We start from the raw sequence: 54,506 nt of genomic DNA on the forward strand, positions 1-54,506 counted from the left end.
TTTCACCGGCCCCCTCCAACACCCTGCATGGACGACATTCAGGTCCAGGGTACGTCGGTCCCCGCACTCGGCCTCGGGACGTGGCAGCTCACCGGCCAGTCCTGCCGTGAAACCGTCGAAACGGCTCTGGATATGGGCTATCGCCACATCGACACCGCGCAGGCGTACGGCAACGAGCGGCAGGTCGGACTGGGGATGGACGCCGCCGCGGTCGACCGCGAGGACGTGTTTCTGACGACGAAGCTCGACGGCTCCAATCGCGACGAGCGGAGCGTCCGACGGTCGACGCGGGAGAGCCTGAACAAACTGGGAACGGACTACCTCGACCTCCTGCTCATCCACTGGCCGAACACGCCGTGGATGGCATCCCTGTCGGAGACGCTCGGGGCGATGAACGACCTCGTCGAGGAGGGGCTGGTCCGCCATATCGGCGTCAGCAACTTCTCGCCGTCGCTGCTGGACAAGGCGCGGGACATCTCATCGGCTCCGATTTTCACCGACCAGGTGCAGTACCACCCCTACTGGGACCAGCGGAAACTGCTGGACTACTGTCGCATCCACGACGTGCTCCTGACCGCCTACAGCCCCCTCGCTCGCGGCGGCGTCCTCGACGATCCCGCACTCGTCCAGATCGGCAACAAGTACGGAAAATCTCCGGCGCAGGTCGCGCTTCGGTGGCTGGTCCAGCAGGAGGGCGTGGCCGCGATTCCGAAAGCGTCCAGCCGTGAACACCTCGAAGCGAACATGGCGGTCTTCGATTTCGAACTCACCGACGCGGAGATGGAGCGGATCCGGGACCCGTCGAAGGTGAAGACTGGCGTGCAATTCGTCCGGTCGCAGTTGCCGTTCTGAGCGGGAGCAGCGCCGTCCGATATCGACTTAAAGTTCCGTATATGGATTGATATCGGATTCTATGGAACGGACGCGAGATTTTACAGCATCTATAACATGGATTGTGGGCTTGTCCACCGCAAATATTACGAATCGCACAACTATCATAAGCCATCTGGACGCAGTTTTCGTGTGGTGTGTTACCAATAAATTCCGGCGCGGGAACACACCGCTGAATCCACAGCGAGGCCACTGTGTCAGTACACGAATCCGAACCGATACGACGGAGCATCGAAGTGGAGTACTGGGTCATCGACGACGCGGGCCGGCTGGTCGAACCGGGCGCGCTCGTCGACGCAAGCCCGGGGGCGGAGCGGGAGTTCGTCGAGCCCATGCTGGAGGTCAAGACGACGCCGTGCGAGACAGCGACAGAACTGCGCGAAGAACTCCTTGACCGACTCGGAGCCGTGCTGCGGCGGGCCGACGACCTCGGGAAACGGCTCGTGCCGCTTTCGACCCCAGTCAACGCTGACGAGATTCAGGAGATTCCGTGCGACCGGACCCGGATCCAAAACTGTGTCGTCGGAGACGATTTCGAGTACGTTCGCCACTGCGCCGGCACGCACATCCACGTCGAACAGCAGCCGGGGCGGGAGATCGACCAGTTGAACGCGCTGATCGCCATCGATCCCGCGCTGGCGCTCGTCTCGTCATCACCGTACTTCCGCGGTCGGCGGCTGGCCGACGGGGCACGCTCGAAACTGTACCGCTGGATGGCGTACAACTCGGTGCCACACCAGGGCTGGCTGTGGTCGTATCTCGACGACACTGCAGAGTGGGACCGCCGGCTCGAACGGCGCTACGACGAGTTCGTGACCGCGGCTGTCGACGCTGGTGTCGACCGCCGGACCGTCGCAGCGAACTTCGAGCCCGAAAGTGCGATCTGGACGCCGGTCCAGCTCCGGGCCGAGTTCGGCACCGTCGAGTGGCGGTCGCCCGACGCTGCACTCCCGAGTCAGGTCCTGCAACTCGCCGACGCCGTGGCGTCTCTCATGGACCACCTCAGGGGAACCGAGGTGCGTATCGAGGGTGAGACGGGCCGCGTTACCGACGACGAAATCGTGCTCCCCGAGTTCGATGCTGTCCTTGCGTACGCGAACGACGCTATCCGGGACGGGGTCTCCGCAGACAGCGTTCGGTCGTATCTCGACCGGATGGGATTCGACGTGGACGCGTACGAGCCGGTCGCGCCGACGTTCGATAGGCCGGAACCGGTCACGGCTCGCGACGCTCGCGAGATTCGACTGGAACACGCCGACCGGCTTCAGGACGACGTGCGACAGGCCGCGCCGGTCGCACTCGACTGAGCCCGGACCGGTTCACCAGCATAGCGCCGGAACCAACGGTTTTGATGCCGCCGTCCGAACAACGGGCTATGGTAACGGCGCTCGCCGATGATATCTGGTGGTACGATCTCACGGGCGTCAACGCGACGCTCGTCGACGACGACGGAGCGCTAACGCTCGTGGACGCGGGGCTACCCTGGCACGGCAACGCGCTCATCGCCGGCCTGAGCGACGCCGGCTACGAACTCCGGGATCTGGACCGAATTCTGCTGACGCATTTCGACTTCGACCACGTCGGCGGGCTGTCGGCCTTCGACGGCATCGACGTGACTATCTACGTCGGGGAGCGGGACGCCCCGCTGGTCACCGGCGAGCAGGCTCCGCCGCTGGGCACCCACAAGGGGGCGTTCCAGCGACTCGTCTCGCCGTTCCTCGACGCGCCGGACAACGACGTCGTCCCCCTCGCCGACGGCGACACCGTCGGCAGTTTCACTGTCTACGATACCCCTGGCCACACGCCGGGGCACGTCTGCTACGTCAGCGAAGACCATTCGCTTGGACTGCTGGGTGACCTCGTCCGGGAGGACAGCGGCCGCTTCGAGCCCTCGCCGTGGCTGGTGAGCTACGATACCGACGCCGTTGCTCGGAGTATCAGAGACTTCGCCGAGCGCGCACCTGACTTCGAGACCGCCGTGCCGGGCCACGGCGTCCCCTTCGAGGAAGGGGGTTCCGCGAAACTCAGTAAGCTGGCAGCGACGCTGTGAAACGGCTGGCCTAGTCGCTACTGAGCCGGCCGGCCACGAAGTCTTGGCCGCCCAGCCCGACCGCCAGCGCGAACCCGATCCCGACGGGGAACACGACCGCGAGCAACAACACGGCGAGCAGCAGCGAGTCGACGCCCGCGAGGTTGAGCGCGATAACGGCGGTAAACAGGTAGACGAGCGCCTGCAGCGTTCCCGAGAGGAGCGGCTTCGAGACCCACTCTTCGGCTGCATCGACCGACGTGACCACGTCGGCGACGTGGTCGGCGACCAGTGCCCCCAGGACGAGGACGACGAGGGCACCGACCAGGGTCGGCGCGTAGGTCAGCCCATCACGGAGCAGGGCCGCGACGGGAGCGATAGTGAGCGTCGCCGCAGCAACGTAGACGGCCGCCGCGTAGACGTAGTACTCGACGACTAGACCAGCCACTCTGCCAACGGTGCCGCTGTCAGCGTCGAGCAGTTGTCCGAGGTGCGTTTCCGGGAAGTTCTCCGTGAGACCGGGCCGGGAGACGAGGCCGGGGACGAGCGTGCCCAGCAGTCGGCCGAGACCGAACCCGACGACCAGGAACACTGCGGCGGCGACGATGTTCGGAACGTACCCGAACAGCGTCGCGGCGAGCGTCCGGAGCTCGCTGATGTTCAGCGTTCTGACCGCCGCAAGAACAGCGACCAGATAGACGAGATATCGGGCGAGCAGACCTGCTGCGGACGCGACCGGGTCCGACTCCGCTGTGACGGCCGACACCGGCGTTTCCTCGGCGCGGTCGTCGAGCCCGCGTTCGAGCGTCCAGTCGTACACCGCGCCGTCGAGGTACTCGCCGACCCCGTAGCCGATGGCAAGGATGACTGCCGCAATCAGTATCGTCCCGACGGCCGATACGCCGTCGGCGACGAGGGTTGTCAGGAATTCGACGATTCGGTCAGCGACGTTCGCTTGCAGCAACAGCGGTCGTTCCGTGACGGCCTGAATCGCTAGCATAGGTGTATCCAGAAGTTACTCTCTTAATCTATCTATTAAATCCGTCGAAGAATGTGTTAAATTATGCTCCTTCAACAGCAAGAGGGTGCGGCCGGACCGGCTGTTGGTACTGCTGGGCGGACACCATAGACACGAAAAGACCGGGCGAGCCTACAGTTCCTCGGCGACCGCCTCAACGCCGAGCAGGTCCGGGTCGACGACGAGGTCGGTCTGTCGGCTGGCGAAGTCCGGCAGGGAGCCCGCCGCGTAGACGACGACCCGGAGGTCGGGGGCGAGGTCCTTGGCGACGGCGATGGAGGTCGCCTGCGACATCTCGGTCAGCAGGTACACGTCGGCCTCGTGGATGCCGGCCTCCTCCAGCCCGGGACGGTTGCCAACGTCGGCGACCGACACCGTGTGGCCTTCGGCTTCGAGCGCGTCCGTGAGCCCGTTCGGGTCCGTGCCGACGAGAACGACGTTCATTCGTACTCGATAGTCGCTGGCGGTTTGTGGGTCACGTCGTAGACGACGCGGGCGACGTTCTCGTGCGCCCCGGTGATACGCGACTGGATGCGCTGGAGCGTGTCCCAGTCGAGTTCCTGTGCGCGGGCGGTCATCCCGTCCCGGCTCTCGACGGAACGGACGGCGACGACCCAGCCGTGGACGCGGTTGTCGCCCTTGACGCCCGTCGCTTTGCCGATGACAGCGGCGAGCGCCTGCCACGGTTCGTACTCCTCCAGTTCCTCTTCGACGACGTGGTTGGCCTCGCGGGCTACCTCCAGTTTCTCCTCGGTGACTTCGCCGATGATGCGGACGGCGAGGCCGGGGCCGGGGAACGGCATCCGCTCGGAGATGATCTCTTCGAGGTCGAGCGCGCGGGCCACCTCACGAACCTCGTCCTTGTAGAGGTCCCGCATCGGCTCGACGATGCCCTCGAAGTCGACGACCTCGGGGAGGCCGCCAACGTTGTGGTGGGACTTGATGGTCCCCTCGCTCTCGATACGGTCGGGGTAGATGGTCCCCTGAACGAGGTAATCAGCGTCGACGTCTTTGGCGACCGTCTCGAACTCCCGGATGAACTGCTCGCCGATGATGTGGCGCTTCTCCTCGGGGTCGGTCTCGTCGCCGAGCGCGTCGAGGAAGCGGTCCTGCGCGTCCACGATCCGCAGCGAGTCCATGTAGCTGAACGTCTCGCGGATCTGGTCGGTCTCGCCTTTCCGCATCAGCCCAGTGTCGACGTAGACGGGGGTAAGCTGGTCACCGATGGCCTCGTAGGCCAGGGCGGCGGCCGTCGAGGAGTCGACGCCGCCCGACAGTGCGATGACGGCGTTCTTGTCGCCGATCTCGTCGGCGATTTCGGCTTTCGCGTCGGCGATGAACTCGTCGACGTTCACCATCAGTGGCTCACCTCCTCGGTCGTCACGCTGTGTGGGTCGTCGCCGAGCACGGCCTCAAGCAGGCCGACGAAGGGCGGGCTGGCACGCGTCGGTCGGGAGCGGAACTCCGGATGGAACTGCGTCCCGATAAAGTACGGGTGGTCCTCGGGCGCGAGTTCGAGTATCTCCATACGGTTTTCGGCGTAGCCAGAGAACTTCAGCCCAGCGGCTTCGAGGTCGTCGATGTACTCGGGATTGACCTCGTAGCGGTGGCGGTGCCGCTCCGTGCAGGACTCGCCGCCGTACAGCGTCGCAGCGAGGGTGTTCGCGTCGATGTCGGTCTCGTGGGCCCCCAGCCGCATCGTCCCGCCCATGTCCTCGATCTCGTACTGCTCGGGCAGGATGTCGATGACGGGGTGTGGGGTGTCCTCGTCCAGTTCCGCGGAATGGGCGTCGTCCAAGTCCAGCACGTTGCGGGCGTACTCGACGACGGCCATCTGGAATCCGAGACACAGCCCGAGGAAGGGAACGTCGTTCTCGCGGGCGTACTGGATGGCTTCGATTTTGCCCTCCGTGCCCCGGGCACCGAAGCCACCCGGCACGACGATGGCGTCGGCCTCACGCATCCGGTCGGCGTGGTGGTCGCCCATCTTCTCGGAGTTGACCCACTGGACGTTCACGTCGACGTTCTTCTCCAGGCCGGCGTGTTTCAGCGCCTCGTGGACGGACATGTAGGCGTCTTCGAGGTCGTACTTGCCGACGAGGGCGACCTCGACCTCGCCCTCGGTCTGCTGGGTGACGAGGTCGCGCCAGCGGTTCTCCCGCTCGTCTTCGGGCAGGGCTTCGGTCGCGATGTCGAGTTCCTCCATCACGTACTGGTCGAGGCCTTCCTCCTCGACCATCAGCGGGACGTGGTAGATGTCGTCGACGTCGGGATTCGAGAAGACGGCTTCCGTCGGCACGTCACAGAACAGCGCGATCTTCTCCTTCGTGTCGATGTCGAGTTTGTCGGAACAGCGGCCGACCAGAATGTCCGGCTGGAGCCCGATAGAGCGCAGTTCCTTCACGGAGTGCTGGGTCGGCTTGGTCTTCTGCTCGCCGTTTTTCGAGTAGGGAACGAGCGTGACGTGGGTAAAGAGAATATCGTCCTCGTCTTCCTCGTGGGCGAACTGCCGGAGCGCTTCGAGATACGGCATCCCCTCGATGTCGCCGACGGTGCCGCCGACCTCGATGATACAGACGTCGTTGCCCTCGGCGGCCTCGCGGATGCGGCGTTTGATGTCGTCGGTAATATGCGGGATGATCTGGACCGTGCGACCGAGGTAGTCGCCGGACCGCTCCTTCTCGATGACGTGCTGGTAGGTCTTCCCCGTGGTGACGTTGTGGTCGAAGGTCATGTCGATGTCGAGGAAGCGCTCGTAGTTCCCCAGGTCGAGGTCGACCTCCCCGCCGTCTTTGAGCACGTACACCTCGCCGTGCTGGAAGGGGTTCATCGTACCGGCGTCGACGTTCAGATACGGGTCGATTTTGACCGCTGTAACGTCGAACCCGGCGTTTTTGAGTAATCTACCTGTGCTGGCGGCGGTGATGCCTTTCCCCAGGCCAGACATCACGCCACCGGTGACGAAGATGAACTTCCGACCCAGTTCCGGGTCGTAGTCCGTTTCGGGTTCGGTCGGCATACCGACGGTGAACCCCGCGTGGTCTAAACGGTTTCGGAGCGCGCACTGTTCGCCACCGCGTCGCAGTGTCAACGGGGCTACAGTGACGGCTGTGTGAGAACGCGCCATGCCGCCACGAGAACAGCCAGCGTCAGCGCCGAGAACAGCGCATCACCGGGACTAGAGCCGATGGCGATGAACAACAGGTAGCCGGCGACGAACCCACCCAGAAGCGAGACGACGCCGTGCCGTGTCGAGTGCGACACCGCCGCCCTGGTTCGTGTTGACATACTTCATTATTTATCAGTATATAGTATAAATCTACCTTCGGCTGGCCGTCAGGACTTGAGCACGCCGGACCTGATAGCGACGTAGGTCCCGAGACCCCCCAGCGAGGCGAGGACGAGCGCCCGGGCTGGTCCGCCCGCGACGAGCGCAGTCTGCATAAGGACTAGTAGCGCTACCAGTGTGGTGATAAACGAAACGGCAGCGAACGCGAGTGGGCGGTTCATGCTCGAAGATTGGGCCGACAGCGCCTCTGTCTTTCGATACTGTCCGGTAGTGTCGGGCCCCGGCAGTCGGATTCGACACCGGCTACAGGTGGTCACGGAGAAACGGCCCAACAGTCTCACCGACACGGCCGCTCTGGCCGACGAAGTGGTGGTCGGCCGGCAGGCGCTCGACGGCCTGTCCCAGTTCGGCAGCCCGGTCGACGACCGCCTCCCAGTCCACGGTGTCGTCGCGCTCGCCGACCACGACCTGGACCGGGCAGTCGATGGCGTCGAGCGCGGCGGTGGCATCGAGATGGTCGGCCAGTCCGGCCGGCGGCGCAAGCACTGATAGAACCGCTGGACAGACGTGGCTCTCGGCCTCGGCGGCCGCCCGCAGCGCCACGGCCGCGCCGAAACTGTAGCCGAACAAGCCGACGGAGTCGGCCCGCTCGCTCGCCCACGCCAGGGCGTTCTCGGCGTCGACCCGCTCGCCGCGGCCCTCGTCCCACGCGCCGTAGTCGAAGCGGAGACAGCCGACATCGGGGGCCAGCGCGTCGCTGACCGACTGCAGGCGCGTGTCCGACCGCTTGCCGCCGTACTGTGGATGCGGCGGGCACGCGACGACGACAGTGTCCGATGCCGGCCGGTCGAGCGACGCGGTTACGTCTCGTCCACCCGGTATCCCGACGGTAGTCATACGTGTTCACTCGCCAGCCCTCTGTAAGAAATTTAAGGTTGGAGAGACCAATGCGCATATATGGGAATCCTCTCGCGCGCGTCGTACGTCATCCGCTCGAAACTCAACGCCGTCCTGAACCGAGCGGAGGACCCGACAGAGACCCTCGACTACAGCTACGAGCAGTTGCGTGACGAACTGCAGGACGTCAAGCAGGGCATCGCGGACCTGACGACCCAGAAGAAACGACTGGAGATACAGAAGCGCCGCCTCGAAGAGAACGTCGAGAAGCACAACGAACAGGCACGCCAGGCCGTCGAGCAGGACCGAGAGGACCTCGCCCGTCAGGCGCTGGAGAAGAAAAAGCAGAAGATGAGCCAGATCGAGGATCTGGAGGGCCAGATACAGGACCTGCAAAGCCAGCAGGACCAGCTAGTCGAGCAGAAAGACGAACTCCAGAAACAGATCGAGCAGTTCCGGACCAAGAAGGAGACGATGAAGGCCCGCCACGAGGCCGCGAAGGCGTCGGCGCGCGTCAACGAGGCGATGACGGGCGCGGGCGACGAGATGCAGGACATCAATCAGGCTATCGAGCGTGCGGAGGAACGCACCGAGGATATGGAAGCCCGCTCACAGGCGATGGACGAACTCAAGGAAGACGGTGTTCTCGAAAGCCAGATCTCTGATGAGAGTTCGCTGGAGCGAGAGCTTGAGGAGGTCAGACAGAAAGGCTCGGTCGACGCCGAACTCGACACGCTGAAAGCCGAGATGGGGAAAGCCGAGGACGGCGACAGCGGGTCGAACGACGCAGACGTCTCCGAGGCCGAACTGGAGAAGGAACTCACGGACGAGAGTACGCAGGTCGACGTCGACGAGAGCGAGGTCGAGTCAGAACTCGACGAACTGAAAGAAGACGAGAAGTAACGCCGCCGCGGGACTTTTACAGCGGCCAGACGACAGACACCGAGAGCGTCGTGACGACGCACAGAAGGAGCTGTAGCGGGCCGCCGACGCGCAGGAAGTCGGTGAAGCGGTACCCGCCGGGGCCGTACACCATCAGGTTCGTCTGATAGCCGATAGGTGTCAGGAACGACGTTGCGACCGCGAAGGTCACGACGACGAGGAACGGGAACCCGGCGACGCCGATCTCGGCGGCAGTGGCGACGGCAATCGGAATCATCAGCACGACGGTCGCGGCCGGAGTGATGACGCTGGCGAGGACGGCCGTCAGGAGGTACACCAGCGCCAGCAGCGCGAGCGGCGGGAGGACGCCGGCCGCGTCGACGAGGAGGCCACCGACGAACGCGGCCCCGCCGGTCGCTTGCATCGCCTGCCCCAGCGGGAGCAGTCCGGCAAGCAGGAACACGATGTTCCAGCTCACCGCGTCGTAGGCCTTCGACGCGCTCAGCGTGCCGGTCGCGACCGTGGCGACGACGCCGCCGAGTGCGGCGATATAGATCGGAAGCAGGTCCAGCGCCGCGAGCGCGATGACTGCGAGCAGGGTCGCGAGCGGGACCGCCGCCGCGGCGTCGAGCGACGGCGGGCCGCCGTCGAGCGCGTCGAACAGCTCCGGGGGACCCTCGGTCAAGAACAGGTACCCCTCGTCCTGCAGGTGGCCCACCTCGTCGAGAGGCGTCTGGAGCAAGAGCAGGTCGCCAGCGGACAGTTCGACCGCCGCGAGGTTCTCGTGGATGATCTCGTCGCCGCGGCGGACGGCGAGGACCGTCACGTCGAACCGACTGCGCAGTTGCACGTCGGCGAGCCGTCGCCCGCGGAGCCGGGACTCCCTGTGAATGACGGCCTCCGCGAGAACGCCCGGATGGCCGCTCTCTGCCAGGAGGTCCGCCGTGACGGACTCGCGGGCGAGGTCCCGCAGGTCGAGCGTCTGGGCGAACTGATTGACGGCCTGTCGGTTCCCGCGGACGGTCAGCACGTCGCCGGGTTCGAGCGGTCGGTCGGTGGCCGTCGCGAAGAACGACTCGCCGTTGCGGTCGATCTGGAGCACATCGATGTCAAGCGGGTCGCTCGCGGCGAGGACCTGTTCGACGGTGGCCTCGGTCGGCAGCGACTCTCCCGCATCGACCACGTCCGCGACTGCTTCGACCACGTCGTCGGGGACGCCGCCTTCCAGTGCTTCCTGCACCGTCAGTCCGACCAGCGGCGACGACTCGCGCACCTGTAACTGCGACAGGTGGCGGTCCATGTCGAACTCCTCCGTGAAGTCGGCCGCGGGGTGGACCCGTTCGGGGACGAGCGCCCGACCGACCGTCAGCAGGTAGGCCACGCCGACGGCGAGGACGACGACGCCGACGGGCGTCAGCGTGAACATCGAGAACGGCCGGCCGAGCAACTGCGCCGAGAGGTCGCTGGCGAGGAGGTTCGTCGAGGTACCGACCAGCGTGAGCGTCCCGCCGAGCATCGCGGCGAAAGAGAGCGGCAACAGCAGGTTCGACGGCGAGATACCGTATCGCTCCGAGAGCCCGGTGACCAGCGGGATGAAGACCGCGACCACCGGCGTGTTGTTGACGAACCCCGCGCTGACGCCCGTCGTGCCCACGATGGCGGCCAGCAGGCGCTGCTCGTCGCCGCCGGTCAGCGCCGCCAGCCTCCCGGCCAGCCAGTCGACGACGCCGGCCGATTCGACGCCGGCGCTGAGGATGTACATCGCGACGATGGTGACCACCGCCGGGCTGGCGAATCCCTCGATGGACGTCCGTGCCGGGACACCGGTGTACGGTTCCAGCACGACCAGCGCGACGAGGACGGCGATGGCCGTCATGTCAGGCGGCAGCCACTCGGTGACGAACAGCGTCAGGGCGGCGGCGACGAGCGCGAAGACCACGAGCGCACCCATCGAGAGCGGGGGCATACCATTGCCCTCGATGGATGGGGGCAAAAGCGTCGGGGGCGATTCCGACCGATCACCCCGCCGGTGGACGGCTGGGACAGGCGACCGGTCTCAGTCCGGGTTCGGCGCGTAGCCCGCCCCGACGCGAAGCGTGAGGGCGCGCTCGCGCACCGACAGCGACAGCGCCTCGTGCGTGCTGAGTTCGCCGTCGCGGCTGAACGTGAGTTCGTCGCCGTCGCCGCTAACCGAGATCTCCTTCGCACGAACGTGGGTCACCCCGTCGGTATCGAGCGACAGGAGTCGCTGACCGATGGCCTCCGCGACGAGGTTCCCCGTTGGCATCTGTTCGACGATAGCCACGTCCAGCAGGCCGTCTTCCATGTTTGCTTGCCCGCCTTCCGCGACGAACTTACGGGCGTTGCCCACCAGGAGACAGGCGGCCTCGCCCGACCATGTGAACGGGCCGTCCTCGCCGACAGCCGCGACAGTGATGTCGAACCCGTCGAAGCGGAGCGCCTCCTGTGCCCCGGTGAGCAGAAAGGCCAGCGTGCCGAACCGCTCCTTGAGGTCGCCCGGTGTCGAGACGCTGGCGTCGGCGGGGAGACCGGCGATACAGGAGACGAGAAACGGCTCGTCGTCGGCGACACCGACATCGACCGGGCGCGTGTCGCCGGTGTCGGCGATTTCGACACCGTGTTCGATGTCCGTGACACCGATGTTCCCGGCCAGGAGGTTCGCCGTTCCGGCCGGGACGACGCTCAGCGTCACCGAGTCGAGGTGGCCGGCGTCGTCGAGCCCACGGATGACCTCGTTCACCGTCCCGTCGCCGCCACAGACGGCCACCTCCGAGGCCTCGGCTCGGCCCGCCTCGCGGCCGAGTTCGACCGCGTCGCCCGCCGCCTTGGTTTCGTACACCTCGAACCCGCGCGCCGCCATCAGCCGCGGGACGTAGTCGGCGTGCTCGCCGTCGCCGCTGACGGGGTTGAGGATACACCGACGCGAGCCAATCTGCATAGTACTAGCGAGTCCGGTCCGGCACTTATACCGTGGTGATGTGCGGCGGCGTCAGTCCCAGTCGACGTCGACGCGCCGGTCCGTCTCGCGGAGAATGAAGGGGCCGATAGCGAGCGTTCGTTTGGTTATCGTGACGATACGGAGGATGTACGATATCAGGACCGTGAACGGAAGCAGCGATGCTGTCGTCGTCACCGCGAGGAGCCACAACACGTCGGGGACGCCGGCCGTGACGCCGACGAAATCCTGCACATCGAGGAACAATAACGAGGTGATTGCGACGGTAAGCGCCGGGATGGCGACGTACAGCAATGTCCGGGAGAGGTCGGACAGCTCCCACTGGAAGTACAGCGTCTTGAAGTGTTCCCGGGCCGGGCCGAACAGTTCGAGCGTCTCGACGAGTTCCGCGAGCGAGTCGTCGATTTCGTCGGTGAGTTCGTCGGCGTAGGCCTCGCGGATGCGCCGACCGGCGTACAGCTTCCAGGAGTAGTTGTAGTCCAGCGCGGCCTTGACGACGTCGAATTCGCCGAAGGTCCCGTCTTCGAGCTGGTCGGTGACGCTGTCGGCGTTGGTCAGCACGTCCTCCAAGTAGTTCGACAGCAACGCCGCCAGGTCGTCATCGAGCGCAGTCTCGTCGGCGGCGTTCCGGGCTGCCTCGGCTCGTTCGGCGGTCCCGCGGACCAGCGACCGGAGGAACGCCGATGGCTCTGCCGGACTGACTGGCGTGTCGACGGCGTCGGCCACGTCGGCGCGGAACTGCATCGACCCGTCCATCCGCTCGCGCTGATCGCCCACTGCACCGAGTTCCTGTGACAGGACGAGCTGATTCAGTGTCAGAACCAGCGTAACGGCGGTTACAGTCCCCGTAATCAGCGCCTGAAACAGCGTTTCGACCGGGTCACCGCGAGTCAACAGCGTCAATGCCGGTGTGGGATGCAAAAGTCCGACGGCGAGAATCCCACAGAACAGGACACCGGAGAGGAGGGCGGTGACGAGCCAGCGATCCGCGTCGAGCAGGAGCCAGAGGAGTCGGGTGTCACCGGTGGCGCGCTCCCGCATGGTATCGCTCGACTCACCACTGTCAGTGGTCATACAGGTCGGCTCGCCCGCCGGGGATAAAAGGGCGCGCCTGGCACGCGCCGGTTTTGGCAGTGTGTTGTCGGCGAGAACTGATCGGGCCGGTCAGGCCGGCAGCGGCTACCGGCCGGCGAGGAACGTCACAGCGGTCCGCTGCTGCTCGACCTCGGTTTCGAGGTGGTCGCGGAACTCGGCGATGTCGATGTCCTTCTCTTCGCGTTCCTTGCGGTCCCGCACCGAGATGGTGCCGGCCTCCTCCTCGTTGTCGCCGATGACGCACATGTAGGGCACGCGGTCGTCGTGGGCCTGCTGGATCTTCTTGCCGACCGTCCAGGAGCGGTCCTCGATGGTGACACGGAAGTCGTCGAGTTCCTCCTGAATCTGCTCACAGTAGGCGATGTTGTCGTCGCTGACCGGCAGCAGACGGATCTGTTCGGGGGCGAGCCACGGCGGGAACTTCCCGTTGTAGTGCTCGGTCAGCACCATGAAGAAGCGCTCGTAGGAGCCATACAGCGCGCGGTGGATCATCACCGGGCGGTGCTCCTCGTTGTCCTCGCCGGTGTAGGAGAGGTCGAACCGCTCGGGCATATTGAAGTCCAGCTGGACGGTGGGGCCGTCCCAGTGCCGCCCCAGCGCGTCCTCGAACGCGAAGTCGATCTTCGGGCCGTAGAACGCGCCGTCACCTTCCTCGACGACATAGTCGATGTCCTGCTCGTCGAGGACGGCTTCGAGCTGGGACTCCGCTTTCTCCCAGATTTCGTCGCCGCCAACGGATTTCTCGGGCCGAGTGGCGAACTGGACGGTGTAGTCGAGGTTGAACGTATCAAGCGTGTCGAGGATGATGTCGACCGTCGCCAGCACTTCCTCCTCAATCTGGTCCGGGCGGACGAACAGGTGGCCGTCGTCGATAGTGAAGGCCCACGTCCGGGAGAGCCCGGAGAGTTCGCCGCGCTGTTCCTTGCGGTAGACCTTCCCGTCCTCGAAGTACCGCACCGGGAGGTCACGGTAGCTCCAGGAGTTCTGCTCGAAGATAGTGGCGTGGCCCGGACAGTTCATCGGCTTCAGGCCGTACTCCTCGTCGTTTACGTCGAGCAGGAACATGTCGTCGACGTAGTTCTCGTAGTGGCCCGATTTCTTCCACAGTTCGGTACGGAAGACGTGGGGCGTCTCGACCTCGTCGTAGCCGGCGTCGCGGTTGAGGCCGGCAACGTAGTCCGAGAGTTCGTTGAGGATCTTCTTGCCGTTGGGTTCGTACAGCGGCAGGCCCGGCCCGGTCGTCTCGTCGATGGAGAACAAGTCCATCTCCTGCCCGATCTTGCGGTGGTCGCGCTCCTCGGCCTTGCGTCGCTGTTCGAGGAACTCGTCAAGCGCGTCCTCCGTCGGGAAGGCGGTGCCGTACACGCGGGTCAGCGTCTCGTTCTCCTCCTCGCCGCGCCAAAAGGCCGCGGAGATTTCGAGCAGGGCGAAGCCGCCGATTTCACCGGTCGATTCGACGTGGGGGCCCTGGCAGAGGTCCTCGAACTCGCCTTGCGTGTAGAACGAGACCACCTCGTCGTCCGCGGCCTCGGTTTCGAGGATGTCCTGTTTGAACGGGTTGTCCTCGTAGCGCTCGAAGGCGTCCTCCCGGTCGAGGAGTTCGCGCTCGATGTCGAGGTCTTCCTCGATTATCTCCTCGGCTTCGGCCTCGATGGCTTCGAGGTCGTCCTCGTCGATGTCGACGCCGGTGATGTCGTAGTAGAACCCGTTGTCGGTCCACGGCCCGATTGTGAGCTTCGCGTCGGGGTAGAGTCGCTGCAGCGCCTGGGCGAAGACGTGGGCGGCGGAGTGACGCAACACGTCGAGGTACTCGTCACTGCTCTCGGTGACGATTTCGAGCTCGACGTCGGCTGTCAGCGGCGCGTGTTTGTCGACAAGTTCGCCGTCGACGACGCCGGCGACCGTGTCGTCACCCAACCCTGGCCCGATTTCGTAGGCGACATCCTCGACCGTGCTGCCACGCTCGACCTCTAGGGGGGTCCCGTCGGGCAGCGTGACCGTGACCGTACTCATATCCGAGGATACGACGGCGGCCGGGGATAAGTGTATTGAGACGCGGGCGACCCTGACGTTACTCTGGCAACAGCGGGTCCGAGTCCTCGTCGATAGCGTCGACTGCCGGCAGGTCAGACTGCGTCGGCGGTTGTGCCGCGCTCGCCCGCTCTAGCGGCGAGAACGTCGATTCTTCCTCTGCTTCAAGCATGGTAAGCCGGTCCATGACAGTCGTCGTTTCCCCGTCAGCCGTATGCGGCGTCACGCATCTGAGCTCCGACCCCTCGTACTCCGCCAAGAGTTGGACCGGAAACACAAGTGCCCGGTACTGTTCCCCCGAAATTTCCGAGTCCACCGACCGGACCTGAAACGCCGGCTCAAGTGAACAATCGTTTCGTTTCGCCCACTCCTGAAAGACACTAACTCGGTTGAGGGCAAACAACCCGAGTTCGGTCCGCGCCTCCGCTGGCGTGGACGGAATCTGCCGTCCGATAACCTCAACGGTGACTTCTGACAGAATGTCGGTATCTGACAGCCCGTCAAGACGGTCGATTACCGCAGCCTGTTGCTGCGTGTGCCCATCGGGCAGGAGTGAACGAACGTATAGTTCTGCCCGTGTGTCGTCTGGCTGCGTGCTCCCCTGCATCGTATAGAAGTTAATAGGCAGCAACTGGCAAAAGTATTCCTGTTGACAAATAATGGTTAGAATGATTATACACTGAACGACAGAAACTGAATCAAATAGTTTCGTCATCGGTTGGACAGCCACGGGCCGTGTCAGCGTGATAGGGACTACTATGTGGGCACAGTTCGCATGAGAAGCCGGATATGTACGATTCGGTGCTTGTAGCCACAGACGGCAGTTCGGGTACGACGGAGACGCTCGCGCACGCCACCTCGATCGCGCGCGACAACGACGCGACCCTTCACGGGCTGTACGTCGTGGACAAGCGGCTGTACGTCGCGGCCGACAAGTCCAATCAGGACGAAGTGCGGCAGTCGCTGGAGGAAGAGGGGGACATCGCGCTCGACGACATCGTGGTCAGCGGCGAGGAGTCCGGCGTCGAGGTCGTCACAACCATGGAAGAGGGCATTCCCCACAAGACGATTACCGACTACGCCGAGGAGGAAGACATCGACCTCATCGTGATGGGGACCCACGGTCGAACCGGACGGGACCGGGTCGCCAATCTCGGAAGCGTCACCGAGCGCGTCGTACAGAGCGCGCCTGTCCCCGTCCTCGTGGTCCACATCGAATAGCTCAGGTGGGGGTGCCGGTCCGTTCGCGGACGTGCTCGGCAGCGGACAGACCACCATTGACCTCCTCCCACGCCCTCAGGCGTGGGATTCCCGCGGCACCGCACCGCTAGGTTGGGAGTTTCAGGTTTGTAGCCAGGTCGGCATGACCGGACTCCTGGCGGGGCCAAGCCGCCGTTACTCCTATCCCCGGTATGGGGATTCAGAGTTACCGTGTGTCGGAATCCACAGCCAGCGGCCCGAAAGAGATTCTTTTGGACGTAGCGTGGCCCGAATCCCGATATTATCCGTTTATCTGGGCGGCTGATCCGCCTCGGTGTGGTCATGCATACAGTGTCACCGGTTATAAAACTCCGGCTGAGTGAGGCTACAGGCGAAGCTGCCGGGTTGTCGGCTTCATCCACACCCCTGAAGGGGTGGGCTTTCGCCTTGCTCCCGCTGTAACACCCCGTTCTGACCGGTATCTTTTCGAGCCGCCGACACGATGGGAGCAGTATGGACAGCCGAGAGTACGCGTTCGAGGGAGCCACGCCGAACATCCACGGATACGCCCACGTCAGCCGCGAGGCGACGCTGGTGGGCGACGTCACTGTCGGCCCGAACGCGAACGTCTGGCCCGGCGTCGTGTTGCGCGGCGACGTGGCCCCCGTCGAGGTGGGCCGCGAATCGGCGATCGGTGATGGGGCCATCGTCCACGCATCGACCGTCGGCGAGAAGGTGATGGTCGGCCACGGGGCCGTCCTCAACGACGCGGCGGTCAAGGACGGCGCGCTCGTTGGCTTCAACTCCACGGTCAGTGACGCCACCATCGGCGAGGGCTCCATCGTCGCGATGGGAACGGTCGTCCCGCCGGGCTACGAGGTCCCCGCCGAGTCGTTCGTCCGCGGGAGCCCAGCCACGGTGACACCGCTGTCCGAGACAACAATCGACCCCAACGAGGTGTTCGAGGCGTTCAGCTCCGGCGATTACGCCAACCTCGCGGCCCGCCACGAGGACCTGTTCGAGTAACACCGAGTATCAACGCTGGAAACGCACGACGGGTCACTTATAGTGGAAGAGCCCACACAGTACCGAGCATGGACGATATCGTCGACCTGGTGACCCGGTCGCTCGCCGACGACACTGCCGCGGAGTTCACTGAGCGGGTCGACGAACAGGCGATGCAGCTCCGGAGAGCCATCGAGGCCGGGGAGTTCGACAACGAAGCGTTCTCCGTCGGCCTGGAGATCGAACTGTACGCCATCAACGCGGAGCCGGACCCACCCGAGCCAGACGAGGAAGCAGACGACGAGGGAGTCGCCGAAGAAGACCTCGACGACGACCTGAGCGGATCGGGCGGGGCGGCCTGGAGCGGGTCGCTCGACGCGCCGGCGGAGCCAGAAGACGGCGCTGGCGCATCACTGGAACCAAATGGCGACGGGCCGTCGCTGGAGCCAGACGAGGGCGACCCGCTGGAACCAGCCGGCGGTGAGTCACTGGACCAGAACGCCGGCGAAACCGCTGCCGAGTCCGAGGATTCGTTCGGTCCCGGAGAGGGACCGTCGCTCGACATCGACCCGGACAGCCCGCTGGCCGAGGACGAACCGGAGACGCCAGAGGAGGAGGAGGCCGAACCGGCCGTCGAGTCGTCAGTCGAGGAAGAAAGTGACGAGCCGTACATGGACCCCGAGGACTGGGAGGGGCGGCTGACCCGCCTGCCCGACGTGGTGTTCGAGGGCGAGGCCAACAAGGAACTTGGCCTGCACAACGCCGAGGTCAACACCGAACCCAACAGCTTCGACCAGACCGGGATGGAGGTCCAGACGACGGCGGTGGAGATGCAGACGAAACAGGCCCGCCAGCAGGCGAGCAAGCACAACTGCGAACTCGTCCTCGACGCGATGTGGACCATCCCGCCCGAGGAGGGCAGCGAGCAGTACCTCTCGGCGCACGAGACGAACGACGGCGTCGTCCTCGCGGACAATATGCGGCAGGCCCCCAGATACGTGGCGCTGGACAACGAGGCGCTAGACCACGCCGGCGGCAGCATCGACTTCGACGTGCCGGGGCACAGCGGGTCGTTCCCGACGATTCTGTTCGAGTCGCTGGCCACCTCGATTCAGCCCCACCTCCAGGTTCCGAACGCCGAGGCGTTCCCCGAGTACTACAACGCCGCGATACGGACGCTCGGGCCGCTGCTCGCGCTCTCGGTGAACTCGCCGTTCCTCCCCGCGGACATGTACGGCGACACCGACGGCGAGTGGCTCTGTGCGAACACCAACCACGAACTCCGCATCGCGGCCTTCGAGCAGTCGGTCAACACCAGCGAGAACCCGAAGGTCCGGGTCCCGCAGGACCTCGACGACACGACGGACGTTGTCGGCCGCGTCGTCGACGATGACCTGTTTGCCCCGTTCCTCCGGGAGTTCCTGCACGACGACGACCGGGCGGCGTTCGAAGACGAGTTCTGGGAGTTCGACCACAAGCGCGGGACCTACTGGCGCTGGCTCCGCTGTGTCATCGGCGGCGCGGCCGTCGACGGGGCAAGTACTGAGAAGTCGCTCCGCATCGAGTACCGCCCGCTGCCGACCCAGCCCCACGTCAAGGACATGATCGGGCTGCAGGCGCTGACGGTCGGCCTCATCCGCGGGCTGGTCGTCGCCGACCACCCCGCCGCGGAACTGCCCTGGCAGGAGGCCAGGCGGAGCTTCTACAGCGCCGCGCAGGACGGCTCCGACGCGGACCTGTCCTGGGTGACAGCTCGGGGCGAGCGGACGGCCGACCACGACGAGATCTACGACGAGGTTTTCCAGTACGCCCGTCTGGGGCTGGCCGAGCAGGGCGTGCCCGAGGCTCGCATCGACGAGTATCTCGACCCGATTGAAGCCCGCTACGACGCGGGCATGACCCCGAGCGACTGGAAGATCAATCGGGTTCGACAGTCCCTCGATTCCGGCGACGACCTCTCGTCGGCCATCGAGGCGATGCAGCGGGACTACATCGAAGCGAGCCGCGAGCGCCACTCCTTTGCGGAGTGGCTGTAAGCGGCCACTCTCACGGCGGCAAGAAGTCGGAGTCGCCCTGCCGGATGGCGGGTATTTATTCGGGTGACGCCGTTATATTCGGGTGATGGTATCCACAGGCGACACAGCGCCGGACATCTCGGCGACAATCGCGAACGGTGAAGTAGAGGACTTCGAACTGAGCGACCACCTGGGCGACGGGCCGGTCGTGCTCGCCTTCTTCCCGGGCGCGTTCACGCCGCCGTGCTCCAACGAGATGGTGGCCCTGCAGGAGCACCTCGGGGACTTCCACGACGCCGGCGCGACGGTGCTCGGCCTCAGCGCCGACTCGGCGTTCTCGCTGAACTCCTTCCGTGACGAGCACGGGCTGGAGTTCGACCTGGTCAGCGACATGGGCCGGTCGGCGATTCAGGACTACGACCTCGAAATCGACATCGAAGACCTCGGGCTGCTCGGCGTCGCGAACCGCGCCGTGTTCGTCGTCGACGACGACGGCGAAGTCGCCTATAGCTGGGTCGCCGACGACCCGACCAACGAGCCGGACTACGACGAACTGCTGGACGCCGTCGAGTCGGCGTAAACGGGCCACATAATACTCCGAACCGGATTTTTTACCGGTACTGTCTCACAGCTACGCGTCTCGCGCCCGCCGAACGCCGGTACCGGCCGACACCGCAGTGAGGTCGAACACGGCACCGTCGAGCGGCACACCGGCGTAAGGGTCCGATGCCAACAGGAGCGCCCCGTCGAGGTCGACGTAGTCGACGAGCGGCGCGAGGTGGACCGCCGCGGCGATGCTGGCGTTCGACTCGACCATGCAGCCGAGCATCGAGTCGAGGCCGTGCGCGTCGGCGGCGTGGAGGAGCCGCATTGCGGGCCGGAGGCCGCCGCATTTGACCAGTTTGGCGTTGACGATGTCGCAGGCGTCGGCGACCCGCGGCACGTCCGACGCGGTAACGCAGGACTCGTCGGCCGCGACGGGGATCTCGGTCGCGTCGGTCACGCGGCGAAGACCGCCGATGTCGTCGGCGTCGACCGGCTGTTCCAGCATCGTGACGCCGGCGTCGGCGAGCCAGTCCGCCTTGTCGATAGCCTCCTCGGGCGTCCAGGCGGCGTTGGCGTCGACGCGTACCTCGGCGTCGGGGGCCGCGTCCCGGACCGCGTCCAGTCGCGCTCGGTCGTCGTCGGTTCCGAGTTTGACCTTCAGACGGCCGAAGCCGCTGTCGGCCGCCGTCCCGGCTTTCTCGGCCATCCGCTCGGGCGTGTCGATGCCGACCGTATAGGTGGTCGGCGGGACCGCGTCGGGGTCGAGCCCCCACTGGCGGTACAGCGGCAGGTCCAGGCTCCGAGCGGCGAGGTCGTGGACGGCGATGGAGAGTGCCGTCCGGGCGGCGGGCTGGTCCGGCGCTCGCTCGCCGAGTTCTCGTTCAATACGCTGCTGGGCGTGCGGGTCGCCGATTCGGGCGACAACCTCACAGAGCGATGGCAGCGTTTCGGCCACCGACGCTGCGCTCTCGTCGTAGTACGCCGACGGCGTGACGGCCCCGATTCCGGTGGTTCCCTCGTAGGTGAGTTCGACCACGACGGTTTCGCTGGTCTCACTGGTCTCCCGCGAGATTCCGAACGGGTTCGATAGCGGCAGGTCGTAGCGGTCGACGCTCCAGTTCATAGGATGGCGTCCAGTATCTCGTCTGAGACGCCGTGGCGGACGGGGTCAGTCGCCGGCACGTCCAGCGCGTCGCTGTACCCCGCGACAGCATCCGCGGCCTCGCTGTCGTCGAGATGGCGCGTGTTCAGCATCCCCGCGACGACTGACGCGTCCGAGATGGGCGCGGCCAGCCGCTCGTAGATGTCGACGTACTCGGGGAGCGGCGGAATGTCGAAGGACTCGTAGCCGTGAATCCGCTCCCGGCCGGCCTCGTGACACATGACGAGCGCGTCGGGGGCCGACCCGTGGAGGATGCTCGTCGTCACGCCCGAATAGGCCGGGTGGGCAAGCGCGCCCTGGCCTTCGACCACGAGGAGGTCCGCCGCCTGTGCTTCTTCGACCAGCCGTTCCACCGCACCGGCCGCGTAGTCGGCGATGACGCGGTCGACGACGATGCCCCGGCCGGAGATGGCGATGCCGGTCTGCCCGGTCGGGACGACGGCGGCGTCGAGGCCGCGCTCCCGTGCTGCGTCACGAATCTCGAACGAGGCGGTCATCTTCCCCGTCGAGCAGTCGGTGCCGACGGTCGTCACGACCGTCGCGTCCACGTCGCCGGCGGTCCCCGCCGCCACGGTCAGGTCTTCGGGCGGCTTGCGGAGGTCGTGCAGTTCGGCGTCGTGGTCGTCGGCGAGGCGAGCGAACTCCTCGTCGTCGGCCAGGAAGTAGTGCAGTCCCGAGTACACGTCACAGCCGCGTTCAAGCGCTGTTCGCACGTCGTCGCGCCAGGACTCGTCGAACTCGCCGCCGATGGGCGAGATGCCGATGACGAGCGCGTCGACGTCGGGTGCGTCGGCCATCGACGCGACGATTGGGGCGTCCTGCACGTCCGCCAGCGAGTCGTGGACGCGCTGGCCGGCCCGCTCGCGGTCGACGAGTGCTCGTACTTCCCGGTCGCCGTACCGCAACAGCCCGACAGCCGTCTTGGCTCGGTCGGGGAAGGCGTCGTGTGTCAGAATGGCTACGGCCATAGCCGGACAGAATCGCCGCCCCGCGAAAAAGCTACGGAACCGGCACCGACGGAGCTGGGATGACCGGGTCCCGAACTACGGCACGCGCAACCGAACAGTCCACAGCGACCGGACGGCGTCGTCGAGTGCGTCGTCCGGCTCCCCGGTCGCGTCGACCGGCTTCGTCGCCGTCGCGAGGTCCTCGAACTCGTGGATGACTGACCCCTCGCCGACGACGTACAGCCGGTCGGGGGACACCTCCTCGATAGCGGCCCGGCAGCGGTCGAGATGGGAGTCTATCTGCTGGTCCCGGAGCCGCTCGAACCGGCTCTGTGAGAAGCCGCCCTTCGAGTGCTGGCTTTTCAGCTCCGAGTCGAACCCGTGGAAGGCAGTCTGCTCCCGGCCGTCGTACTCGCCCAGGGCGAACAGGTCGGAACGGACCAGCGCGACGACGTGTTTACCGGTCGGTTCGAACCACGACCGCTCCAGTTGGACGGCGTCAGCCCACTCGGTGAACGGCGACGGCGGCGCGGGGACGGACAGACACGCCGACAGGAGGCCTGCGTCATCCGTAACAGCTAGGCACGGCGCGGCGCTGGCGACCAGCGACGCGCGGTCGCCGAAGGCCTCCCGGACCGGGGCAGGGAGGGAGTGCTCCCCGTCGACGTAGGCGGTAAAGACGCCTTCCGGCTCCGTCTCGACAGATTCCAGCCTGTCGAGGACCTCACTCAGCCGCGCCCTGCTGAGTGTCTCCTCGGTCCGGAACGTCGATTCGCCTTCTTCGTCCTGTAACCGCTCGACGCGGTCTTGGAGTTCGGCGACGCGGTCCTCCAGCCGGTTGACCTCGGCCTCGGCCCGCTGGCGCTCGGTCGCTGCGTCGGCGCGGCGCTCTTTCTCGGCGTCAAGCTGTCGTTCGAGGTGATGGTTCTCCTCTTCGAGTTCGGCCACCCGCTCTTTCAGCGACGCTCTGCCCAGCAACCGGTCAAGCATCGACTGGATGGCGGACGGGAACAGGCTTAAAAGTGGCTTCCCGGACCGCCACTGCAGCGAGAAGCCGTCGGTCAATCTGGCGGTTCGCTGTCATCCCGCAGGGACGAGATGATGAGTCGCTTGATGCCGCGTCGGAGGAGCCCGCTGGCTGCCGGCTGAGAGATATCCAGATCGGCGGCGACATCGCTGAGGGTCGCGTTCCGCGGTTCTTCGAAATATCCCGTTTCGAACGCGACGAGGAGCGCTTCTCGCTGGCTGTCGGTCAGCCCAGCGTCGGTATTCCCTAAACTGGCGTATTCGTTCACGCGCAGTAAATCGATATCAATCTCGTTCTGTTGTGCGTAGTCCCAGAGGTGAACCAGATCCGTTCGGTCGGGCATCCACACTGTTAGAATCCAGGCGCTCCCGTCGTTCTCCATGTCGAGAATGACACCGTTCGCGGAGGAAATTACAGGAGAGAGAATCTTCGCCTCGTCCGTGTACTCGAAGCTGTAGATGGCCTCGTCGTCTCGGGTTTCGATGACTCGTTCGAATTCGCCAATGGTACTGTCGTTCCGTAATCCGTCTTCGAACTGTTGGAAATCGGATGATTCGATGTGATAGAAGAATTTTCCCGATATCGGGTCTGTTCCCGCCTCTGACACCGACCTGACTTTCGAACTTCGGTCGTGAGTAACGGTCTCCGTGAGCACTATGTCGGGGTGCTCGGCTCGGACGACCGCCGTGATATCGGTCATTGTTCTGTATAGTGGTTGGTGCGCTAAGGCGGACAAGTAGGCGTTATAACGGTAGCCGTGCGGTAGCTTAACTGGGTCGGTTGGTCGTGGTTTCTGCGCACGAGACTACGGTCAGGGTTTGCGCGTCGATACGAGCCGGTCAGCCTGGGAGACCCGATCAGAAATCACCCCACTGTTCAGCACAGTCTCGCACAGCGATATCGATGGTTCAGACGCGATGATTGAACAGCACGGCCCAGAGACGCTCGAACCAGCCGGCTTCGGACGACGGGGTGGTCCCTGCGGGGAGGTAGAATTTGGATTCCGTAGCTCTGTCCTGATCGTCTGCATGGTTCCGCTGTGACATACAGGTGAATAGAAGCCACCTGCCCGCATTGCTCTGTAGCTTAAGCGTATAACCTACTTATACCGGCCCGCGAGAAGTCCCCCGCTTTCTGCCCGCTCGGTGGAAGCGGAGACCGTCACCAGAGCGGGGTTTTACGCCATCAGACCGCGGTATCGGGAAGTGTCGGCGTCCCCTCCGAGATAGAGAGCAGTTGTGCGGCGTGGTCCGCTTTCGCCAGAAACACTTCTTCGAGGCTGGGCGGGTTCCGAACGTTGGCGTCCGCAAGCATCGTTTCGGGAACGACGAGTGTGTCCGCCGGGACCTGCTCGTCCCCGTGGACGGCGAAGTGCTGGGAGCCGAGTTTCATTACCAGCGGATAGTCTGTGCGTTCGACCCCCTCGCCGGAGGCGTACAACTGTTCGTTCACTCGTTCGTGCTGCTCGCGACACATCGCGGCCGCCGCGTCGTCTCTCGGTTCGACGTAGAGGCGGCCGAGGTAGTATCCGCGCGAAAACTGTTCGAACATCGGTGCAACTGAATGTGTGTCATTGACATACATAAGTGTTCGCCGGCAACCTTTTGCCGTCGTGCAAACAGCGCGGACTCAGTGGGTGGACGACGCGGTGTCGGCTCCCGTCCGACAGGGCTATGCCACGGCCGGCCCCGATTCGATCCATGAGCGAGCAGCGGGGGCCGTTGCCACGTCGGTACGCGCGGTACTACCTGGAACAGACGCCGAGTCTCGTGTGGCTGCTGGTCGTCAACGCCGTCGCGATGCTCGTCGGTATCCGGTATTACGTCGAGACAATGCCCGAGGTGTCAACGTTCCTCTGGCCGCTGTACGCCGACTCGCCGGCGGCGCTGTTCCTGATGACGCTGTCGGTTGCGACCCTCCTGCCGTTCCTCGGCAAGTCACTCGACGAGGTGCCGCTGACGGTGCCGCTCGCGTACCTCCACACTATTGCGCTGGTCTGGCTGATCAAGATGGGGCTGTGGACCGTCGTGGCGTTAAACATCGGCTTCGACGCCTACTTCCCCGCCCCGTGGGCGTATTTCGGCATCATCGTCACCCATCTCGGGTTCGTTGCCGAGGGGCTGTTAGTCCCTCACTACGCCCGGACGACGAAGGGTGCGCTCGTGACTGCGCTGGTTTTGGCGCTCGGCAACGACGTGCTCGACTACGGCTTCGGCTATCATCCGCCGTTGCGGTACGACCCAGGTCTCGTGTTACCGCTCGCCACCGTCGCGCTCTCGGTGCTGTCGGTAGTGATCGCCTGGCGGCTGCTGCCGATGGGGAAGCCGACGCAGAAGACAGCTTAAACACTCTTGGACTATCTGCGATTGTTTCAGGCGTCTGTGAACGACACGAACGAAGGCGTTTCTTTTTGATGTGGGAGGGCAGAAGTAGGGATAGGAATGAGCCCACGCCAGGCCACGCTCCTCACAGTGCTGGTCATCGTCGGGACTGTCGCTGTCGGCCTCCCGGCCGTGACAGCGCAGGAGACCGCGACGGAGACAGTGGCCACGCAGAACGACTCTGCCAACGGGATGGGAACGCAACTCACGGTGTTTCTCCAGTCGAACTCTGCCGCCGCGAACGACACGGTCGAGAACGGGATGTGGCGGTCCGCATACAACCAATCGAACGGAACCGAACGAGCCGAACTGGTCACGGAGCGAGCCGGCGCGCTCGAACACCGGCTCGAACGGCTACAGGAGCGCAACGCCACGCTCGAACAGCGATACGAGAACGGAAACATCAGTGAGCAGGCGTACGTAGCTCAGCAGAGCCGGCTCACGGCGGAGATCGCGGGCCTACAGACCGCGATTAACGACACCGATACGGCCGCCGAACAGACCGGTGTGAACGACACCGCACTGGAGCGACTGAAACAGAACGCAAGCAAGCTCTCCGGCCAGCAGGTCTCGTCGATTGCTCGCGGCATCGCCGGACCGCCAGAGACCGCCGGCCCAGGTGAGCAGGGACCACCGGACGACGCCGGAGTCAACCGAAGTGAGCAGGGGCCGCCGGACGGCGTTGGAACCAACCAGAGCGAACAGGGACCACCAGCCAACACGTCCGAACGGGGTGCAAACCAGAGCGAACAGGGACCGCCTGCTGACGCACCCGGACAACAACGAAACGAGAGCGACCAGGGGCCACCGGACGACGGGCCTGACGACAGCGGAAACGAAACCGGGGAGTCCACACAGGGAAACGGGGCTGAACAGGGCAACGACAGAGGCAACGGGAATGGGGACGGCAGTGACAGCGGCGACAATACCGCAGGAGACGACAGCGGTTCAGATGAAGCCGACAGTGGTGGGGAGGATGATTCAGCCGGTACATCGGACTCGGACGACAGTTCTGACAGTGGCCGTGCCGATGGCTCTGACGGAAGTTCTGACAGTGACAGTTCTGACGACAGTTCCGATGACTCTGACGGAAGTTCTGGCAGTGACGGTGCTGACGACAGTTCCGATGACTCTGACGGAAGTTCTGGCAGTGACGGTGCTGACGACACCTCTGATAGTAACGGTGCTGATGATTCTGGCGGCGCGTCCGGCGGTAACAACGGCAACGCGAATGACGGCGGAAAGGATAACGGGCAGGGGAACAGTGGCGGACAGGGCGGTGATGGCGGAAGCGGTCAGGGGAACGGGAACAGCGGCTCACAGAACACGTCGTGGATGGATCAGCTAGCGTAGCCGAGTGACACCAGCAAACCGCCCGACGAGAGTCATGCTTTTGAACCGTGACCCGCTACCTACGTATCGATGGACTCCGCCGAGTTACTCAATCTCCTTGGAAACGCCAACCGCCGGCGGATTCTCAAACTACTCGCACACAAGCCCTGCTACGTCACGGAAATCAGCGAATACATCGGCGTCAGCCCGAAAGCGGTCATCGACCACCTCCAGAAGCTCGAAGACGCCGGGCTCATCGATTCCCGGACGGACGACCAACGCCGGAAGTACTTCTCGATCGCCCGGAACCTCCGCCTGGAGGTCCGTGTCTCCCCCTACGAGTTCGGCACCAAGAGCGCCTATCCGGCAAACCCCGAGTTCGAGATGCCTTCCTGCCGCCATCTCTCGATAGACGTGGGGGCCGCGTCCGACGGGGACTTTCACGACTTAGCGCAGGAACTGGAGCATCTCCAGCAGCTAGAGAACGAACTGTCGCTGGCCCAGCGATGGGTCCAGGCCCGTATAACCGACGTTCGGGACCGCATCGACTCCGGTTTCGAGAACGGCGACGGACGGCTGTACGCAGAACTGGTCAGCGGACTCGCGAACGGTATCGACACCGTCCCGGCACTGGCCCGGGAGATCGAGGCCCCGCCGGAGATCGTCGAGGAAGCGCTCACTCGGCTTGCGGACGACGACGTGGTCGAACGGACCGACGACGGCTGGGAAATCGTCTAACAGGACACTGACTGCTGTTAGAGGGGTGGCAGCTAGCTCACTCTATGTCTTTCGTCAGCCCGCTCCGCAGGTCACGACCGAAGTAGTGTCCGACGAGCGCGAGCACGAGGCTGACACCGCCGGCGATAGCGAACAGTCTGGTGCCGTTCAGTCCCGCAGCTATTTGCGGGACAAGTGAGAGAAAAGCCATCGCACCGCCGCTGATACCACTTGCGATCCCCATTTCGAGATACCGGCGTTGGCTGGCGAGCAGTCCGTAGACGAACCCACCCAGCAGGATACCCAGCAGTTCGGTGGCAGGAATGATGGGTATCAGCCCACCGAGCACCATCCCACCGCCGACCGCGCCGAAGGCGAACAGCAGCGCTCGGAGCGAAAAGTAGCTTCCCGTCGTAGAATCTGCAGTAGCAGTAGGGTCGTCAGTAATCGATTCCCCGACAGCAACGTCCGTCTCCGCCGACTCCGTCGTGCCGACATCGACGCCGAGGTCGCTGCCCGACTGCGCGTCCGCGTCGCGGGTCCGCTCCTCGGTTCGTTCGGCCATACCGAGTGTGGGACCGCGAGTGGTATGGTCCTTGTGGGGTCCGCAAGCAGTCAGGGGTATGCGGCGTGTCGCTCAGATACCGAGCCACTCGTCGTTGCGCACCGAGTAGCCGTTCGACCGGCAGAACTTCGCCGCCTGTCGGCGGACGTCGCGGGACCCCGGGAGCTTCTCTTTCTCGTGGATGCGTTCGATAATCCAGTCGGCGATGACCCGGATGCCCTCGTCCTCGTCATCCGCATCGATAGCCCGCAGTTCCCGAAACGTCCGCTCGTAGCCGTCGCGCTGTGAGGCCCCGAACGACGCGCTCTGGTGTTCGTCGGCGGCCTCCACGACGCGTTTCATCGCCCCCGCTACCGTCGGCTGCTGAACCCGCGTCCGGACCTCGGTTGGCGATTCGAAGGTCTCGACGTCCGCGGCCGGCAGGAGGTCCGCTACGGCGAACGTGCCCTCCGTCGACTCGATCTCGTGGTCGCCGACCGCAGCGACCAACTCGGCCGCTGTCGCCGGGAACTCGAGCGATTCGAGTTCCGTCTCGAAGTACGCGAGCTCCGTCGGGTCGACCGGCGGTTCTGGTTCGTCCCCGCGCTCGAGTTCCTCGGCGATAGCGCGCTCCCGCTGGCGGCGCTCCTCGTTTTGGGCCTGGTTCTCGCGGCCGTTCTTGTCGTCTGCCATACTTGTTAGGTGAATGTCGAGTGGGATAACACTGTGGTCTGACAGCGTCTGTCACTCGCAGTAACGGATGTAGATATCCCGGACCGGAGCCGCGGCGTACACCACAGTCGCCGGCCGCTCGCCAGGTCCGGCGCGTGACCCAGAGCGCTCGTCGAAACGAGTGGGTTCAAGTCCCACCGGCGGAAAGTGCCGCGCATGAACGCAGGCGACCGGGTCCGCGTCGAGCGCGCGGCCCAGACCTACGAGGGCGTGATGCTCCCGTCGAGTACGCCCGACCACCTCGTCGTCAAACTCGACGGCGGGTACAACGTCGGCATCGACCGAGAGGACGCGTCCGTCGACGTGCTGGAATCGGACGTGTACGACGTCGAGAGCGCACAGGACGAACAGAGCCAGTCCGCCATCGAGTTCGACGACGACCTCCCGACGGTCTCGCTGATCTCCACCGGCGGCACGATTGCCTCGACGGTCGACTACCGCACCGGCGCGGTGACGGCCCAGTTCGACGCCGAGGACGTGCTTCGAGCGGTGCCGGACCTCGCGGGGATGGCGAACTACCGCGGCCGCGTCGTCGCCAACATCCTCTCGGAGAACATGACTCCGGCGGTCTGGCAGGACCTCGCGCAGGCGGTCCACGAGGAGATCGAGGCCGGCGCGGACGGCATCGTCGTCATGCACGGCACCGACACGATGCAGTACTCCGCGTCGGCGCTGTCGTTCATGCTCGACACGCCGGTCCCCATCGTCTTTACGGGCAGCCAGCGCTCGGCGGACCGACCGTCCTCGGACAACGTGATGAACGCCGTCTCCGCCGTCGAGGCCGCCACGAGCGACTGTGCGGAGGTGCTGGTCTGCATGCACGCCGACGAGTCCGACGACCGCTGTGCGCTCCATCGCGGCACTCGCGTCCGGAAGAACCACACCTCGCGCCGTGACGCTTTCGAGACGGTCGGCGCGAAGCCGCTCGGTGAGGTCGATTACGACATCGACGGTGAGAGCACAGTTACGTTCCACCGCGAATACGCCGAACGGGACGCCGTCGACCTGGCGCTGCACGACGACATCGAGACGGACGTGGAACTCCTGAAGTTCTCCCCCGGAATGGCCCCGTCGCTGCTAGAAGCCGCCGCCGAGGACAGCGAGGGCGTCGTCATCGAGGGAACCGGGCTCGGCCACGTCAACACCGACTGGATCGGGACCATCGAGGAACTCGACATCCCGCTGGTCATGACCAGCCAGTGCCTCGAAGGCCGGGTCTGTGACCGCGTCTACGACACCGGCCGGGACTTGCTCGACGCCGGCGTCATCGAGGGCGAGGACATGCTCCCCGGCACAGCGAAGGTCAAGCTCATGTGGGCGCTGGCAAACAGCGACGACGTTGCCGACGCTATGCAGGAACCCCTTGCCGGCGAGATTCAGCAGCGCTCGACGCCGTGGCTGTAGCACCGAACACGGTGTGGTAGCCTCGGCGGGACGGGCCGTTCCCGGCTGGCAAATCGACGCGACCCTTTTTTCACCGTCGCGGGAGAGTCTGCCCGTATGTCGCCGACTGTTCGGACGGCTCGTCACGACGACTACGACGATATTGTCGAACTGACAAGCGATGTCTGGGCCGACCGCGCGATGGCCGATTACATCCCCGACGTGTTCCGCGACTGGGTCGACGACGACGGCGCGGACCGGAAAACCCTCGTCGTCGACGTTGACGGTCACGCCGTCGGCCTCGCGCAGGCAGTCATGCTCACCGAGACCGAGGCGTGGTTTCAGGGCATGCGTATAGACTCGGACTACAGAGGGAAGGGATTGGGGTCGCTGCTGACCGACCACCTCATAGAATGGGCGGCCGATGCCGGCGCGTCAGTCGGCCGAAGCATGGTGTTTTCCTGGAACGAGGCCGGACTCGGGCAGTCGCTGGCTGCTGGCTTCGAGGCGGTCACGTCGTTCCGCTGGGTACACCCCGACCCGGCGGACGAGACGCCCGGGATGACTGTCAGAAACGACCCCGCGACAGCGTGGCGCTACTGGCAGGAGAGCGACGGACGAGACGTCCTGTCCGGGCTCGCGCTCGACAGCGGGGAGAGCTGGGCGCTCTCGACGCTGACGCGGGAAACGCTCGACCGGCTGGCGACTGACCAGGCGGTCCTGACCGTCGGGGATAAGCCACGCGGGATGGCGTGTCGCGTTCGGACGACCGAAGCTGACGGCGAACGGCTCTCGGAGTACGCGGTCGGGGTGTGGAGCGACGTCGACGCTGCGCGGGCGTTGTTCACTGCGATAGCCGCTGACGCAGCTATGCTCGGCGTTGACGGGACGCGGGTCCTCATCCCCGAGACACCGCGCCATGTGGCCCAGGCCGCGTACGCCAGCGGGAACATCGACGGCCGCCCGGACTTCGTGTTCGAGATAGACGGCCTCGGAGAGTTATCATAGCCGATAACGCGGACGCAACACTCATTCAAATACCCGCCCTATCACCGGTAGATGGATCTTGTTGGGAGTTCGCCGGCATTTCTCGTATACGTCGCGGCGTACGGCCTCGCGGCGGTCGGATGCGGCGTCGGGCTCTACAGAGCGACTCGCATTGAAGACCCCGATACCCGCCGCGGGATGGTCGGACTCCTGCTCTGTAGCGGCGGCTGGGCGGCGCTGCAACTCGGTTTCCTGATCACGCCCGGGACGCTTGGATACGCGTTCTACCTCGGCAGCCTCATCGTCGGTCTCGCGACGGTCGGTGCGTGGTTGTACTTCTGTTCGGCGTACACCGGGCGGGCATTCCACCGGAACCGACTATACCGCGTGGTCGCCGTGAGCGTGTACCTCGGTATCGTCACGGTGAAGCTGACCAATCCGCTTCACGGGCTCTATTTCGCCACGCAGTTCGTCTCTGACCCGTTTCCGCATCTGGCAATCACACACGGCGTGTTTCACTGGGTGGTGACGGGACTCTCCTACGCGCTCGTCACCGTCGGCTTCTTCATGCTGTTCGAACTGTTCCTCGAAGCGGACTACGACACCCGTCCGCTCGGCGTTCTGGTCGGTGTCACGGCGATCCCGGCGGTGCTTGATATCGTCGGGTACGTCAGCGATATCCTGCTCGACATCAACCACGAGCCGCTCGGCGTCGCACTGTTCGCGTTCGGTGTCCTCTACGTGTACGACGAGGCGTTTCTCGCCGTGCAGTTGACCGACGGCGTTGACGAGGCCGTCGTGTATCTCGACGATGATCGCCACATCAAGGAGTCCAACGGTGAGGCGCAACGGCTCTTCCCGGCACTGGCCGGAAGCCGCGGGCAGCAGCTTGATGCGGTGTTGCCGGCCGTTTCAGAGATACTGCAAACGGACGAGCAGATTCTCGAACGGAACCGGGACGGCGGGACGGAGTACTACCTCGTCAGCGACACCTCGTTTTCGCTGGGACAGGTCGATATCGGTCGGATGGTCGTGTTCACCGACGTGACCGAAAGCGAGCGGCGTCGCCGCGAACTCGACCGACAGAACGAGCAGTTAGAGGGGTTCGCCACTGCAATCAGGCACGAACTGCTGAACACGCTCCAGATAATCACCGGTCGGGTCTCCGTCGCCGGTGACGCCCTGAACCGCGGCAAGGTCGATCTGGCCAAAGAATCCCTCCAGTCGACGTCCGAGACGGCCGACCGGATGTCAGAAATCGTCGACGGACTCGCGACGCTGGCTCGACACGGGCAGACAATCGACGAAACGACGGCTGTCGACCTCCAGCCGGTCATCGACGGAGCCTGGGACCGTGCCGACACGAACGGCCTCACGATGGCGGCCGACGTGGAGGGACAGATAATCGCCGACCCGACTCGGTTGCGGGACCTCTTCGAGAGCGGGTTCACGTTCGCGGCGCACAACGGCGCGTCGACGGTCACCGTCGAGCGGGAGGCCGACGAGATCGTCATCACCGACGACGGGACTCCGGCGGGCGAGACGGCGGCGGAGGCCTTCTTCGAGTACGGCGGCGCGATGCCGGACGCCGAGGCCGGGATGACGCTCCCGAACCTGCGGATGCTCGCCCGGACCCACGGCTGGGACGTGACGCTCGATACCGAGTATCAGGACGGCGTTCGCATCGTCATCTCGAACGTGACGGTAGCGGGACCGCTCAAAAAGTGACCCGGCCGACAATCCGTATCAGCCGCCGCTGACCGGCGGGAACAACGCCAGTTCCGTCTCCTCGTCGACAGCTGTCGCCAGCCCCTCACCGGCGGCGAACGGGTCCTCGCCGTCGACGAGCACCCGGATGTGGTCGGCCAACTCCTCGTTCTCGTCGAGCACCTCCTCGGCGAGCGCCGGTCGCGACGCGAGCAGCGCATCGAGCGCCGTCTCGACCGTGGCGTCCCCCTCGATATCGACGCTGACGGACTGGCCGTCGGCCGCGTCCCGGAGGTGTGCGAACAGTTTCCACTCCATAGCCGCACTCCGGGCGTCCGGCAAAAGAGGGTTCCGGACCGCGCCGTGTCCGGCCCGTTCAGCCGCACAGGAGAAGGACAGTCCGCGACGGCGTGCATCTGGCAGTAACGGTACCCGCCTCTCAGTTTGGCTTCTCCGAATCGTCAGCAGCGGCCGATTCGTCGTCGACGCCGTCTCCGTCCTCGGCGGGCGCTTCGGAGTCCGCCGAGTCGCTGTCGTCGACCTCGTCGGCAGCAGACTCGTCGTCCGCCCCGCCGATCCGCTCTTCGGGGTCCCACACTTCGACGGTGTCGTCGCCGTCGTCTGCCGGCAAGTCCTCGAACGCCTCGTCCGCAGTCAGCTCGTCGTCCGCGTCCTCCACATCGGCGTTCCGAAGCGCCGCCAGCGGGTCGTCGTCCGTGGGTTCGTCTCCGGTCTCGGTTGTCCCGTCGTCAGCGCCGATATCAGCCGAGCCAGCGTCAGCAGCGGTATCAGCAGTCGCCTCATCCTCATCGGCGGTGCCAGTCGGCTCGTCGGCGGTGGTGGTGTCAGCCGTGTCTGTGTCCGCGTCGGCGTCGGTCGTGTCATCGGTCTCAGTCTCGGTCGCGTCGACATCCCCCGCGCTGTCGCGGGCATCGGCATCAGTCGTGTCGGCCGCTGGTTCCGCCGTCCCGCCAGTCCGCTCGGTCAGGTCAGCGGAGTCAGACGCGCCTGGCTGACCGTCCTCGGCAGCAGTATCGTCTCCTGGCTCGTCCGTCACAGTCGGCGTCGTGGCCGGTTCGCCCGTCCCTTCCGTGGCTTCCTCCAGCCGCCGCAACGCGTCCGGCGTGGCGATTGCGTAGATAGTGTCGCCGGCCGCCAGCACACGCTCGCGGGACGGGATCGTCTCCGGCGCTGTGTCGTCGCGGGTGATCGCGACCACAGTGACTGCCAGACTCCCGACCGCCGCACCGTCGAGCGCGCTCCCCGGTTCGACGGTGGCGGTGCCCATCGTCTCGTCGGCCGCCCGGAGCAGCGAGGCGAACTCCCGGTCGGAGCGGTCCTGCACCGGAAGCGTGACGAGCTTGTACTGCGTTTGCGGGTCGAGTTTCGGCGTGTCGGCGGCGTCGATAGCGACCGTTACCACGTCGTCGGCGACGCCCCGGAGTTCGCCGGTGAGCACGCGCTTCGCCGGCGCTTGCTCCCAGACCTGAACCAGATCGCCGGCGCTCGCGGCGTGGGCCGGATCGGCCTGGATGGCGACGGCGTTCGTCGAGGGCGGCAGCGTCGGGCCGATGCCGGCCGCCCGTGAGCCAACGGCGAGGTAGTCGACGTTGCCGTCGTCGGCCAGCTCGACGTCTACGTGGCCGACGCCGTAGTCGGTCTTGAGGCGGACGACCAGCCGGTCCCGGAGTTCGTCTTTCGTCAGCCGCCGCGGGAAGAGAAAGCGCCGGTTCGCGAGCGTCTCTTTGGTCTCGTCGGGCATCGGGTCGTAACCGATGATGTCGTCGATATCCTCGGGCAGGCGAACGGACGTGACGCGGCCGACGGTCTGGACGATCTCGCTCACGTCGGCGTCGATGTTCCGGCCGCCGGTCGCGGCGAAGAGGTCGACGCCCAGTCGGTCCCCGATACGCATCCCGCCGTAGGCCCCGACGCCGCCGGCGAGGAACGCAGCGAGGTTCAACAGGACTGCACCGGCCGCCAGCACGTCCTCACGCTGGGCGATGACCTCGCTGAGCGCCGTCGTCGCGCCGATAACGAGGACGACCGCGGTCAGGCCGAACAGGACCGCCAGCCCGGTCTGAATGCGTTCACGGACGTACCAGCGATAGAAGACGGCGATAGCGCCCGCCGGCGTCGCGGCGAGGAGCGTGATGACGAGGAGCCAGACAACGCCCTCGACCAGCGCCCGTGACACCGTCCCCAGTTGCAGGTTCGCACCGGCCTGTGCGAGCAGTGCCGGGCCGAGCGGCGTCATGCGACCGCCTCCGCGAAGGCGTCGAGGTCGGTACGGCGGCCAATCGCGTACAGTTCGTCGCCGGCTTCGACGGCCGCGTCGCCGCGTGGCGCGACCTGCCAGCCGTCCGCCGTCCGGATAGCGACGATGGCAACGTCGTAGGCCTCGCGGACGTGCGCGTCCCTGAGCGTCGTCCCGTCCAGCGGACCGTCGGCGCGGACCGTGAGCCGTCGAAACCGGCTTCCGGCCCGGCGGAGCAGCGAGACGAGTTCGTACTCCCGGTGTGTTCCGCGGGGCTCGACCACGACCTTCGGCTGGGCCGACCGCAAGAGCGGTTGCACGTCCGTCCGAGTAACGGCGACCGTGAGCCGGCCCTCACCGCCGTCGGTCGTCGGTGCTTGGACCGGTGCCGGGGATGCCTCGGCGTCGGCGATCTCCGGTTCCGTCGGCGTCTCGGCGGGCGTCCCGTCGGCCGACGGAGCCGACCAGGCACTGACGACGGTCCCCCGGACCTGTGCGTCCTCAGTCAGCACCGTCACCTCGTCGTTGCGGGCCAGCCCGGTCGGCAACAGCGCGTCCACCGAGACGGCGTGGCGGTTGTCGCCCACGCGCTTCGAGAGGCCCGAAAACGGCGGCGCGGCGACGACCGTCGCCCGCCCTTGCTCGTCTATCGAGACGGCAGCGTCGCCGAGATCGAACTCCGATTTCAGCCGCTCCTCCATCCGGCGTTCGAGTTCGCCGATACGGAGGTCCGCCGGGAACCGCCACTCCTCGGCGCGTATCTCGGCCCGGAGTGGCTCCGAAAGCGGCGGATACCCTTCCATGTCGGCCACGTCGCCGACGACGCGGATACGGACCTCGTCGCGGCCGCCGACGAACTCGACCACGTCCGCAGAGAGTTTCTTCTCGCGTAGCCCCTGGAAAGAGAGCCGCTTCGGGAACTCCGCCCCGAGCTGGTCGCCCTTGCTGTGAGCGTACAGCGACACCATCCCGACGAGGATAATTGCAGTAATGATTCGCTCGGCGTTGGGGGCCTGCGTAATCGACTTGTCAGCCAGTGCCATGAGGCCGCCGCTGACGCCGGCAAGTGCGATTGCCAGCACGACGACACCGAACCCCGGCACGGTAATGCCGGTAAAGTACTTGAAACTGAACCCTAGCGCCCACGACACGAGCGCCGGTATCACTCCCACCAACAGCCCCAGATAGATCCCCATCAACACCTCGACCGGGAGCGAAGCCATGTCCACATCCTGCGTGGCCGGTAGTAAATCGCTTCCGGCCCGCGGACAGTACATTTACACCGACCGCTGTAATCTGGATGGGTATGGACAGACCGCGGGACTGGCTGGGAGCGCGCGCGACAATCCTCTTGCCGGTGCTGGTGGCGGTGCTGTCGTTCGTCACTGGTGTGGTCAACATCAGTGCCGTGTCGATTAGCGGGCCGCTCGGGGACCTCATTCCGCGAAGCCTCCAGCGCACCGCCGGGTTCACCGGTGCGCTCACGGGGTTCACGCTGCTCGTCAGCGTCGTCGGACTCCGCCGTCGCCTGCGAGTCGCGTGGTACGCGACCGTCGTCTTACTTCCCGTCGCGGCGGTTCAAGGGCTGGTGCAGAACTCGGCGGTATCGATCCCGTTTGTCGGCCCCGTACCGAGTTCGGCGGTATCGATCCCGCTCGTTGCGCTCTCGCTGCTTTCGCTCCCGACGATGCTCCTGAACCGGCGGCGATTCGACCGACCGATCGACCTCTCGACGGCGCAACTGGCCGCGGGCGCGGCGCTCCTCGGTTCGCTCATGTACGGAACGGCGGGGTCGTACGCGCTCCGCGATGACTTCACCAATCTTTCGACGGCGACCGACGCGTTCTACTACACACTTGTCACGGCTAGTACCGTCGGATACGGCGACATGACCCCACAGAGCCAGCAGGCGAAACTGTTCGGCATGTCGGTGGTCGTCCTCGGGACGGCCAGTTTCGCTATCGCACTGGGGTCGCTGCTGGGCCCGGCAATCGAGAAGCGGCTTTCGGAGGCACTCGGAAACATGACTGACGCACAACTGGACTTGCTCGAGAACCACGTACTGGTGCTCGGCCACGGCGACCTGACGGAACCGATCATCGAGGAACTGACCGGCGCAATCGATTTCGTGGTCATCACGCCGGACACGGAGACGGCCACGCGGCTCCAGCAACGGGACATCGCCGTTCTGACCGCGGACCCGAGCGACGAAGAGCCGATGCAACGGGCCGGCATCGAAGACGCCGCCGCCGTCGTCGCGGCGACGAACGACGACGCACAGGACGCGCTGGCGATACTGACGGCACAGACGCTCAATCCGGAGGTCAACATCGTCGCCGCGGCGACGGACCGCGAGAACATCGAGAAGCTCCGCCGTGCGGGCGCGGACACGGTCATCAGCCCGGCAGTGCTGGGTGGCCATCTCATCGTCCAGTCCGCGCTGGGTCGCAAGGGGATGGAGAACATCGCCGACCACCTGCTCGACGTGAACGACGAGGACGACGCGGATATCTAGGCCCGGCCGCAGTCGACGATAGCGACGTCCGTTTCGACGTTTTCTAGCCGTTCGAACGTCGGCGGCGAGATGAACCGCGACGCCTTGCTCCGGTCGCGGCTCGCCCCGATCATGACCAGATCGTACTGCGGGGCGATGTCGGACAGGAACGTCTGGATGTCCGTCCGCGGAACCCGCGTCTCGAACGCGCCCTCGTACGGCTCGACGAGGTCCGCGAGCATCTCCTCGGCCCGCCGGCGGTCCCCGCGGGACCCGATACAGGTCGCGACGGCGACCCGCCCGCTCCGACCGGCCAGTCGCGTGGCGAAGTCGACCATGTTGTGGGCTACGTCACTGACAGACCGCACGGGGACGATGACCTGCTTCCAGCGGGTCCGGTCGCTCCGGGACCGATGGACGACGATATCGCTTTTACTGCGGAACAGCCGCTGTAAATACGACGTCAGCGCCCCGTGTCGGCTCTCGTAGGGCGCGACGATGAGGTCACAGCCGGTTTCGGCCGCGGTTTGCAGCGTCGTCTTCGCCGGCGACCCGTCGTCGCTCGCGACGACGACCTGACAGGAGACGCCCGTTCGCGTCTCGATGCGGTCGGCGTGGGTCTCCAGCCAATCGACCTCCGCTTCGAGGTCAGTCTGGTCGGGTGATACCGACGCGTTGGCTGGGTCACCGCCGTCAGCGACGCGACGAGTCCGGGCCGATGGCGAGTCGGACCCGTTCTCCGACCGGATGTCCATCTGTATCGTGTCCCGCATGAGCGACTGCTGGGTCGTGGCGGCGTCGCTGTCCGAAACCATGTCCAGCAAGACGACTTTCCCGGCTTCGTGGGCAGCCGCGAGCCGTGCGCCCAGCATCGCTGTCTGGCCCGCCGAGTCGCCGCGCATCGGGACGAGGACGTGGTCGTCGCCGGACATCGACTCGTACAGGTACGTCGCCCGCTGCTCGTAGAACTCCTCGCGCCAGACGACGAAGAGGGCTGCCACGAGCGAACTCGCGAGGAAGATGCTGACAACGAACGCCGCCCGCTGGCTCGGTTCGACCAGCAGCGCCAGCAGGGCGGTGGAGTACGACGACGGCTCCTCGATGTCGAGCGGCCAGGTGACCACGCCGGTCGCGAAGACGGCGAAGCCGGCACCGAGCGCGGTGACGCCGAACTGGCCGCCCGGGGCCGTGAGGTAGCTGTTCGAGACGGCGAGCGCGCCCAGCCCACAGACCGCACCGATGGTGAGTCCCGCGACGAACCGCTTCGGGTCGGAGTACTTACTCGTCGGATCGACAAAGAGCGTGTACGACCCCGCCGCAAGCGGCGGGAACAGTAGGAAACTCAACTGCGGGACGGCGTTCGCCAGCGTCGTCACCAGCACGATAGCCAGCGGGACGAACACCAGCATGGAGAGATGGACGAGGTTTTCGGTCACCTCGGCCCACCGTCTGAAGTCCTGTAGTTCGCGGCGCTCGACCCGCCGGAGCCGTCTGACCGCCGCGTTGAGTCGTTTCCGGAACTGGTCGAGCATACAGGTTCCCACGGGAGAATGTCTGTTAAGCCCTCCGCCGGGAAGCGGCGCGACCGGTCGCTCACACGGGACAGCCCCGACAGGCGCTCGCAGAATCCAGCGGTGCCGACGCTTACAGCGACGTGGTCGCCGTCAGACTGATTTTGATGGCGCGTTCGACGTTGTTCTTGGCTTTCTCGGGGAGTTCCTCGTCCTCGGTTTCGCCCTTCTGTGTCCCCTCGACGAGGTTTCCGTCGACGGTACAGATAGCGCCCGAGCGCAGGCCCTTGCGACGACACAGCGAGAACAGCGCGGCGGCCTCCATCTCGACGGCCAGCAGGCCGGCGGCCTCCCAGTCGTTGATGTACTCGTCCGTCTCGGCGTAGAAGGCGTCGTCCGTGGCGATGGGGCCGACGTGGACGTCCTCGTCGTTCGCCTCGGCGGCGTCGACCAGCGACGAGAGGACGTCGTAGTTCGGGACGGCCGGGACGGACTTGGATTCGTAGCGCTGGGACGTTCCCTCGTCCTTGGCAGCGCCGTTGGCGACGACCATATCGCCGATCTCGATGCCTTCCTGGAGCGCGCCGGTCGTTCCGACGCGGATGAGCGTCTCGACGCCGACCGCTTCCAGTTCCTCGACGGCGATGGCCGTCGACGGCGACCCGATCCCGGTCGAGCAGATCGTCAGTTCGCGGCCGTCGTAGGTCGCGTTGACGAGTTTGTACTCGCGGTTCTCCGCGACGACCTCGTGGTCGTCACAGAGGCCCGCGATGCGGTCGACGCGTCCGGGGTCACCCGGCACGAGCGCGATGTCTGTCAGGTCACCCGGTTCGACGAGTAGATGCGGTTGTTTCGCCATATCGGCCAGTCGGGCGGAACTATTTAGTAGTCAGTGGATTCCTGTCGGTCGCAACAGTGAGGTGGGACGGCCGCGAGAGCGGACGTATGGCAGACGATCTCTCGCTGTTCGATAGGCGGATGCGAGGGCCGGCGGGTATCGCTCTCGCCGCCGGAGTCATCCTCGGACTGCTGACCGGCTACACCGTCGGCGCGGGAACGCCGGACGGCCCCTCGTGGCCCCTCGTCGTCCCGTTCGCGCTCCTTGCCAGCGTATTCCTGTATCTCGGAGCCTACAGAAACCTCTCGAAGCGGGTCGAGGAGACGTAGCTTACAGCCAGGTGACGAGCACCGGGACGAACAGCGCGAGCGCCGTCCCGAAGATGAACGCCGTGAGCGCCCACTGCTGGACAATCTCGTCAGTGTCGTCTCGGAAACTGCCGCCGAAGCGAGGCATGGCCACGCGGGCGAAGAAGTAGTAGATGAACGCGGTGACGCCCGCAGCGCCGACGATGTGCGGTATCAGCGGGACGCCGTTGAGCGAGACTGCCGTCGGAAGCACGGACGAGAGGCCTGCAACGACCGCGCCGTAGAGCAGTGCCGCAACGAGGGCGGTGCCGTGATGGACAACAACGGCGAGGGGACGACTCACTGCCGCCGGGTCGGTGCGGGTGAGTCCGGCCGCGGCGATGTATGCTGGCAGGTACCCCTCGTCCTGTGTCACCATCGGGATGTTCAACAACAGGCCGACGACCGCGCCGGCGACGACACAGACGAACGCCCACTGCGAGAGGGGGTACTCAAGCACGTGTCGTTCCTCGCTCGCGGTGCCAATGAGCGTTGTGTCGCGTGGTCAGATGGTCGCCGGCACGACACGTTCCGGCCTGGGCCGTCTGGCACCAAGACGGACCGCTGGCCGAGACGTTCCGCTGTAAAGGTCGCTACATTCAGACCGGAATAAAGAGGAACAGGACGATGTTGTTGGTGGCCGGACCGATGCCAACGGCGGTCACGAGCGCGAGCAGGAGGCTCGCTTCGACCGGGTCCTCTTCGAGGTAGTCGTCGAGCAGGAAGACGACCGCAACCGCCACGAGCAGTTTGACGAACACGAACAGCCAGCCTTTGCCGAGATACGGCGCTGTCGGGAGCGTGCCAGCGAACTCCATGATGCGTGCCGGGATCGGCGTTCGCTCCGTGATGCCGATGACGTCAGCGCCGACCGCCGTCGAGACGCCGTCGAGCATATGCGCGAACACGACCGTCGGGGCCGCATAGCGCATCCGGACCACAACCGGTGTCCGCCACAGCGCGACCGCAAGCACCGTTACAGCGGTGACAACAGTCGCGACGACGACGGCGACAGTCGGCCAGATGAGCCCCAGCAGGCCGGACTCCAGTGCCATCACGACGGCGATGACGAGCAACACGGTCAGGAGTCCGATACCGATGTACCCCAGATTGCGCGATATCGTCTCGCTGTGGCCGCGCCGGACGCTGAACAGCGTCAGCGTGATCCAGACGACGCCCAGCGTGACGAACGTCGTGAGGTACACCGCCGGTGCGCCGAACAGCGGTGCGACCACGGGCCTGTACGCTTCAATCGGCGGCTGGTGGAACGCGTGGAGCGCGCCGCCGAGTGCCATCCACGGCGTCAGGGCGACCACGGTCCGCTGGTCGATCGGTGGTTCGAGGGCGTACAACAGCGCTGTCACCACGAGCGTGCCCGCAAGCAGCGCCACAGTGTACTCGAGCGGCGGGAGCGCTAACCCCGAAGGCAGTACCATGTCCCTCACGCCGACGCCGACGAGGGAAAACCTTCCGAACGAGACCGACGGCGGGCGCATCGGTACGAGCGGCTATCGCGGACAGCCACTACAGCGGGACACCCGACCCGCACCGTCCGCCGCCCGCCGTCTTTACGTAGACACCGCGTGTCACCCCGCGGTATGGACGACATTCCAGACCGCATCGAGCATACAGTCCTCGGCCCGACGACGACACCGGACGACGTACGGACCTGCCTCGACGAGGCGCTGCAGTACGGGATGCGAGCGTGCATTCCACCGTGTTACCTCCCGCTGGCGACGGAGTACGCGAACGTCCCGCTCACAGCCGTCATCGACTTCCCCCACGGGCAGGGCCAGACCGACAGCGTCTGTCAGGCGGCCAAACTGGCCTGGGACGCCGGGGCCGACGAACTGGATATGGTGTGCAACGTTGGCTTGCTCAAAGCCGGCGCGGACGACGCCGTCCGGGACCACATCACCGAGGTCGTCGCCAGCGTCCCGGTTCCCGTGAAGGTCATCGTCGAAGCGCCGCTGCTCTCTGACGACGAACTCGAACGGGTCGGCCAACTGGTCGCGGACGCCGACGCCGCGTATCTCAAGACCGCGACGGGGTTCAGCGAGGGCGGCGCGACGGTCCACGACGTGGAGATCCTCAGCAAGTACCTCCCGGTGAAAGCCAGCGGCGGCGTCGGGTCGTGGGCCGACGCCGAGGCGATGTTCGAGGCCGGGGCCGAGCGAATCGGGGCCTCCAGCGGCGGTACTATCGTCCGGGAGTGGCAGGCCGAGACAGAGGGCGAGTCGCCGACCGAACCGGAGAGAGAGCGGGACGACGCGGACACAACCGACGGCTACTGACCGGTCCAATCCGTCGCCCTTTTGCCGTCCTGGCGATAGTGTCTGGATGAATGGCCCGGTATCACATCGAGACGTACGGGTGCACCTCGAACAGAGGTGAGACCCAGCAGATCGAGCAGGCGCTCCGGGAGGGCGGGCACCACCCCGCCGACGGGCCGGAGTCGGCTGACGTAGCGATTCTCAACACCTGTACGGTGCTTGAGAAAACCGAGCGGAACATGCTCGCACGGGCCAAAGAACTCGACAAAGAAACGCCGGCCGACCTCGTCATCACGGGCTGTATGGCGCTCGCACAGGGCGAGGAGTTCCAGACCGCCGACGTCGACGCGGAAGTACTCCACTGGGACGACGTGCCCCAGTACGTCCTCAACGGCGAGTGCCCGACAATCACGCCGGACACCGAGACGGTGCTGAACGGCGTCGTCGGTATCCTCCCCATCGCCCGGGGCTGTATGTCCGATTGCTCCTACTGCATCACGAAGCAGGCGACGGGCCGAATCGAGTCGCCCTCGGTCGAGGAGAACGTCGAGAAGGCACGCGCACTCGTCCACGCCGGCGCGAAGGAAATCCGTATCACCGGCCAGGACACCGGCGTCTACGGCTGGGACACCAACCAGGGGACGAGCCTGCTGCCGGAGCTACTCGACCGCATCTGTTCCGACATCGACGGCGACTTCCGGGTGCGTGTCGGCATGGCGAACCCGAAGGGCCTCCACGGCGTCCGCGAGGAACTGGCTCGGGTGTTCGCCAAGCACGACGAACTGTACAACTTCATCCACGCACCGGTCCAGTCCGGCAGCGACGACGTGCTGGCCGACATGCGCCGCCAGCACGCCGTCTCGGAGTACCTGGAGGTCGTCGAAACGCTTGACGACCACCTGGACTACTGGACGCTGTCGACGGACTTCATCGTCGGCTTCCCGACCGAGGAGCCGGCCGACCACGAGCAGTCGATGGCGCTGCTGCGCGAGACCCGCCCCGAGAAGATCAACGTCACGCGCTTCTCCAAGCGGCCCGGCACCGACGCCGCCGACATGAAAGGCCTGGGCGGCCAGACGAAGAAGGACCGTTCGAAGGAGATGAGCGAGGCGAAGATGGAGCTCATGGCCGAGGCCTACGAGGAGATGGTCGGCCACACGTCCTCGGTGTTGCTCGTCGAGGACGGCACCGACGAGTCGCTGGTGGGTTACGACGAGGCCTACCGGCAGGTCGTCATCGCCGACGCCCAGGAGCGCGGCCTCGAAATCGGCGACACGGTCGACGTGGAGATCACGAGCCACAACACCGTGTACGCCTTCGGCGAGCCGGTCGAGCGAGCGCAGGTCGCGGACTAAGCGGGTCGGCAGCCCGAATTTTCAGTCGGAATCGACCGGGCAATCAGTCGCCACTGTATGCCTCGCGGAGGAACGCTATCGCTCCGCCGAACATCGCGAGGTTGCCGAAGAAGGCCAGGCGCTCGCCGCTCCGGTCGTCCGGGTCGGCGTTCCAGAAGTCGTGCATCGTCGGGGTCACGACGGCGAGGAACGTGGCGACGGCCCCGGTCGAAACCCGAGGAAGCCGCCAGAATGCCGTCCCCAGCCCGCCGACCAGCATCATCCCCGAGGCCAGCGGGGCCAACAAATCCGGCGCGGGGACACCCGCAGATTCAGCGTACTCGATTGCGTCCTCCATGTCGCGGAAGTCCTCGGCGGCCTGCAGAGCCACGCCGAGACCGAACAACAGTCGTCCGAGCGCGAGCCAGCTACGTGATGAGTCGTCGCCCATATGCTACAGCATGGCACGGAAGCTACTAAAACGTCACTCCAGATCAGCGAGCCGTTCCACTTCCTCGTCGTCTTTCCACTCGCCGAGTTCCTTCGGGTCGACGTGGATGAACGCGTCGTCGACCTCCGGGAGTTCCTCGATGGACTTGATGACCGCCGTCTCGATGTCGTGGGCCTCGAACAGCGTCAGGTCGCCCTCCACCTCGATGTGGAGGCTCACGTCGATTTCGGGGCCGACGTAGTGGGCGATAACGTCGTGTGCACCACGGACCTGCGAGTGGTCCAGCGCGCGGCGGAGGATTTCGCGCCGGAGGTCCTCCGGCGGTGCGCCGCCAACGAGATAAGTGACGTTTTCCTGTACGACCTCGATACCGGTGTAGATGATGCCGATGGCGACGACGAGCGCGGCCAGCGGGTCGGCGATGGGGTAACCGGCCATCGCGCCGGCAACGCCGACCAGCGCCGCTCCCGCGGTGAGGATGTCGTTGCGGTTGTCCTTCGCCGTCGCAACGAGCGCCGGGGAGTTACGGTCCGTGCCCGCGCGGAGACAGTAGCGATAGAGGGCGTACTTCGCGACGGCCGAGAAGGCGAGCACGAGCACGGCGGCTGGGCCCTGTGTCACCGAGATGTTCCCGGTCAGCAGGGCAGTACCGGCGTTCCAGAGGACGAAACCGCCAGCGGAAAAGATACCCGCGGCGACGAACAGCGAGACGAACGGCTCGATGCGTTCGTGGCCGTGGGGGTGCTCGAAGTCCGGCGGGCGCGTCGTCAGGTACAATCCAGCGACGATGACCAGCGAGTAGGCGGTGTCGGCGGCGCTGTTGACCGCCTCGGACTGGACAGCGAAGCTCCCGGTGGTGAGCCAGACGCTGGCTTTCAGCAGCACGAGGAGGAGATTGACGCCGAGAACGAGCAGGCCGACCCGCCTGAGCGTCGCGCGGCGTGACATTGCTCCCCCGTTGTCGGGCCGCCGTCAAAGCCGCTTCGACACTGAGCTATCCCCGACTGAACTTCCCCGCGACCGCCTCAATTGATGCGGACAGCCCCGTCGTCAGGAGCGGTTGTCCCGTCCTGTGATGCGAACGCAGCGTAGAGCCGGTCGTACGTCTCTTCGACGGCCTCGACGATGACTTTCGTATCACTGATGACCGGCATGAAATTGGTGTCGCCGTTCCACCGCGGGACGACGTGAGTATGGAGGTGGTCGTCAATCGACCCGCCGGCCGCAGAGCCACCGAGGTTCAGCCCCGCGTTGAACGCGTCCGGGGACAGCGCCGTTTCGAGGGCGTCGAACGTCCGCTGTTTCAGCCGGGCGTGATCGAGCAGGGTTTCGTCGTCGAGGTCGCCGTACTCGCCGGTGTGGGTGTGGGGAATGACCATCACATGCCCGGGGTTGTACGGGTAGTTGTTCAGGAGGACGAAGGCGTGGTCGCTTCGTGCCACGAGGTTGTTCGCCCGGTCGTCGTCCCCCGCTTGAAACGCACAGAACACGCAGTCGACGTCGGGGTTCGTCTCCTCGCGTTCGACCCACTCGATGCGCCACGGCGCGAACACCTTGTCCATACCGCCAGTTGTCGACCCACCAGCAAAAACGACAGGACTGATACTGCGAAAGAAGTATATAAAAGTGTTGGCCGTTCACGGTCGTAGACCGGATTCTATAGCCTTAGAGAGACTTTTAAACATTCTCGTCTTCTCTAAGGCAGCAATCCGAAAAAATCGGCCGCTATCTGGCGATAAACAGTGCTGAACGGACCAGAACTGAAGGTGGTTTTTATACTCCTTACCCGGCTTGTATCAGGCGGGATGGCAGCGATAAACGACGGCGTTGACATGGCTGAACACTGTTCGACGTGTGACCGCGAGACACCGCACGCCGTGCGTGTCCAGATACAGACAGAGTCCGATAAACGCGAGAACGCGGCGTTTTCCCGAGAGCCGTATCGGGTCAGCGAGTGTCAGATCTGTGGCACAACCACGTCCACGCGGATGAACAACGCCTGACCATCCCACACACCCCACCCCCACCCCACCGTTTCAGTACGCCACGCGGTCTTTGACTGCGTGGCCACACACCCCCCACCCCACCGTTTCCATACGCCACGCGGTCTTTGACTGCGTGGCCACACACCCCACCCATCACACCCTTTCACACCGGCCACAGAGAGATGTCGCTGTGGATGCTCAAGAAGCGGAGTCCGGTGTCAGTCCAGCGGGTTCGAAGCCGGTGTTCACGCTACCGCGAACGGGTCGTCACTTCACAGCCGTCCTCGGTGATGATAACGGTGTGTTCCTTCTGACTGACGTACGCGCCGTCCTGCTCTTTGAGTACCGGATAGCCGTGGATGATGTCCTGCTGTTTCAGCCGGCGAAGCGCCATCTCCGCTCGCGGCGAGTCAAGCCAGCGGGCGGCGAACGGCAGCGTACGGTACTCCTCGGTGATCTGTTCGAGGACCTGTCGGGCCTGCCGGTTCCGGACTGACCCTTCCCGTTCGAGGGCGAAAATCTCCTCATCGGCCCCTTCCTGCACCTTGCCGCGGCCGTCAGTGGCGAACGGCTCGATAGCGACCACGTCGCCCACGTTGAGCGTCGCGCCCTGTGCCACCTCGCGGTTCGGGATGTTCGGTGACGTGTGCTGCTCCCAGTGACCGAGTCCGTGGCCGGTGAGGTTCACGACGGGGTTGTAGCCGTACCCCTCGATGACCTCCTCGACGGCCGCGCCGATCTGGCCCACGTCGACGCCGGGGCCGGCAACGTCCAGCGCGGCGTCCAGGGCCTCGGCGGGCGCTTCGGCGAGTTCGTCCTGCCCGGAGAGGTCGACCGTCACGGCGGTGTCGGCGAGCCACCCGTCGACGTGGACGCCGATGTCGAGGTTGACCATCTCCTCGCCGAAGGTGGCGTCGTCGTCGCGCTCGGGCGTGGCGTGGGCCGCCTCCTCGTCGATAGAGATGTTCACCGGGAACGCCGGCTTGCCGCCCAACTCCTTGATTTTGTCCTCGGCCCACTGAGCGACTTCGAGATGGGAGACGCCCACCTCGACGCGCTCGGCCGCCTCGTCGCGCACCTGTGCCAGAATCTCGCCCGCTTCGCGGCATTTCTCGTACTGCTCGGAATCGAAGTCCACGTCAGTCATGCACGCCGGTTAGTCGGTCGCGGGCAAAGGGGTTTCCCTCTGGCTATCTCGTCGCGGTCTGCATCGCGGCGGTGTTGCGTTCGGCCCCGGTGTGACCGGCGTGGTCGAGCACGATCACGCCGGCACGCCCGCCGGTGGCGTCCTCGAACGCCGCGATTGCTTCCTCGGCGGCCTGTCGCGGGCCGTACGTGTCGAGCAGTTCGACGGCGTGGCGGGCCAGGCCGAACCGGGCGATGGCTTCCCCTTCGCCGGTCGCGCTCGCGCCGCCGCGGTCGTCCGCGTAGAACCCAGCGCCGACCTGCGGGACGTCGCCGACCCGACCGGCCAGTGCAAACCATCGCCCGGCGGTCGACGTCGCTGCCGCAAGCCGGTCCCCGTCGGTCGCAACCGCGCCGACGGTGTCAGTGCCGCCGAAATGCGTACGGACCCATTCGAGATGGTCGGCGGGGCCACCGTCGGGTGGGTCCGTATCCTCGTATCGCTGTCTCGTCTCCGCCGTCGTGAGGTCGTGACCGGTGTCGACACCCATGCCTGCCGCGAAATCGACGGCCTCGTTACCGGCCAGCAAGACGTGTGGCGTCTCGGTTCCCACACTGTGGGCCACATCCGTGGCGTGTACAACGCCAGACATTGCACACGCCGCCCCGACCTGGCCGGCGTCGGTCATCAGTCCAGCGTCGGTCCGGACCTCGCCGTCGCTCTGGACGGCCCCACCGACGCCGGCGTTGAACGCCGGATCGGATTCGAGCGGTCGAAGCGCGGCCAGCACCGCGTCCATCGGACCCTCCGCCGCCGTTGCCCGTTCAGCGGCGTCGGTGAGTGTTTCCTGCCGAGTGGCCGGTGACTCCGGTGGACTGCCCGCGCCGCCGTGGACGATGACGTGCATGCAGACCTGTTGACAGACGAAAGGCATATGACCTCCGGCTATAGCGATAGTGACGTGCCGGCATGCGGTCGCAGCCCTTTCTTTACGCACTGTGTTACCACATCTGAGGCAAAGCGGCACGCCTTTAGGGGCGACTGTCAATTGGCGGAATATGGGCTACGATTACGACAAAGTGGAGGTTCCCGACGAGGGACAGCAGATTCAGGTCACGGAGGACGACGAACTCGACGTTCCGGAGAACCCGATCATCCCCATCATTCACGGGGACGGTATCGGGACGGACGTCGGTCCGGCCGCACAGAAGGTGCTCGAAGCCGCCGCGAACGCCACCGGTCGTGACATCTCCTGGATGCGCGTCTACGCCGGCCAGTCCGCCCGGGACAAGTACGACGAGAACCTCCCCGACGACACCGTCGAGGCGATCAAGGAGTTCAACGTCGCCATCAAGGGCCCGCTGACGACCCCGGTCGGGGCCGGCTTCCGCTCGCTCAACGTCGCGCTCCGGAAGACGCTCGACCTCTACGCGAACGTCCGCCCGACCTACCACATCGACGGCGTCCCGTCGCCGGTCAAGGACCCCGGGGAGATGGACATGGTCACCTTCCGGGAGAACACCGAGGACGTCTACGCCGGCATCGAGTGGGAGGCCGGCACCGACGAAGTCGAGGAGGTCAAGGAGTTCGTCGAGGACGAGATGAACTTCGACGAAACCATCCACGACGGCCCGGTCGGCATCGGCGTCAAGCCGATCACCGAGTTCGGGACCAAGCGCCTCGTCCGCGAGGCCATCGACTACGCCCTCGAAGAGGACCGCGACAGCGTCACGCTGGTCCACAAGGGCAACATCATGAAGTTCACCGAGGGCGCCTTCCGTGACTGGGGCTACGAGGTCGCCGAAGAGGAGTACGGCGAGAACGTCATCACCGAGGACGAGCTGTGGGACGAGTACGACGGCGAAGCGCCCGAGGACGCGCTCGTTGTCAACGACCGCATCGCCGACAACATGCTCCAGCAGCTCCTGACTCGCACCGACGAGTACGACGTCATCGCGACGATGAACCTGAACGGGGACTACATGTCCGACGCCGCCGGCGCACAGATCGGCGGGCTCGGCATCGCTCCCGGCGCGAACTTCGGCTCGGCCCGCTGTCTCGCAGAGCCGGTCCACGGCTCCGCCCCGAAGTACGCCGGCGAGGACAAGGTCAACCCGACCGCGATGATCCTCTCCGGCCGCCTCATGCTCGAATACATGGGCTGGAAGGACGCCGGCCAGCTCGTTCGCGACGCCGTCGAGGAGACGATCTCCTCCGGGAACGTCACCTACGATCTCGAACGCCAGATCGAGGGCGGCACGAAGCTCGCCACCAGCGAGTTCGCCGAGAAGGTCGTCGAGAATATAGAGAAGCTCGCGTAAGCGAGTCGCGCAGATCACCCAAACTCTCCATTTTTTATCGCGCACAACAGCCGGGACTGGCGAGACGAGCGGTCGTGCTGTCGGGAGAACGAGGCCGTAGCTCGGGAGTCGTTCTATCGAGCGTATCCGTCAGAGAAGGGTTACTCGGTCAGCGGAAGGACCACACCGAACACGAGCGGCGAGAGGAGGCCGACGAGAATACCGAGCATTTCCATGTCGACCAGCAGCGTGTCGCCCCAGGCGGGGAGCGTCCCGAGAACGGCGCTTCCGGCGACTTCCCCCGCGATGCCGAGGAGGAACAGCCCCGCCCCGAGCATGAACCCGCGCTTTGCGAGTGTCGCGTAGTCAGCGTTCCAGTTTTGGCTCATACAGGCCCGTTCTCGTGGGCCTACTAAGCTCTCTCGGATCGAAAGAGCTACATGCGGGTTGACACTGATATCTGCGCATACATGGTTTCAGAATCGATTCCAGAGCTACTCGAACTCCTGCTCTCGACGCTCCTCGCTGCTGGGCTAACCGTAGGAGGAGCACTCACCGAACAGGCCGCTCTCGCCGATCTGTCCGGCGGTATTTCTGCGCTCGCTATCTGGGAGGTTTATATTGGACTGGTTCTCCTGTACGCCGGCTATATGCTCGCCTCACGCCGAGTCCTGCCCGCGCTCGGTAGCGCCTGAATTTGTTCGTTACGGGCGGTTATTCCTGAAGCGACCGCTGGGTCGTATTCGCGACCCACTTCGGCTGTGTCACTGTCGTAGACCCGACGTTTCGTAGCCGCAGGTATTGCGTGACACGGACCTGCTGGTCGCTCCGTTCGGCATCGAATGCCAGCCGAAGCGCCGAGACGGTACCGTCGTGACTGACGCGGAGTCGGACGGAGACGTTGCGAGGGTCGCTCACGAACAGCGGTGTACTGAGCCTGCCAGGGTCCGTGAAACGGGTGCCGACGAGGACGACGCCGCCGTCGCTCCGGTCGGCAACGGAGAGATCGATAGCTTCCCCGATACCACGTATCATCCGGCGCTCCGAGAGGTCCGAGACCGGGCCGTCGTCGCGGACAGTCCACTTGACCCGCTGGGGCCGGTTCGCTCGCTCGTCGTACCGGGCCGCGACGATGGAGCCGTTGGTCCAGTAGTCAATGCGGGTCGTGAAAGTGTTCAGTTCAGTGCCGTTCTGGCGGAACTGCCCGGCATACGTTGTCTTGTTCGCCGCGACGTGGCGTGTGTGGTTAGACCGCCGGAGTACCGTTCCGTTGCTGTCAGTGACCCGCTGGCGGGTGGCCAGCGTGTAGTTCGTCGTCGCGAGCGTCCGCGCGTGGGCGCTGGCCAGCACTGACGGCACCACAGCCTCGTCGCTCACACCCGGCGGATAGCCGGCCCCATCGGTCGGCACCGCTGCCGGCGTGACTGTTTCGGGACTGTCCTGCTGGACGAAGCCCGAGCACCCGGCGAGTACGAGCGCGAGCGTCACGACAGCAGCCACTGCTCGCGTCATTGATTGCGCTACGGCCGCCGGCCCCAAACAGTTGTGGCTAGTCCTGCCAGTCCGGGTTCGATCTGGGCGGACTGAACACGTCGATACCCCGGACCGGTTCCTCGCCGTCGTTGCGCGCTTCGTGTGGCTCCTCACTCGGGACCACGTAGGAGTCGCCGGGGCCGATGACGTACTCCTCGCCGTTGACGTGGAAGGTAAAGGTCCCTTTCACAACGTAGCCGACCTGCTCGTGGCGGTGGCTGTGTTCCGGGACGGCCGCACCGGGGTCGATGTGGAACTGCTGGACGCTCATCTGCTCTCCGACCGCCAACTGTGTCAGGTGAACGCCGTCGACTGCTTCGACTGTCTCACAGGCCGCCTGTGGTACTTCCCTCATGCGCTATGCTGTCGTACCCGGCCCACCTAAGCGTTCGTCCGACAGGGGTGAGCATCGACGCCGTGACACTCGTTATAGAGATCCTAATCCACACGCTGTGGTCGCGCCGCCTGTCGGTGGATTCAGTACCGTCCGGCCCTGACAGAGAGGTATGTACGCGGTCGTCGGGTGTAGTGATTGCAGCGCGCTGTGGGTCACCGAGGGACGGCCGGAGACGACACAGTGCCCGCGGTGTGGCACGCGCCGGAAACACGCCAAGCGGCGGAAGTTCGTCGAAACGGACGACGAGGCCCACGCCCGAGAGGTCCGGGCGTCGATGCTGGCGAACAGACAGGGGGAGGGGGACGCCTTCGCGGAGTTGGATTCCTACGCCGAGATGGAGCGCCAGGTCGACGACGCGGGCGTGGACGACGAGACGTACCTCGAAGATTCGGGGGTGGATACAGACGCCGTGTCGGCGGCCGCCGAGCGCACCGAACAGGGGGCGACGGACGGGTCGAGCCGCAAGGAAACCGTCCTGAGTGCGTTGCGGACCCTCGACGAGCCGACCGAGGATGATGTCGTGGCCTACGCCGAGGAACGCGGCGTCCCGGCGTCGTACACCCGGAAGGCACTGACAAAGCTGGTTCGCGCCGGCAAGGCATCGGAGAGCCGGGGGCAGTACCGGCTGCTATGACCGCGACGCTGGACTTCGAGCCCGGCCCAGTCGCGGTCGGGACGCTTGTCGGTCTCTCGGGATTGCTGTTCTTGCTCACGCCGGTCGTCGAGCCGGTTGCTGTGGGTTCACTACGGGTGAGCACGGTCGCGCTCTCGGCGGTCGTCCTCACGCTCGGATTCGCGCTGGGGACGGTCGTGTTCGCCCGGCGCGGCCGACGGCTGTTCGCCATCGCCCACGGCGTGTTCGCGGTGGCGTGGGCGCTGCTGGTGCTCGGCCCGCTGCTCGGGCAGGAAGCGCTCCTGCTCGCTGGCGTCATCGTTCTCGTTGCGGGGGCCGGCTTTCTGGTAAGCCAGAGCCGGCAGTGATAGTGCGCCGCCGGGAAGCCGGGGCTACCGCCCGAGGTCGGCGTGCGCCGAGGAAAGGTGCCGAGACGAGAGCGCCGCGAGCAGGGAGAGTTCCCCAGCAAGCGCGCCAGCAGCGATGACCTCCGCGAGCGCGTCGGCGTTACTGCCAGCAGGGTCGCCGCCGCCGCTGTAGCCAAGCACGTCAAGCGCTTCGGACTGCGTGGGGAGACCCGTCCCGCCGCCGACAGTGCCGACCTCCAGCGATGCAATGGTGACAGAGGCATACAGGCCGTCCTCCCGGGCGTCGACCGTCGTGATAGCGTTGCTCCCCTCGACCACCTGCGCGATGTCCTGCCCGAGCGCGAGGAAGGCCGCGGCGACGACGTTGGCGGCGTGGGCGTTGAATCCCAGCGCGCCGGCCTTCGCCGAACCGACGAGGTTCTTGCGGGTATTTGCCTCGACGATAGCGTCGGAAGTCGTGTCCAGTCGCTCCTCGACCTGCTCGTGGGGGATGAGTACGTCGGCGGCGACAGTCCGACCGCGCCCCTCGACAGCGTTGATAGCGGCGGGCTTCTTATCCGAACAGAGGTTGCCCGACAGCGCGACGAGGTCAGCCGGCGTCTCGGACTCGACGACGTCGCAGGCCGCCTCCGTCGCGATGGTAGCCATGTTCATCCCCATCGCGTCTTTGGTGTCATACGAGAACCGCAGGAAGACGCTGTCGCCGACGACGTAGGGCGTCACGTCCTGCAGTTCGCCGTGGCTGGTCGTCGATTCGGCGGCGTCGGCGAGAGCGTCGACGTGCTCGCGGACCCAGGCCGACACCTCGCCCGCCTCGGCCACGTCTTCGACACGGAACACCGGGGCGCGGGTCATCCCGGATTTGAGCACACGAGCGGTCGCGCCGCCGGCGTTTCGGATGGTCGAAACACCACGGTTGACGGAGGCCAACAGCGCGCCCTCGCTGGTCGCCAGCGGGAGGTGGTGGTCGCCCTCGGCGGCCCCGCCGTCGACGGGCAGCGGGCCGACGACGCCCATCGGGACCTGCGCCGCACCGACCATGTTCTCGATGTTGCTCTCGGCGTCAGCGGCGTCGAAGGTGTAGTCGCCGACCGCCGAGAGATCCGCGCCGGTCTCCTCGGCCAGCAGGTGTCTACGGGCCGCCGCCGCAACGTCGGGGTCGGCGTGGTCTTCCAGTTCGTAGAGCCGCAACTCACCGTCACGAACGCGCTCCGCGAGCGCCGTAGCGTCGGAGTCGGTCATACTGACCGGTGTGGCTTCGGGACTCCTAACAGTTGCTCTTGGCGGGCCAAGCGTTTTGCAGTCGCCGCTCGCCGAGTTTGTATGGTCGACCGCGTATTCACGAACTGTGAGGTGCGGCCGCTGTCCGGCGACGGTCCGGCATCGGCGGTCGCAGTGACGAACGGAACTGTCACAGCCGTCGGAGACCCGAACGAACTCTCGACCGCGGGTGCCGAGACCGTCGACTGTCGCGGTGGCGTTCTGTTGCCCGGCTTCGTCGACGCCCACACGCACCTCGACATCGTCGGCCGGCGTGCAGTCGAGGCGGACCTCGCCGAGGCGGACGGCCCGGACGACTGCATCGACCGGCTGCTGGCGGCCGACGACGGCGAGGGCTGGATACTGGGGTTTGGCTACGACGAGAGCGACTGGGACGGGGACCTGCTGCAGGCGGCGACGCTGGACCGGGTGAGCGCTGATCGCCCGGTCGCGGCCGCGCGCGAGGATATCCATACGGTGTCGGTAAACCACGCCGCGCTGGACGTACTGGACCTGCCCGACGACGGCGTTCGGACCGAGGACGGAGCACCAACTGGCGTGCTCGTCGAGGAAGCCGCCGAGGCCGTCTTCGACGCTATCGCGCCCGACTACACGCAGACCCGGG

At 65.5% G+C, this 54,506-nt stretch carries 60 protein-coding genes (1 of these 60 running past the window's edge); 24 read left to right on the plus strand and 36 right to left on the minus strand.

All coding sequences use genetic code 11. The annotated features are described in order from the left end of the window. Positions 1-27: 27 nt before the first annotated feature. The 3 genes from VI234_RS09680 to VI234_RS09690 all read left to right on the plus strand — a co-directional run bounded on the left by VI234_RS09680 (position 28) and on the right by VI234_RS09690 (position 2,941). Positions 28-852 (plus strand): aldo/keto reductase, encoded by an 825-nt coding sequence (locus tag VI234_RS09680; RefSeq protein ID WP_336329856.1) that lies wholly within the window; start codon positions 28-30, stop codon positions 850-852. Positions 853-1,085: 233 nt separating this feature from the next. Beyond that, positions 1,086-2,198, plus strand: coding sequence for a glutamate-cysteine ligase family protein (locus tag VI234_RS09685; protein ID WP_336329857.1), 1,113 nt, complete (start codon positions 1,086-1,088; stop codon positions 2,196-2,198). Between the two features lie 68 nt (positions 2,199-2,266). After that, entirely contained in the window at positions 2,267-2,941 is a 675-nt protein-coding gene (locus VI234_RS09690) for an MBL fold metallo-hydrolase (RefSeq protein ID WP_336329858.1), read from the plus strand. A 10-nt stretch (positions 2,942-2,951) separates the two neighbouring features. Here VI234_RS09690 and VI234_RS09695 read toward each other — a convergent pair whose 3' ends face one another. The 7 genes from VI234_RS09695 to VI234_RS09725 form a co-directional block, all read right to left on the minus strand. Then, the gene (locus VI234_RS09695) at positions 2,952-3,920 is read right to left on the minus strand and encodes a mechanosensitive ion channel family protein (protein WP_336329859.1); all 969 of its coding nucleotides are present in this window, start codon (positions 3,918-3,920) and stop codon (positions 2,952-2,954) included. A 150-nt stretch (positions 3,921-4,070) separates the two neighbouring features. After that, the gene (locus VI234_RS09700; RefSeq protein WP_336329860.1) at positions 4,071-4,382 is read right to left on the minus strand and encodes a DUF7126 family protein; all 312 of its coding nucleotides are present in this window, start codon (positions 4,380-4,382) and stop codon (positions 4,071-4,073) included. After that, positions 4,379-5,296 carry a glutamine-hydrolyzing GMP synthase gene (gene guaA, locus VI234_RS09705; protein WP_008310611.1) on the minus strand — a complete coding sequence of 306 codons (918 nt, stop codon included), beginning with the start codon at positions 5,294-5,296 and terminating at the stop codon, positions 4,379-4,381. The genes VI234_RS09700 and guaA overlap by 4 nt, the downstream gene beginning before the upstream one ends. Further along, entirely contained in the window at positions 5,296-6,957 is a 1,662-nt protein-coding gene (locus tag VI234_RS09710) for a CTP synthase (RefSeq protein WP_336329861.1), read from the minus strand. Before VI234_RS09710 ends, guaA begins: the two co-directional genes overlap by 1 nt. Before the next feature lie 77 nt (positions 6,958-7,034). Beyond that, positions 7,035-7,226: a hypothetical protein gene (locus VI234_RS09715; RefSeq protein WP_008310615.1), complete on the minus strand. Its 192-nt coding sequence runs from the start codon at positions 7,224-7,226 to the stop codon at positions 7,035-7,037. 48 nt (positions 7,227-7,274) lie between these two features. Continuing rightward, the gene (locus VI234_RS09720; RefSeq protein ID WP_336329862.1) at positions 7,275-7,448 is read right to left on the minus strand and encodes a hypothetical protein; all 174 of its coding nucleotides are present in this window, start codon (positions 7,446-7,448) and stop codon (positions 7,275-7,277) included. 82 nt (positions 7,449-7,530) lie between these two features. Further along, entirely contained in the window at positions 7,531-8,124 is a 594-nt protein-coding gene (locus VI234_RS09725; protein WP_336329863.1) for an alpha/beta hydrolase, read from the minus strand. A gap of 60 nt (positions 8,125-8,184) precedes the next feature. Here VI234_RS09725 and VI234_RS09730 point away from each other — a divergent pair, with 60 nt between their 5' ends. Beyond that, a complete protein-coding gene (locus tag VI234_RS09730) occupies positions 8,185-9,027 on the plus strand; it encodes a PspA/IM30 family protein (RefSeq protein ID WP_336329864.1) in 843 nt (280 codons plus the stop codon). A gap of 16 nt (positions 9,028-9,043) precedes the next feature. On the opposite strand, the gene VI234_RS09735 is transcribed toward VI234_RS09730, so the two are convergent. The 5 genes from VI234_RS09735 to VI234_RS09755 form a co-directional block, all read right to left on the minus strand. Beyond that, positions 9,044-10,972, minus strand: coding sequence for an SLC13 family permease (locus VI234_RS09735; RefSeq protein WP_049942956.1), 1,929 nt, complete (start codon positions 10,970-10,972; stop codon positions 9,044-9,046). Between the two features lie 90 nt (positions 10,973-11,062). Then, positions 11,063-11,965 carry a diacylglycerol/lipid kinase family protein gene (locus VI234_RS09740; protein ID WP_008310620.1) on the minus strand — a complete coding sequence of 301 codons (903 nt, stop codon included), beginning with the start codon at positions 11,963-11,965 and terminating at the stop codon, positions 11,063-11,065. Between the two features lie 51 nt (positions 11,966-12,016). Continuing rightward, on the minus strand, positions 12,017-13,057 hold the full coding sequence (locus VI234_RS09745; RefSeq protein WP_049942957.1) for a hypothetical protein: 1,041 nt from the start codon (positions 13,055-13,057) through the stop codon (positions 12,017-12,019). A gap of 105 nt (positions 13,058-13,162) precedes the next feature. After that, a complete protein-coding gene (thrS, locus tag VI234_RS09750; protein WP_008310623.1) occupies positions 13,163-15,091 on the minus strand; it encodes a threonine--tRNA ligase in 1,929 nt (642 codons plus the stop codon). A gap of 58 nt (positions 15,092-15,149) precedes the next feature. Next, on the minus strand, positions 15,150-15,716 hold the full coding sequence (locus VI234_RS09755; protein WP_336329865.1) for an HTH domain-containing protein: 567 nt from the start codon (positions 15,714-15,716) through the stop codon (positions 15,150-15,152). Between the two features lie 182 nt (positions 15,717-15,898). Between VI234_RS09755 and VI234_RS09760 the strand changes: the two genes are divergently transcribed. From VI234_RS09760 to VI234_RS09775, 4 genes are all read left to right on the plus strand, one after another. Continuing rightward, the gene (locus VI234_RS09760; RefSeq protein ID WP_008310628.1) at positions 15,899-16,330 is read left to right on the plus strand and encodes a universal stress protein; all 432 of its coding nucleotides are present in this window, start codon (positions 15,899-15,901) and stop codon (positions 16,328-16,330) included. 492 nt (positions 16,331-16,822) lie between these two features. Beyond that, on the plus strand, positions 16,823-17,335 hold the full coding sequence (locus tag VI234_RS09765; RefSeq protein WP_008310638.1) for a gamma carbonic anhydrase family protein: 513 nt from the start codon (positions 16,823-16,825) through the stop codon (positions 17,333-17,335). A 68-nt stretch (positions 17,336-17,403) separates the two neighbouring features. Next, positions 17,404-19,350: a hypothetical protein gene (locus VI234_RS09770; RefSeq protein WP_336329866.1), complete on the plus strand. Its 1,947-nt coding sequence runs from the start codon at positions 17,404-17,406 to the stop codon at positions 19,348-19,350. A gap of 85 nt (positions 19,351-19,435) precedes the next feature. Then, positions 19,436-19,909, plus strand: a complete 474-nt coding sequence (locus VI234_RS09775; protein ID WP_336329867.1) for a peroxiredoxin — start codon at positions 19,436-19,438, stop codon at positions 19,907-19,909. A 51-nt stretch (positions 19,910-19,960) separates the two neighbouring features. Here the strand turns inward: VI234_RS09775 and VI234_RS09780 are convergent, their stop codons facing one another. The 6 genes from VI234_RS09780 to VI234_RS09805 all read right to left on the minus strand — a co-directional run bounded on the left by VI234_RS09780 (position 19,961) and on the right by VI234_RS09805 (position 24,562). Then, a complete protein-coding gene (locus tag VI234_RS09780; protein ID WP_336329868.1) occupies positions 19,961-20,998 on the minus strand; it encodes a dipeptide epimerase in 1,038 nt (345 codons plus the stop codon). Beyond that, positions 20,995-22,005, minus strand: a complete 1,011-nt coding sequence (locus VI234_RS09785) for a DUF1611 domain-containing protein (RefSeq protein WP_008310648.1) — start codon at positions 22,003-22,005, stop codon at positions 20,995-20,997. The genes VI234_RS09780 and VI234_RS09785 overlap by 4 nt, the downstream gene beginning before the upstream one ends. Before the next feature lie 75 nt (positions 22,006-22,080). Continuing rightward, positions 22,081-22,974 carry a Vms1/Ankzf1 family peptidyl-tRNA hydrolase gene (locus tag VI234_RS09790; protein ID WP_336329869.1) on the minus strand — a complete coding sequence of 298 codons (894 nt, stop codon included), beginning with the start codon at positions 22,972-22,974 and terminating at the stop codon, positions 22,081-22,083. 71 nt (positions 22,975-23,045) lie between these two features. Continuing rightward, positions 23,046-23,711, minus strand: a complete 666-nt coding sequence (locus tag VI234_RS09795; RefSeq protein ID WP_336329870.1) for a helix-turn-helix domain-containing protein — start codon at positions 23,709-23,711, stop codon at positions 23,046-23,048. Between the two features lie 208 nt (positions 23,712-23,919). Further along, positions 23,920-24,057 (minus strand): hypothetical protein, encoded by a 138-nt coding sequence (locus VI234_RS09800; RefSeq protein ID WP_161606626.1) that lies wholly within the window; start codon positions 24,055-24,057, stop codon positions 23,920-23,922. A gap of 139 nt (positions 24,058-24,196) precedes the next feature. Beyond that, positions 24,197-24,562, minus strand: coding sequence for a DUF5802 family protein (locus VI234_RS09805; RefSeq protein WP_008310655.1), 366 nt, complete (start codon positions 24,560-24,562; stop codon positions 24,197-24,199). A gap of 149 nt (positions 24,563-24,711) precedes the next feature. On the opposite strand from VI234_RS09805, the gene VI234_RS09810 reads away from it, so the two are divergent. The 3 genes from VI234_RS09810 to VI234_RS09820 all read left to right on the plus strand — a co-directional run bounded on the left by VI234_RS09810 (position 24,712) and on the right by VI234_RS09820 (position 27,462). Then, positions 24,712-25,356 (plus strand): DUF1405 domain-containing protein, encoded by a 645-nt coding sequence (locus VI234_RS09810; protein WP_336329871.1) that lies wholly within the window; start codon positions 24,712-24,714, stop codon positions 25,354-25,356. A gap of 96 nt (positions 25,357-25,452) precedes the next feature. Beyond that, the gene (locus VI234_RS09815; protein ID WP_336329872.1) at positions 25,453-26,745 is read left to right on the plus strand and encodes a hypothetical protein; all 1,293 of its coding nucleotides are present in this window, start codon (positions 25,453-25,455) and stop codon (positions 26,743-26,745) included. Between the two features lie 69 nt (positions 26,746-26,814). Further along, positions 26,815-27,462 carry an ArsR/SmtB family transcription factor gene (locus tag VI234_RS09820; protein WP_336329873.1) on the plus strand — a complete coding sequence of 216 codons (648 nt, stop codon included), beginning with the start codon at positions 26,815-26,817 and terminating at the stop codon, positions 27,460-27,462. Between the two features lie 37 nt (positions 27,463-27,499). Here the strand turns inward: VI234_RS09820 and VI234_RS09825 are convergent, their stop codons facing one another. Both VI234_RS09825 and VI234_RS09830 read right to left on the minus strand, forming a co-directional pair. Further along, a complete protein-coding gene (locus tag VI234_RS09825; protein ID WP_336329874.1) occupies positions 27,500-28,006 on the minus strand; it encodes a hypothetical protein in 507 nt (168 codons plus the stop codon). 72 nt (positions 28,007-28,078) lie between these two features. Next, positions 28,079-28,678, minus strand: coding sequence for a DUF5789 family protein (locus tag VI234_RS09830; RefSeq protein ID WP_336329875.1), 600 nt, complete (start codon positions 28,676-28,678; stop codon positions 28,079-28,081). Positions 28,679-28,873: 195 nt separating this feature from the next. Between VI234_RS09830 and gatD the strand changes: the two genes are divergently transcribed. The 3 genes from gatD (at position 28,874) to VI234_RS09845 (ending at position 32,815) form a co-directional block, all read left to right on the plus strand. Next, positions 28,874-30,121, plus strand: coding sequence for a Glu-tRNA(Gln) amidotransferase subunit GatD (gene gatD, locus VI234_RS09835; protein ID WP_008310662.1), 1,248 nt, complete (start codon positions 28,874-28,876; stop codon positions 30,119-30,121). A gap of 96 nt (positions 30,122-30,217) precedes the next feature. Continuing rightward, complete coding sequence (locus VI234_RS09840) at positions 30,218-31,108, plus strand: GNAT family N-acetyltransferase (protein ID WP_336329876.1); 891 nt, start codon at positions 30,218-30,220, stop codon at positions 31,106-31,108. A gap of 51 nt (positions 31,109-31,159) precedes the next feature. Further along, complete coding sequence (locus VI234_RS09845; RefSeq protein WP_008310666.1) at positions 31,160-32,815, plus strand: histidine kinase N-terminal 7TM domain-containing protein; 1,656 nt, start codon at positions 31,160-31,162, stop codon at positions 32,813-32,815. An 18-nt stretch (positions 32,816-32,833) separates the two neighbouring features. Here VI234_RS09845 and VI234_RS09850 read toward each other — a convergent pair whose 3' ends face one another. The 3 genes from VI234_RS09850 to VI234_RS09860 all read right to left on the minus strand — a co-directional run bounded on the left by VI234_RS09850 (position 32,834) and on the right by VI234_RS09860 (position 36,328). After that, positions 32,834-33,112 (minus strand): ubiquitin-like small modifier protein 1, encoded by a 279-nt coding sequence (locus VI234_RS09850; RefSeq protein ID WP_008310667.1) that lies wholly within the window; start codon positions 33,110-33,112, stop codon positions 32,834-32,836. 121 nt (positions 33,113-33,233) lie between these two features. Then, on the minus strand, positions 33,234-35,051 hold the full coding sequence (locus VI234_RS09855) for a TrkA C-terminal domain-containing protein (protein ID WP_336329877.1): 1,818 nt from the start codon (positions 35,049-35,051) through the stop codon (positions 33,234-33,236). Further along, positions 35,048-36,328: a potassium channel family protein gene (locus tag VI234_RS09860; RefSeq protein WP_336329878.1), complete on the minus strand. Its 1,281-nt coding sequence runs from the start codon at positions 36,326-36,328 to the stop codon at positions 35,048-35,050. The genes VI234_RS09855 and VI234_RS09860 overlap by 4 nt, the downstream gene beginning before the upstream one ends. A gap of 29 nt (positions 36,329-36,357) precedes the next feature. Between VI234_RS09860 and VI234_RS09865 the strand changes: the two genes are divergently transcribed. Next, positions 36,358-37,566, plus strand: a complete 1,209-nt coding sequence (locus VI234_RS09865) for an NAD-binding protein (RefSeq protein ID WP_008310673.1) — start codon at positions 36,358-36,360, stop codon at positions 37,564-37,566. Here the strand turns inward: VI234_RS09865 and VI234_RS09870 are convergent. Then, on the minus strand, positions 37,563-39,077 hold the full coding sequence (locus VI234_RS09870; protein ID WP_336329879.1) for an HPP family protein: 1,515 nt from the start codon (positions 39,075-39,077) through the stop codon (positions 37,563-37,565). The two genes, VI234_RS09865 and VI234_RS09870, sit on opposite strands and share 4 nt — an antisense overlap. 112 nt (positions 39,078-39,189) lie before the next feature. After that, positions 39,190-39,915, minus strand: a complete 726-nt coding sequence (locus VI234_RS09875) for a nucleoside phosphorylase (protein WP_336329880.1) — start codon at positions 39,913-39,915, stop codon at positions 39,190-39,192. Positions 39,916-40,001: 86 nt separating this feature from the next. On the opposite strand from VI234_RS09875, the gene VI234_RS09880 reads away from it, so the two are divergent. Continuing rightward, positions 40,002-40,223, plus strand: a complete 222-nt coding sequence (locus VI234_RS09880) for a hypothetical protein (protein WP_336329881.1) — start codon at positions 40,002-40,004, stop codon at positions 40,221-40,223. Position 40,224: 1 nt separating this feature from the next. On the opposite strand, the gene VI234_RS09885 is transcribed toward VI234_RS09880, so the two are convergent. Together VI234_RS09885 and VI234_RS09890 are read right to left on the minus strand one after the other, a co-directional pair. Next, positions 40,225-40,701 (minus strand): hypothetical protein, encoded by a 477-nt coding sequence (locus VI234_RS09885; protein ID WP_336329882.1) that lies wholly within the window; start codon positions 40,699-40,701, stop codon positions 40,225-40,227. Positions 40,702-40,840: 139 nt separating this feature from the next. Next, positions 40,841-41,677: a DUF63 family protein gene (locus VI234_RS09890; RefSeq protein WP_336329883.1), complete on the minus strand. Its 837-nt coding sequence runs from the start codon at positions 41,675-41,677 to the stop codon at positions 40,841-40,843. Positions 41,678-41,839: 162 nt separating this feature from the next. Between VI234_RS09890 and deoC the strand changes: the two genes are divergently transcribed. Both deoC and VI234_RS09900 read left to right on the plus strand, forming a co-directional pair. Then, positions 41,840-42,535 (plus strand): deoxyribose-phosphate aldolase, encoded by a 696-nt coding sequence (gene deoC / locus VI234_RS09895; RefSeq protein ID WP_008310686.1) that lies wholly within the window; start codon positions 41,840-41,842, stop codon positions 42,533-42,535. 50 nt (positions 42,536-42,585) lie between these two features. After that, a complete protein-coding gene (locus VI234_RS09900) occupies positions 42,586-43,869 on the plus strand; it encodes a tRNA (N(6)-L-threonylcarbamoyladenosine(37)-C(2))-methylthiotransferase (RefSeq protein WP_008310687.1) in 1,284 nt (427 codons plus the stop codon). A 43-nt stretch (positions 43,870-43,912) separates the two neighbouring features. Here the strand turns inward: VI234_RS09900 and VI234_RS09905 are convergent, their stop codons facing one another. The 3 genes from VI234_RS09905 to VI234_RS09915 all read right to left on the minus strand — a co-directional run bounded on the left by VI234_RS09905 (position 43,913) and on the right by VI234_RS09915 (position 45,861). Further along, positions 43,913-44,299 carry a DoxX family protein gene (locus VI234_RS09905; RefSeq protein ID WP_008310690.1) on the minus strand — a complete coding sequence of 129 codons (387 nt, stop codon included), beginning with the start codon at positions 44,297-44,299 and terminating at the stop codon, positions 43,913-43,915. 33 nt (positions 44,300-44,332) lie between these two features. After that, positions 44,333-45,247: a cation diffusion facilitator family transporter gene (locus VI234_RS09910; RefSeq protein WP_008310692.1), complete on the minus strand. Its 915-nt coding sequence runs from the start codon at positions 45,245-45,247 to the stop codon at positions 44,333-44,335. Between the two features lie 77 nt (positions 45,248-45,324). Continuing rightward, positions 45,325-45,861 carry an HIT family protein gene (locus VI234_RS09915; RefSeq protein WP_336329884.1) on the minus strand — a complete coding sequence of 179 codons (537 nt, stop codon included), beginning with the start codon at positions 45,859-45,861 and terminating at the stop codon, positions 45,325-45,327. 243 nt (positions 45,862-46,104) lie between these two features. Here VI234_RS09915 and VI234_RS09920 point away from each other — a divergent pair, with 243 nt between their 5' ends. After that, on the plus strand, positions 46,105-46,302 hold the full coding sequence (locus VI234_RS09920; RefSeq protein ID WP_004518623.1) for a DUF7835 family putative zinc beta-ribbon protein: 198 nt from the start codon (positions 46,105-46,107) through the stop codon (positions 46,300-46,302). Positions 46,303-46,534: 232 nt separating this feature from the next. On the opposite strand, the gene map is transcribed toward VI234_RS09920, so the two are convergent. Together map and VI234_RS09930 are read right to left on the minus strand one after the other, a co-directional pair. Next, on the minus strand, positions 46,535-47,431 hold the full coding sequence (gene map / locus VI234_RS09925) for a type II methionyl aminopeptidase (protein WP_336329885.1): 897 nt from the start codon (positions 47,429-47,431) through the stop codon (positions 46,535-46,537). 43 nt (positions 47,432-47,474) lie between these two features. Beyond that, positions 47,475-48,317, minus strand: a complete 843-nt coding sequence (locus VI234_RS09930; protein WP_336329924.1) for an isoaspartyl peptidase/L-asparaginase — start codon at positions 48,315-48,317, stop codon at positions 47,475-47,477. 151 nt (positions 48,318-48,468) lie between these two features. On the opposite strand from VI234_RS09930, the gene icd reads away from it, so the two are divergent. Beyond that, complete coding sequence (gene icd / locus VI234_RS09935) at positions 48,469-49,731, plus strand: isocitrate dehydrogenase (NADP(+)) (protein WP_008310697.1); 1,263 nt, start codon at positions 48,469-48,471, stop codon at positions 49,729-49,731. 140 nt (positions 49,732-49,871) lie between these two features. On the opposite strand, the gene VI234_RS09940 is transcribed toward icd, so the two are convergent. Continuing rightward, the gene (locus tag VI234_RS09940) at positions 49,872-50,099 is read right to left on the minus strand and encodes a DUF7860 family protein (protein WP_008310699.1); all 228 of its coding nucleotides are present in this window, start codon (positions 50,097-50,099) and stop codon (positions 49,872-49,874) included. Positions 50,100-50,180: 81 nt separating this feature from the next. Here VI234_RS09940 and VI234_RS09945 point away from each other — a divergent pair, with 81 nt between their 5' ends. Next, positions 50,181-50,405, plus strand: coding sequence for a hypothetical protein (locus VI234_RS09945; RefSeq protein ID WP_008310700.1), 225 nt, complete (start codon positions 50,181-50,183; stop codon positions 50,403-50,405). Positions 50,406-50,424: 19 nt separating this feature from the next. Here VI234_RS09945 and VI234_RS09950 read toward each other — a convergent pair whose 3' ends face one another. Together VI234_RS09950 and VI234_RS09955 are read right to left on the minus strand one after the other, a co-directional pair. Continuing rightward, positions 50,425-51,222, minus strand: coding sequence for a hypothetical protein (locus VI234_RS09950; RefSeq protein ID WP_336329886.1), 798 nt, complete (start codon positions 51,220-51,222; stop codon positions 50,425-50,427). Positions 51,223-51,259: 37 nt separating this feature from the next. Next, positions 51,260-51,598: a cupin domain-containing protein gene (locus VI234_RS09955; RefSeq protein ID WP_008310705.1), complete on the minus strand. Its 339-nt coding sequence runs from the start codon at positions 51,596-51,598 to the stop codon at positions 51,260-51,262. A gap of 151 nt (positions 51,599-51,749) precedes the next feature. On the opposite strand from VI234_RS09955, the gene VI234_RS09960 reads away from it, so the two are divergent. Together VI234_RS09960 and VI234_RS09965 are read left to right on the plus strand one after the other, a co-directional pair. Further along, positions 51,750-52,274 carry a DUF5817 domain-containing protein gene (locus VI234_RS09960; protein ID WP_336329887.1) on the plus strand — a complete coding sequence of 175 codons (525 nt, stop codon included), beginning with the start codon at positions 51,750-51,752 and terminating at the stop codon, positions 52,272-52,274. Further along, positions 52,271-52,621 carry a hypothetical protein gene (locus tag VI234_RS09965; RefSeq protein ID WP_008310708.1) on the plus strand — a complete coding sequence of 117 codons (351 nt, stop codon included), beginning with the start codon at positions 52,271-52,273 and terminating at the stop codon, positions 52,619-52,621. Before VI234_RS09960 ends, VI234_RS09965 begins: the two co-directional genes overlap by 4 nt. A gap of 24 nt (positions 52,622-52,645) precedes the next feature. Here the strand turns inward: VI234_RS09965 and hmgA are convergent, their stop codons facing one another. Beyond that, positions 52,646-53,863 carry a hydroxymethylglutaryl-CoA reductase (NADPH) gene (gene hmgA, locus VI234_RS09970; RefSeq protein ID WP_008310710.1) on the minus strand — a complete coding sequence of 406 codons (1,218 nt, stop codon included), beginning with the start codon at positions 53,861-53,863 and terminating at the stop codon, positions 52,646-52,648. Between the two features lie 81 nt (positions 53,864-53,944). Here hmgA and VI234_RS09975 point away from each other — a divergent pair, with 81 nt between their 5' ends. Then, positions 53,945-54,506: the beginning of an amidohydrolase gene (locus VI234_RS09975; RefSeq protein ID WP_336329888.1), read on the plus strand. The gene runs 935 nt beyond the window's last position; 562 of the gene's 1,497 nt are visible here — the first part of the coding sequence; the start codon lies at positions 53,945-53,947; its stop codon lies off the right edge, out of view.

It is taken from the genome of Haloarcula sp. CGMCC 1.2071 (assembly GCF_037078445.1).
Classification (GTDB): domain Archaea; phylum Halobacteriota; class Halobacteria; order Halobacteriales; family Haloarculaceae; genus Haloarcula; species Haloarcula amylolytica.

Bases quoted from the DNA above. Each gene is read 5' to 3' on its own strand.
- VI234_RS09770 (WP_336329866.1), top strand. From the start codon at position 17,404: ATGGACGATATCGTCGACCTGGTGACCCGGTCGCTCGCCGACGACACT.
- VI234_RS09910 (WP_008310692.1), bottom strand. From the start codon at position 45,247: ATGTCACGCCGCGCGACGCTCAGGCGGGTCGGCCTGCTCGTTCTCGGC.
- VI234_RS09715 (WP_008310615.1), bottom strand. From the start codon at position 7,226: ATGTCAACACGAACCAGGGCGGCGGTGTCGCACTCGACACGGCACGGC.
- VI234_RS09680 (WP_336329856.1), top strand. From the start codon at position 28: ATGGACGACATTCAGGTCCAGGGTACGTCGGTCCCCGCACTCGGCCTC.
- icd (WP_008310697.1), top strand. From the start codon at position 48,469: ATGGGCTACGATTACGACAAAGTGGAGGTTCCCGACGAGGGACAGCAG.
- VI234_RS09890 (WP_336329883.1), bottom strand. From the start codon at position 41,677: ATGGTACTGCCTTCGGGGTTAGCGCTCCCGCCGCTCGAGTACACTGTG.
- VI234_RS09865 (WP_008310673.1), top strand. From the start codon at position 36,358: ATGGACAGACCGCGGGACTGGCTGGGAGCGCGCGCGACAATCCTCTTG.
- VI234_RS09795 (WP_336329870.1), bottom strand. From the start codon at position 23,711: ATGACCGATATCACGGCGGTCGTCCGAGCCGAGCACCCCGACATAGTG.
- VI234_RS09695 (WP_336329859.1), bottom strand. From the start codon at position 3,920: ATGCTAGCGATTCAGGCCGTCACGGAACGACCGCTGTTGCTGCAAGCG.
- VI234_RS09855 (WP_336329877.1), bottom strand. From the start codon at position 35,051: ATGACGCCGCTCGGCCCGGCACTGCTCGCACAGGCCGGTGCGAACCTG.
- deoC (WP_008310686.1), top strand. From the start codon at position 41,840: ATGGACGACATTCCAGACCGCATCGAGCATACAGTCCTCGGCCCGACG.
- VI234_RS09785 (WP_008310648.1), bottom strand. From the start codon at position 22,005: ATGGCCGTAGCCATTCTGACACACGACGCCTTCCCCGACCGAGCCAAG.
- VI234_RS09765 (WP_008310638.1), top strand. From the start codon at position 16,823: ATGGACAGCCGAGAGTACGCGTTCGAGGGAGCCACGCCGAACATCCAC.
- VI234_RS09735 (WP_049942956.1), bottom strand. From the start codon at position 10,972: ATGCCCCCGCTCTCGATGGGTGCGCTCGTGGTCTTCGCGCTCGTCGCC.
- VI234_RS09825 (WP_336329874.1), bottom strand. From the start codon at position 28,006: ATGGCCGAACGAACCGAGGAGCGGACCCGCGACGCGGACGCGCAGTCG.
- VI234_RS09725 (WP_336329863.1), bottom strand. From the start codon at position 8,124: ATGACTACCGTCGGGATACCGGGTGGACGAGACGTAACCGCGTCGCTC.
- VI234_RS09965 (WP_008310708.1), top strand. From the start codon at position 52,271: ATGACCGCGACGCTGGACTTCGAGCCCGGCCCAGTCGCGGTCGGGACG.
- gatD (WP_008310662.1), top strand. From the start codon at position 28,874: ATGAACGCAGGCGACCGGGTCCGCGTCGAGCGCGCGGCCCAGACCTAC.
- VI234_RS09850 (WP_008310667.1), bottom strand. From the start codon at position 33,112: ATGGAGTGGAAACTGTTCGCACACCTCCGGGACGCGGCCGACGGCCAG.
- VI234_RS09780 (WP_336329868.1), bottom strand. From the start codon at position 20,998: ATGAACTGGAGCGTCGACCGCTACGACCTGCCGCTATCGAACCCGTTC.
- VI234_RS09730 (WP_336329864.1), top strand. From the start codon at position 8,185: ATGGGAATCCTCTCGCGCGCGTCGTACGTCATCCGCTCGAAACTCAAC.
- VI234_RS09950 (WP_336329886.1), bottom strand. From the start codon at position 51,222: ATGACGCGAGCAGTGGCTGCTGTCGTGACGCTCGCGCTCGTACTCGCC.
- VI234_RS09960 (WP_336329887.1), top strand. From the start codon at position 51,750: ATGTACGCGGTCGTCGGGTGTAGTGATTGCAGCGCGCTGTGGGTCACC.
- VI234_RS09830 (WP_336329875.1), bottom strand. From the start codon at position 28,678: ATGGCAGACGACAAGAACGGCCGCGAGAACCAGGCCCAAAACGAGGAG.
- VI234_RS09800 (WP_161606626.1), bottom strand. From the start codon at position 24,057: ATGTCACAGCGGAACCATGCAGACGATCAGGACAGAGCTACGGAATCC.
- VI234_RS09880 (WP_336329881.1), top strand. From the start codon at position 40,002: ATGGCAGACGATCTCTCGCTGTTCGATAGGCGGATGCGAGGGCCGGCG.
- VI234_RS09875 (WP_336329880.1), bottom strand. From the start codon at position 39,915: ATGGCGAAACAACCGCATCTACTCGTCGAACCGGGTGACCTGACAGAC.
- guaA (WP_008310611.1), bottom strand. From the start codon at position 5,296: ATGGTGAACGTCGACGAGTTCATCGCCGACGCGAAAGCCGAAATCGCC.
- VI234_RS09920 (WP_004518623.1), top strand. From the start codon at position 46,105: ATGGCAGCGATAAACGACGGCGTTGACATGGCTGAACACTGTTCGACG.
- VI234_RS09840 (WP_336329876.1), top strand. From the start codon at position 30,218: ATGTCGCCGACTGTTCGGACGGCTCGTCACGACGACTACGACGATATT.
- VI234_RS09860 (WP_336329878.1), bottom strand. From the start codon at position 36,328: ATGTACTGTCCGCGGGCCGGAAGCGATTTACTACCGGCCACGCAGGAT.
- VI234_RS09745 (WP_049942957.1), bottom strand. From the start codon at position 13,057: ATGACCACTGACAGTGGTGAGTCGAGCGATACCATGCGGGAGCGCGCC.
- VI234_RS09720 (WP_336329862.1), bottom strand. From the start codon at position 7,448: ATGAACCGCCCACTCGCGTTCGCTGCCGTTTCGTTTATCACCACACTG.
- map (WP_336329885.1), bottom strand. From the start codon at position 47,431: ATGACTGACGTGGACTTCGATTCCGAGCAGTACGAGAAATGCCGCGAA.
- VI234_RS09755 (WP_336329865.1), bottom strand. From the start codon at position 15,716: ATGCAGGGGAGCACGCAGCCAGACGACACACGGGCAGAACTATACGTT.
- VI234_RS09820 (WP_336329873.1), top strand. From the start codon at position 26,815: ATGGACTCCGCCGAGTTACTCAATCTCCTTGGAAACGCCAACCGCCGG.
- VI234_RS09700 (WP_336329860.1), bottom strand. From the start codon at position 4,382: ATGAACGTCGTTCTCGTCGGCACGGACCCGAACGGGCTCACGGACGCG.
- VI234_RS09945 (WP_008310700.1), top strand. From the start codon at position 50,181: ATGGTTTCAGAATCGATTCCAGAGCTACTCGAACTCCTGCTCTCGACG.
- VI234_RS09760 (WP_008310628.1), top strand. From the start codon at position 15,899: ATGTACGATTCGGTGCTTGTAGCCACAGACGGCAGTTCGGGTACGACG.
- VI234_RS09845 (WP_008310666.1), top strand. From the start codon at position 31,160: ATGGATCTTGTTGGGAGTTCGCCGGCATTTCTCGTATACGTCGCGGCG.
- hmgA (WP_008310710.1), bottom strand. From the start codon at position 53,863: ATGACCGACTCCGACGCTACGGCGCTCGCGGAGCGCGTTCGTGACGGT.
- VI234_RS09790 (WP_336329869.1), bottom strand. From the start codon at position 22,974: ATGCTTGACCGGTTGCTGGGCAGAGCGTCGCTGAAAGAGCGGGTGGCC.
- VI234_RS09870 (WP_336329879.1), bottom strand. From the start codon at position 39,077: ATGCTCGACCAGTTCCGGAAACGACTCAACGCGGCGGTCAGACGGCTC.
- thrS (WP_008310623.1), bottom strand. From the start codon at position 15,091: ATGAGTACGGTCACGGTCACGCTGCCCGACGGGACCCCCCTAGAGGTC.
- VI234_RS09905 (WP_008310690.1), bottom strand. From the start codon at position 44,299: ATGGGCGACGACTCATCACGTAGCTGGCTCGCGCTCGGACGACTGTTG.
- VI234_RS09775 (WP_336329867.1), top strand. From the start codon at position 19,436: ATGGTATCCACAGGCGACACAGCGCCGGACATCTCGGCGACAATCGCG.
- VI234_RS09710 (WP_336329861.1), bottom strand. From the start codon at position 6,957: ATGCCGACCGAACCCGAAACGGACTACGACCCGGAACTGGGTCGGAAG.
- VI234_RS09805 (WP_008310655.1), bottom strand. From the start codon at position 24,562: ATGTTCGAACAGTTTTCGCGCGGATACTACCTCGGCCGCCTCTACGTC.
- VI234_RS09815 (WP_336329872.1), top strand. From the start codon at position 25,453: ATGAGCCCACGCCAGGCCACGCTCCTCACAGTGCTGGTCATCGTCGGG.
- VI234_RS09740 (WP_008310620.1), bottom strand. From the start codon at position 11,965: ATGCAGATTGGCTCGCGTCGGTGTATCCTCAACCCCGTCAGCGGCGAC.
- VI234_RS09690 (WP_336329858.1), top strand. From the start codon at position 2,267: ATGGTAACGGCGCTCGCCGATGATATCTGGTGGTACGATCTCACGGGC.
- VI234_RS09955 (WP_008310705.1), bottom strand. From the start codon at position 51,598: ATGAGGGAAGTACCACAGGCGGCCTGTGAGACAGTCGAAGCAGTCGAC.
- VI234_RS09900 (WP_008310687.1), top strand. From the start codon at position 42,586: ATGGCCCGGTATCACATCGAGACGTACGGGTGCACCTCGAACAGAGGT.
- VI234_RS09915 (WP_336329884.1), bottom strand. From the start codon at position 45,861: ATGGACAAGGTGTTCGCGCCGTGGCGCATCGAGTGGGTCGAACGCGAG.
- VI234_RS09930 (WP_336329924.1), bottom strand. From the start codon at position 48,317: ATGCACGTCATCGTCCACGGCGGCGCGGGCAGTCCACCGGAGTCACCG.
- VI234_RS09810 (WP_336329871.1), top strand. From the start codon at position 24,712: ATGAGCGAGCAGCGGGGGCCGTTGCCACGTCGGTACGCGCGGTACTAC.
- VI234_RS09940 (WP_008310699.1), bottom strand. From the start codon at position 50,099: ATGAGCCAAAACTGGAACGCTGACTACGCGACACTCGCAAAGCGCGGG.